Below are 49,269 nucleotides of genomic sequence, written 5' to 3' on the forward strand. Positions count from 1 at the left end.
CGTGCTGCTTCGGCCACGCCAACACGCTCGGCCAGTTTCAGGGCTTCGGCTTTAAATTCTGCGGTATAGGTCTTGCGATTCTTTTTAGTTGTCATCGTCACCTCGTTATGTGATTTTACTCACTTAGCGCGGTGTACAGAACTACTGGATCAGATCACTTCAGGGCAGAAAAAACTATTGGACGCTTTGATGGTTATTTCAAAAACCAAGCAGGTATTCGTTACCACACACTCTCCATTTATGCTTTCATCTCCAAACCTAAGAGATGCTGGTCTTTTTATTTTCAAAAAGGTAAATAATAAAAATAGAATCATACCAGCCACGACATCCCCAATGTTTCCATGGAGCCCGTCTTGGGGCGAAATTAGCTATAAAGCATATGATCTACCTACTGTTGATTTGCACAATGAACTTTATGGATACTTACAAGAACGAAATAACTTAACTAACCTTGCCGCAGTTGACCAATGGCTAAATGCTCAGGGTATTGCGTCAAATAAACAGTGGATTCAGGAAAAGAATGGTGTCCCACTACCGCCAAGACCAGCAACATTGCAGTCGTTCATTCGGAACCATATACATCATCCTGAAAACATAACAATGCAAGCCAACAAATATACCGAATCGGAGTTAAAACAATCTATTGATGAAATGATTAGGTTATTATAATGATTTGTGAGTAGCTTTCTCTTGGTAAAATTTATAAATTCGTGCTTTATTAAAATAATGATTTTCGATTTAACAAGCGATATTGAGCAATGTCAAATTACGATTTCAAGCCATTAAATGATAAAGAATTTGAGAATCTTTGCTCGGATCTTTTGAGTTCACATTTCGACGTCAGGTTCGAAAGATTTAAGCAAGGAAAAGACTCTGGTATTGATGGAAGGTTCTTCAACTCGGATGGTGAAGAGATAATTCTTCAATGTAAACATTGGATTTCCACTCCGTTTTCTCAGTTAGTTAGAGCTCTAAAAGTCACTGAGAAGCCTAAAATAGACAAGATAAGCCCTAAAAGGTACATAATTGCGATCTCAAGTCCTCTGTCTAGAGCTGAAAAAAAATTAATATCTTCAGCTCTATCTCCATATATTAGGTCAGACAGCGACATCTTTGGGCAGGAAGATCTAAATGACATTCTATCCAAACACAAAGATATTGAACAGCGCCATTACAAACTCTGGCTTCACAGCGCCACTATAATTTCACATATTTCAAATTATGCAATACATGGAAGAAGCGAGTTCTCCTTGACAGAATTAGCGCGTTCTTCAGCCAAATATGTAGTAACGTCGAATCATACTGCAGCTAGAGAAATACTTGATAGACTTGGTGTAGTTATTATTACTGGCGAACCTGGAGTTGGAAAAACAACATTAGCTGAACATTTATGTTTGGAATATGTTGCCAACGGATATAGCTATCTTAAAATCTCTGATGACATTCGCGAAGCTGAACAGGTATTCCACCCTGACACAAAGCAATTAATATACTTTGATGATTTCTTAGGTAGAAATTATCTAGAAGCGCTTAAAGGCCACGAAGGAAATACAATAACTCAGTTTATCAGACGAGTCCTCCACAACAAAAACAAACGCTTAATACTAACATCAAGAAGCACAATACTTAATCAAGGAAGGTTATTAATAGATTGTTTTGAACATAACAATATTAAAAACAATGAACACGAACTAAAAATTACATCTCTTACTGAATTAGATAAAGCACATATTCTATATAACCATATATGGCACTCTGGTCTAGAAAGTGAGTATATAGATCAACTATATTTCAAAAAACGTTATAGAATCGTAATCAAACATCGAAATTTCAATCCACGACTGATCAGCTATATTACGGATGCGTCAAGGTTGACTACTTTCAGTGCTGAGCAATATTGGCAATTCGTTGAAAATGCGCTTGAAAATCCATCTCAAATTTGGGAAAACGCGTTTATCGCACAGCAAGATGACTTCGGAAGATCACTAATATTACTAACCGTAATAAATGGGAAGGCAATATTAGAAAAAGACTTATCTAATGCATACCATAGATACATTTCCTTACCAATCAATCATAACCTAATTGGAAGGAGAGATTTTTATTCAAACATTAGAACTCTTACGGGATCATTTTTTAATCGTTCAATTTCATTACCAAATACAGCTGTTATTAATTTATTCAATCCATCTATAGGTGATTATGTTTTGCGTCGCTATGAATCAGATCATCAATCTATCTTTTGGGCAATACTAAGTTTGCGAACTGAACAATCACTGATTACGTTGCGAAGCCTCATAAATAATAATTACTTTACTGAAAAAGATTCACTGATAATATGTGAACAATTAATAAGTCACTTATCTACATGTAATTTTGAAAAATGCGACATAATTTATATATCTTCATTGTGTTCAATCTATAAAAACCTCCCGTACAATGTGGCTCGTATCGGAGATGCCTTACTTAAGGCAATCAGTTTCATCCAAAATGAAGGGACTGACAATGTAACAGACTACGCTCTGGAGGTTATCGAGTGGGCTGCCAACATTAAATTAATAAGCCAACAAGAAGCTCTGAAATTCGCAAAAAATAATATAAATGGAATATATTCTGACGAAGAGATTCGAGCAATGATCTCTTTACTTACTTCAATTCCTGAGAGTATGGAAGATTTATGTCAAGTATTAGACGAAGTGGAGAATAAAGTTATCTCAATGTTAGCAGAAAGCCCCTCCGATTTCTTCGACTTAAATGATGCATTTTCATCTATGTCTTATGCAGACTATGACGAAGCAAATACTAAAGTTAGAGAACTTATTGAGTCAAAGCTTGAATATTTAGGAATTATGTCTAAATACAATAACGTAACTGAAATATTACACAATTGTGATATCGAAGGTGAGCTTAATACCTATTTTGGAGGTCATTATTATGATGATGGCGAGTATCGGAATCATCGTCCACAATTGACTACCACAAGTACTGATGAGGTAGATGATTTGTTTGATAGAAGTTAGTACTTGATTTGATTCGTTTATATGCTTCTTTTACAGTAGAAAAAAGCGAACCCTCACAGGTTCGCTTTTTAGTTTCAGAGTTCCAAACGACTTAAAGTAGTTTAGGAGGCCAGTTGTCATGAAACAACTGCCCCTTTCACTTACCTATAATCTTCCGGGCTTGGGCAAGCACACATCAGGTTGCGGTCGCCGTATACGTCGTCGATACGGGTGACTGTTGGCCAGAATTTGTTTTCTGCCACGTACTGTGCAGGGAATGCAGCGTACTGACGCTCGTATGGGCGGTCCCAGCTTGGGTCGAAAATATCTTCCATAGTGTGAGGGGCGAAGTGCAGTGGGTTGTTGTCTGCAGTCCACTCCCCTGCTTCTACCCTGGCAATTTCATTGCGGATAGACGTCATGGCGGTGATAAATTTATCCAGTTCCACTTTGCTTTCAGACTCAGTAGGCTCGATCATCAGCGTGCCGGCTACCGGGAATGACATAGTTGGGGCGTGGAAGCCGTAGTCCATTAAGCGTTTGGCGATGTCCATTTCGGTCACGCCGGTTTTTTCTTTGAGTGGACGCATGTCGATAATACATTCGTGCGCTACGCGGCCATTGGTGCCTACGTACAACACAGGGAACAGGTCGCCCAGTTTTTTCGCCATGTAGTTAGCGCTTAAAATCGCCATTTCAGTGGCTTGACGTAAACCGTCGCCGCCCATCATTTTGATGTACATCCAGCTGATTGGCAGAATACCTGCGCTACCAAATGGTGCTGCAGATACTGCGCCGTTGTCCGCGCCTGTGCCTTCAATTTTGACGACAGCGTGGTTTGGCATAAACGGAGCCAATTGTTTCTTCACACCGATTGGACCCATACCTGGGCCGCCACCGCCGTGAGGAATACAGAAGGTTTTGTGCAGGTTTAAATGCGATACGTCAGCACCGATAAAGCCAGGAGAGGTAATACCTACCTGAGCGTTCATATTGGCGCCGTCCATATACACCTGGCCACCGTGCGCGTGAACTATGTCACACAGCTCGCGGATAGACTCTTCAAACACACCGTGTGTGGATGGGTAAGTCACCATAATGGCGGCTAACTTGTCTGATACGGCTTCGGCTTTGGCTTTTAAATCAGCCATGTCGATGTTACCGCTCTTATCGCAATCTACCAGAACCACTTCAAAGCACGCCATAGCTGCTGTTGCAGGGTTAGTACCGTGCGCAGACACAGGAATTAAACACACGTTACGGTGTGAATCGCCGCGGCTTTCGTGGTATTTACGAATGGCGATCATGCCAGCGTATTCGCCTTGTGCGCCCGAGTTTGGTTGCATAGACACAGCGTCGTAGCCTGTGATGTCTACTAACCAGTTGGCCAGCTCGCCAATCATGTCGTAGTAACCTTCAGCCTGGTCGCGTGGCACGAATGGGTGCAGCGAACCAAATTCTGGCCAGGTCACAGGGATCATTTCGGCTGTAGCGTTTAACTTCATGGTGCACGAACCTAAAGAAATCATGGAGTGGTTCAGTGCTAAGTCTTTGTTTTCCAGCTTTTTGATATAACGCAGCATTTCAGTTTCACTGTGGTACTGGTTAAATACCGGGTGCGTTAAGTAGGTAGAAGTACGAACCAAGTCAGCAGGAATAGAGTTGGAGCCTTTAGCTACGATCTCAGCGTCTAACTTAGTCACATCTAAGCCATGATCTGCGCCTAATACGATATCAAACAACTGAGCGATATCAGCAGCAGACGTCAGTTCGTTAAAGCTTACGCTTAAGCTCTCGCTGATATCAGTACGTAAGTTCACTTCGGAAGCCACAGCGCGCGCTACAACAGCGGCACGGTCAGCCACTTTAAAAGTAACAGTGTCGAACCAGGTGTTGTGTACTAATGAAACGCCTTTGGCTTGCAGGCCAGCTGCAAATACGTCAGCAGAACGGTGAATACGTTCTGCAATGTTTTTCAGGCCTTCCGGGCCGTGGTATACAGCGAAGAAAGACGCCATGTTCGCCAGTAACACCTGTGCAGTACAGATGTTGGAGTTAGCTTTTTCACGACGGATATGCTGTTCACGGGTTTGCATTGCCATACGCAAAGCCTGATTACCACGGCGGTCTTTCGACACACCTATGATACGGCCTGGCATAGAACGTTTGTAATCGTCACGGGTTGCGAAAAACGCTGAGTGTGGGCCACCAAAAGCCATAGGCACACCAAAACGTTGGGCAGAACCTAATACTACGTCTGCGCCTAATTCGCCTGGCGATTTTAATAACAATAAGCTCATCATGTCAGAAGCTACTGCTACTACGGCTTTTTTCGCTTGTAAGGCAGCGATTAAAGCGCTGTCGTCACGCACTTCACCAGTCGTTGATGGGTACTGTAATAAAGCACCAAAGACGTCGTGGTTGATTGCGTCAGTGGCTTTGCCAATGATCACGTCAAAACCAAACATCTCAGCACGGGTACGAACTACGTCAATAGTTTGTGGGTGTACGTCGTCAGCGATAAAGTAGGTATTGGCTTTGCTCTTGGCTACACGTTTCGCCAGCGCCATAGCTTCAGCAGCTGCAGTGGCTTCGTCCAGTAATGAAGCGGATGCCAGCTCCATGCCTGTTAAATCTAAAGAAATTTGTTGGAAGTTCAGCAGAGCTTCTAAACGGCCCTGAGCAATTTCCGGCTGGTATGGGGTGTACGCAGTGTACCAGCCCGGGTTTTCTAACACGTTACGTAAAATAACGTTTGGTGTCAGTGTTGGGTGGTAGCCCATACCAATGTAGCTTTTGAATAGTTTGTTTTTGTTCGCAGCAGCTTTTAAGTACGCCAGAGCGTCCGCTTCAGTTGTGGATTCACCAGTTGCCAATGGCTTTGGCAGGCGAATGGAAGCAGGCACAGTTTGTGCGATCAGCTCTTCCATGCTGCTTACGCCTAATTCAGCCAGCATAGCTGCTGTTTCGTTAGCGTCCGGGCCTATATGGCGTTGAATAAATTCCTGATGGTTCGCAAGTTGCGACAGGGTTTTCACAGCTGAAGTGGTCATGCCTTGAAGTTCCTAAATGGTCTTAACAATATGCTGGATGTTTACGTGCTGGTTAGGCTTTTGGCCCAGTGGCACCTAAGATCCCTGTTGGGTCTGTCGCGGGCGGGGTAAACCCCGCCCCTACAAAACCCGTGTATATCACTGCTCTATCAGATATCCGTAGGGGCGAGGCTTGTCCTCGCCCGTCTATCCGATAAGTAAAAGCCCTGTGCGAACAGGGCTTTACAATTGTTTTGAATCTACTTATTCAGAGTCAACAACGTTCTGGTAACCAGCGGCGTCTAATAAGCCTGCCAGTTCAGATTCGTCAGAAATCTTGATTTTGAACATCCAGCCATCACCGTATGGTGCGCTGTTAACCAGCTCTGGAGAGTCGTTTAATGCATCGTTTACTGCAACGATTTCGCCAGATACCGGAGCATAGATGTCTGATGCTGCTTTTACAGATTCAGCTACAGCTACGTCGTCGCCCTGAGCAACTACATCACCCACGTCTGGTAATTCAACAAATACCATGTCACCTAACAGGTCCTGAGCGTGCTCAGAAATACCTACGGTGAAAACGCCATTGCCTTCGTCACGAACCCATTCGTGTGACGGTGCGTACTTTAATTCGTTAGGGATGTTGCTCATTTTAAATTCCTTAAATCAGACCTTGGTGGCTTTTAGTTATCTGTTTAAACATCTGCTGGTTAGACCGCAGCCAGTCTACTGACTGACTCTGGCAAACAACATAGCGAAGCTACGCTTTTGCCGCAAGCTTAAGGCGGCTCACCTTGTCTGTTTATTTTTCAGACAAAGCAAGCCACTGTATTGATTAAATTACTTTTTTACCCATACGAACAAAGTTAGGCTTCACTACTTTCACCTGAACCAGTTTGCCACGGATATCTACTTCAGCTGTGTCGCCAGTCGAAGCTGGTACACGGGCCATAGCAATACTGAAACCTAAAGTAGGTGAGAAAGTACCAGAAGTGATTTCGCCTTCGCCGTCTGCAGTCACAACTTTTTGGCCGTGACGTAATACGCCTTTTTGTTCCATCACTAAACCTACCAGCTTCATAGTGCCGGCAGCTTTTTGTTGTTCTAAAGCAGCACGGCCAATAAAGTTACGGTCGCTTGGTTCCCACGCAATAGTCCAGCCCATGTTGGCTGCCAGCGGAGACACAGTTTCGTCCATATCCTGGCCATACAGGTTCATACCTGCTTCTAAACGTAAGGTGTCACGAGCGCCTAAACCAGCTGGTTTTACACCAGCGTCCAGCAGTTTTTGCCAGAAGTCAGCGGCTTCTTCGTTAGGTAAAGAGATTTCGTAACCGTCTTCGCCTGTGTAGCCAGTAGTTGCAATAAACAAAGAACCGGCCTGAACACCAAAAAATGGCTTCATACCAGCAACAGCTGCTTTTTGCTCTTCAGTTAATAAGGTGGCTACTTTGGCTTTGGCTTGTGGGCCTTGCACTGCAATCATGGCGAACTCTGGGCGTTCGGTCACAGTGACATTAAATTCGGCAGCTTGTTTGTTGATCCAGGCCAGATCGTTTTCACGGGTGGCTGAGTTTACCACTAAGCGGAAAAAGTCTTCGGCAAGGAAATACACGATCAAATCGTCAATTACGCCACCGGCTTCGTTTAACATGCCGCTGTATAAGGCTTTGCCTGACACAGTCAGTTTGTTTACGTCGTTGGCAAGTAAATAACGCAGGAAATTACGGGTGTTTGGCCCTTGCAGGTCAACGATAGTCATGTGAGAGACGTCGAACATACCAGCGTCCTGACGGACATGGTGGTGTTCTTCAATTTGTGAACCATAGTTCAGCGGCATATCCCAGCCGTGAAAGTCCACCATCTTTGCGCCACATTCTACATGCTTGGCGAATAACACTGTTTTTTGGGCCATCTGTATTTTTTCCCAGTTTTTCGCTGCCGAAGCAGACAATAAATTCTGGCCTGCGCTGCTGGAGCTTTTCAGGCCGCGTTATGCAACTTCAAACACTCAGACTTGCTGTCATCAGTCAGTTACAGAAATCTGCTTATAACCATATGACATTTTTAAGATGAACCGGATTATAACCGATGGGGCAAGAGGCCAACAGCCCCTTTTGGATTAGATTTAATAATGCGAATAGCAAGGCTATAGCAAATAACCTTGCCATTCAGAGGCTTTTAACAGCCTGTTACTTCACGCCAGGCCTTGCTATTGCTGGCAAGTCGCCAGAATCACCTAAAGCTGCAGCCATTATTTTTTGTTTTACGAAAGGCAGTTTATCGGTCAGCGACATTCCGACACCACGCACTAATTTCAGTAGTGGGTTTTGCCGGCCAAAACCTTGTTTAAAGGCCTCCATAGCGGCGATCAGAGTTTGTGCTTCAGCTTTACGCCAGCGCTCGTAACTTCGCAGCATACGTTCTTCATTAATTGGCTTTTGGTGGCTTATTTGCTGACTTATTAGTTCTGCTAATGCGGCAACGTCCATTAAACCCAGGTTCATACCCTGCCCCGCCAGTGGGTGAATAGTGTGGGCAGCGTCGGCCACCAGCACGGTTTTATTCAGCACCCATTCGCTGGCATAACGCATTTTCAGCGGGTAGCTGTTGAGTATTGATTCAAGCTGCAACAGGCCTAATACCGAATTGCTGGCCGCTGTTAAGGCTTTATTAAATTGCTCAGCTGGCATAGCTTGCAGCTCAGCCGCCTGCTCCGGGCTGGTACTCCAGACAATAGAAACTAAATGCGGGTCGGCCAATGGCAATAACGCCAGCGGGCCAGTAGGTAAAAACACCTGACGGGCACAACGTTGATGAGCTTCAGTAGTGCGGATTTGTGCCACTAAAGCCTGATGCTGATAATCCCAAAACGCGATAGGCATTTGCAGTTGTTGGCGCACAAAAGAGTTTGCACCATCAGCAGCCACCAGCAATTTACACAGAATTGGGCTTTGCTCTTGCAACGTCAGCAGGTTTTGTTGTTCGCTATTGCTGATATTTAAAATGCTGCTTTGAAACAGGCAACTGACATTGGTTTTGCTTTTCAGTTTGCTGTAAAGCACGGAACGCAGCTGTTCGTTATCCACTATCCAGCCGAGTTCATCACAACCTTGTTCCAAAGCAGAAAACTCGATACGGCCAAAGCTATCGGCTTCCCATACCTTCATATCGGTATAAGGTGCAGCTGATGTTAAGTCCTGCCAAACGCCGAGCTGACTCAATAGTCGTTTTGACGCCTGATTGAGCGCGCTGACTCGTTTTAAGCTGGGTGCTACAAGCTCTGGTGCCGGGTCTTTATCCAGCACGGCAATTTTAAGCGGTGAGTCGGCCAACAGCAGCGCCAGGGTTAAACCTGCACTGCCTGCGCCGACGATACAAATATCCAGATCCAACATAAGTAATAAGATCCCATTAAGCGCTGGTTAAAAGCGCCTTTAACTGGCGAATAGAATTCAGACCCATGGCCTGGTTAGCCACGGCTTGTTTTAAATCAGGACAAAGGTTTAACGCGAATAAGCCTGTATTACGGCCAAGCCCCATCAGGCGGGAAGAATTGGAAAATAGCCGCACTAGCGAGTCGGTATACAAAATCACTTGCTGCATATCAGGCAAACGTGCCTGTTGATAGGCTCTCGTTAACGCATAGTTGCCTGCATCTGCCTGATGCTGTTGCAGCAACAAACTTAAACTAAAAATATCGCGGATGGCCAGGTTAAAACCCTGGCCTGCTATAGGGTGCAGGTTATGCAAACTATTGCCGAGTAATACAGCGCGATGATGCGCCGCTTCAGTGGCCCGCTTTAAACTTAAGGGGTAGACCACACGCTGACCTACCGATTTAAATACCCCAGCCCTATGGCCTGCGGCTTGTTGCAATGCAGCTAGAAACTCATGGTCGGGTTGGTTTAAATGATGCGCCGCTTGTTCGGGCGTTAAAGTCCAGACCAGCGAATAACGCTGACGGGTTAAAGGCAATAAAGCCAAAGGCCCGGTTGGCGTAAAACGCTCAAAGGCCTTGTGTTGATGCGAGTCGCTTAAACCAATATTGGCAATCAACGCATGCTGCTGATAGTCATCAGATTTCAGCTCAAAACCCGCTAAGCTTCGGCTGGGTGATAAACCGCCTTCGGCTATCACCAGTAACTTGCTTTGCAGTTGTGCGCCACTTTTAAGGCTGATGTGCTGCAGCTCTGCTCTTGGCTTTAATGCGGCAATAGCATCGTTATAAAACCAGCTTAAACGGCCTTGGGTCGTAAAGACTTTCAATTTTTGCCACAAGACTTCGCCTATAGCTTCGACTTCAATCACCTGACCTAATGCAGAGAGCTGATGATCGGCGGCATTTAAGTAGGTTTTACCAAAATGGCCACGGTCGGAAATATGGATATGTTTAATAGCACAGCCGCTTTGTTGCAGATCCTGCCATAGACCCCATTGCTGCAGCAGCTCCACACTGCCATGAGCCAGCGCTATACTGCGGCTATCAAAGCTGGCTTTGGAAGGCTCTGATTCAGAACTTTGTTCAACAATCGCCAGCTTTAATCCAGGGTTTTGACTCAGCAGCACATAAGCCAGCATAGAGCCGGCCATACCACCGCCTGCGATCACCAGATCCAGTGGTTGTTCTGTACTGTGAGTCTGCAACATAAAGTTTCCTGTAGTTAGGCTGAAACTTGCGCCATTAATGCTTCTATTTCTGCGATTTCTTTGGGCACTAAGTCTGTTAAATTGTCGTGACCTTCGGTTGTCACCAGCAAATTATCTTCAATTCGTACCGCCAGACCCCACCACTTCGGATCGCAAGGTGAATCGGTTGGAATATATAAGCCCGGCTCTATGGTTAAAATCATGCCTGGGGCAAAAGGCCGCTCTTCACCAGCAACTTTGTAAGCACCAACATCATGCACATCAAGCCCAAGCCAGTGGCCTAAACCATGGATAAAATACGCTTTGCAGGCGTTGTCTTTTAACAGCTGTTCCAGCTCGCCCTGTAAAATGCCTAACTCCAGTAAACCTTTGGTCAGTACTAAGCAAGCCGCATCCAACGCATCTTTAAACTTATTGCCAGGTTTCACCTGTGCACAAGCAGCGTATTGAGCATTTAACACAACTTGATACACAGCGGCCTGCTCTGGGCTGAATGTGCCACTGGCCGGGAAAGTACGGGTAATATCCGCCGTATAACCCTGATACTCAGCGCCAGCGTCAATCAGCACTAAATCACCGTCCTGCAGCTGACTGCTGTTGTCGGTGTAATGCAAAATACAGCCGTTTTCACCCGCTCCTACTATGCAGTTGTAGCCAGGAAAACGTGCGCCGTGCATGGCAAATTCATGCAAAATATGAGCTTCCAACTGATATTCCCACACACCGGCTTTCGCTGCTTGCATTGCTCTTTTATGCGCTTTGGCACTGATATAACCGGCCTGACGCATCTGATGAATTTCGTCTTCGTCTTTAAACAAACGCATTTCAGCGGTCAAAGGCCGTAAATCCTGTTGCACTGTTGGTGCCGCATAACCACGTTTCGGGTAAAGCCTTAGGGTGGCTAAAGTAGCAGCTACTTTGGCGTCGAACTCTTCATAAGTACCCTGCGCATAAAACAGCGTGTTTTTTTGGTTCAGCGCTTTTAAAAGCTCAGTATCCAGCTCTGCAACAGGCAAAGCATCTAAACCCAATACGGCTTTGGCTTGCTCCGGCCCTAAACGACGGCCTTGCCAGATTTCAGCCAGTTGGTCTTTCGGGCGGCACAGCAACAGACTAGCAGTGTTGCCAGAATTATCTTTGCTTAAGATCAAAAGCGCGTTTGGTTCATTAAAACCAGTCAGATAAAAGAAGTCGCTGTCCTGACGAAAAGGGTATTCAGTGTCGCGGCTGCGGGTTAATTCCACAGCTGCTGGCACTAAAACTACGCTGTTGTTTGGCACTGATGTAAGCAAGCGCTCACGTCTGTTCTGATGGATACTCAAATTCATTGCTAAAGACTCTTAATGCAAAGTTTTATTCTGAACTTCGTTTTTGCTGAATTTCAGCCCTACTTCGTTAAAGCAGGTCAGTACCAGCATACGAATATGCTCCAGCACTAAAAAGTACGACTCTTCGTTACTTTCTGCGCTGTTGTCATCTATAGCAAATACGTCAATTTTGGTGATTTCGGTCAGCTCTTCTATCGCATCTTTGACATCGGCCGAACAAATGGATAAGTCGGTTTGCTGAATGGCAAAACCCACTAAAAAAGACTGGGTCCATTCCACCATGGCTTCAAGCCGTTCCGGCAGCGAATCGTCGTCACCTGGCAGCAATAAAGCAAAGGAATAGTCGGTATGTGCCAAAGATTCAGAGGTTTGTATAATTAAATCCGAAATATCTGCTTTAACAGGGGCAGATAAGGCTTGTCCGTCATTTAAGAAGTCGTGCAGAACTGGTAAAATCTTCGCCGGTTCTGCGCTCACACCGGCACTAAGCAAACCTGCGATCAAGCCATGTACTTCGGCGGCCGACGCCATCAGGTAAGATTGATCCAGCAAACTGGTCCAGTGATCGTAAGATTTAAAACTTTCTGTCGTCATAATTTTTCGGCCCAAGCGACTTTTCAAGGCTGCTATCCTACCATTTGCTGGTTCTGCCCGCCAACAGATGGACGCTCCAATCGCAGGCCATAAGGGAACTATCATGCATTTACGTAAATTTCGTCCAGTTGACCCACCACCAGCCGAAGCTGTAGTGAAAAAACCTGCTGCAAAACCTGCTGTCAGCACAAAACCTAAGCAATTAACTATTTCAGTTTTAGGCCGGGTATTAAAAGTTGCCTGCCCTCCAGGCGAGGAGCAACGGCTGCAAAATGCCATTGATGAATTAGAACAACGGGTTGCCAGTACAAAATTTAAACCCGGTGTGCATATGAATGAAGATGTTTTGCTGATGATTGCGCTAAATTTGTGCAATGAGCTCGTGGAAGTGAAAAAGAAGGCGGAATAATCAAAAAGCTGGTGTTATACTTACCATGTTCTCTGAGTTGTCAGTGATTAGGTAGATGTCCCTGAGCCGATAATTGTTTTACTTTAGGGGCTCCTTCTTGTTGCTTTTGTGCAGGCTCGGCTCGTACCGAGAAGCCTACGGTGACAAACTGACTCCCGCCTTGAACCTTAGGTTCAAGGGCTGATACTTGACACGGCAATTCGGAGAACCTTTTATCGGATAAATCCTTTGTTCTTTCCAGCATGTATTTGAATGCGGGCGGGGACAAGCCCAGCCCCTACAAATTCTTCGTTGTTAAAACCGCAGCTTTGCAGCTAACCCTTTCTGTTTTATAGTCCGGTTTATATTTGATCTTCAGGTTCAGTGTTTTGACTTCACGCCAACAGCTTCGTCAGCATATTCGTAATTTGCGCCGTTCGTTATCTGCAGAGCAGCAGCAACAGGCCAGCTTTGATTTGGTGCAGCAACTGCTGCCTCGCCCTGAAGTGCAGCACGCTCAGCATATAGCCTTATACCTGAGCAATGACGGTGAACTGGATACAACTCCTCTTATTAATTCCTTATGGCAGTTAGGCAAAACTCTTTACCTGCCCTTGTTGCATCCAGTGGTGCCTGGCTATCTGGTATTTCAGCTTTACTCCCCTGACTCTCAGTTAAAACCCAATCAGTTTGGTATAGGCGAGCCAGAGCTAAACTGCAGCTTATTGTGCCCTGTCGACCAATTGGATCTGATTTTTGCGCCTTTAGTGGCGTTTGACTCTGAAGGTCAGCGTTTGGGTATGGGCGGTGGTTTTTATGACAGAACCTTAAGCCAGTTGGATTCTGCTGCAACAAAGCCAAAGCTAATCGGCTTAGCCCATGATTGCCAACAAGTGGAATCAGTGCCAGTGGAAGCATGGGATATTCCCCTTCCAGCCATCTGTACTCCAACCAAATTCCGCTGTTTTAGTGAACAATAAGTAAATTCTAAAATTCTTTCCGTTCTTTTGCCTTTTGCCCCTTTTGCCGGATCCCCCTTTTCGGCTAATATCCGTCTGTATGGCTAAACGTGGCTAAAAAACTCCGGACCACCTATGACTCAAGATCAGATGAAAAAAAATGCCGCCTGGGCAGCATTGGATTATGTAGCGCCTCAGACTATTGTCGGCGTGGGCACAGGCTCTACCGTCAATCACTTTATTGATGCGCTGGCCACTATCAAAGATCAGATCAAAGGTGCGGTTTCCAGTTCAGTGCAATCGACAGAAAAAATGCGAGCTTTAGGCATTCCGGTACTGGACTTAAACGACGTGGAAAGTTTTGGCGTGTACGTAGATGGCGCAGACGAAATTAACCCGCAAAACCATATGATTAAAGGCGGCGGCGCTGCGCTTACCCGCGAAAAAATTGTGGCGGCTGTAGCCGAAAAATTTGTTTGTATTGTTGATCAAACCAAACAAGTGAATGTGCTTGGCAAATTCCCTTTACCTGTTGAAGTCATTCCTATGGCCCGCGCTTATGTCACACGTGAGCTGGAAAAATTAGGCGGTCGCCCTGTCTGGCGTGAAAATGTAGTCACCGACAACGGCAATATTATTTTAGACGTGCATGGCCTGAAAATTACAGAGCCAGAAGAATTAGAACAACAAATCAATAACCTGGTTGGCGTAGTCACTAATGGTATTTTTGCCCGTCGCGCGGCAGATATAGTTCTGGTGGGAACGGCGCAAGGTACCCTGGTCCTTAATTGAAACCCAGTGGACTGAATTTAAATTGCAACAAGTTAAAGAGAAGTAAAATGGAAAAATTTTCGCTGCCCAAAGACAAGATCAAGATCCTGTTACTGGAAGGTTTGCACCAAAGTGCGGTGCAAAGCTTTAAGAATCAGGGTTACAGCAACATTGAGTATTTGAAAACCTCTTTGGATGAAGCTGAACTGATTGAGAAAATCCGTGACGTGCATTTTATTGGTATTCGTTCACGCACCCAATTGACGGAAAAAGTGCTGGACGCCGCCACTAAACTGGCTGCTGTGGGCTGCTTCTGTATTGGTACCAATCAGGTCGATTTAGACGCAGCGCTGATGCGTGGTATTCCGGTATTTAATGCACCTTTTTCCAATACCCGCTCTGTGGCTGAACTGGTATTAGGCCAAATCATTATGTTGCTGCGTGGTATTCCGGAGCGTAATGCGGCGGCCCACCGTGGTGTCTGGCAAAAAACTGCTACTCAGTCTTTTGAAGCCCGTGGTAAAACCTTAGGAATTATCGGCTACGGCCATATTGGTACTCAGCTGAGCATCATGGCGGAAAACATCGGTATGCGTGTGCAGTTTTACGATATCGAAGACAAGCTGGTATTAGGCAATGCCACGCAAGTTGATTTTGGTACTTTGCTGAAAACTTCAGACGTAGTGACTTTGCATGTGCCTGAAACAGCTCAGACTAAAAATATGATTGGCGAAGCTGAACTCGACCTGATGAAACCAGGCAGCATTCTGATCAACGCTTCACGTGGCACTGTGGTCGATATCGACGCTTTAGCCAGAGTGATGCAGGCGAAAAAACTGGCCGGTGCTGCTATTGACGTATTCCCGGTTGAACCCACCAGCAATGATGAAGAATTCTTATCACCGCTGCGCGAATTCGACAATGTGATCCTGACGCCACATATTGGTGGTTCTACTCAGGAAGCGCAGGAGAATATCGGTTTTGAAGTAGCAGGCAAAATGGTGAAGTACAGCGACAACGGTTCTACCTTGTCAGCGGTAAATTTCCCTGAAGTGTCGTTACCAGAACACAGAGGCCGTTCACGTTTATTGCATATCCACAAAAACCAGCCTGGTATGCTGACCAAAATCAACGAAGCTTTTGCCAAACACGGCATCAATATTTCGGGTCAGTATCTGCAAACCAATGCAGAAATTGGTTATGTGGTGATCGACATCGATTCACTGGACCACGAACTGGCCCTGAATGAGTTAAAGTCGATTCCGGGGACCTTGAGAGCCAGGGTATTGCACTAATCACCCGTCGTTCTTGAAACCGCAGCTTTGTTGACTTCAGGTTCTCGCCCGACATCGGTTTGGTGTCGGGTCGGGCGCGGATAAACCGCGCCCCTACAATGACGTCGCGCTGCAACTCCAATTACTTAGGGTGATCGATGAAGCGGGATCGCATTAGATCCCTTTTTCTTTAGAACGAATACACCACTGAAGCTGCAGTTTCAGAGTCTGTGCTTTTCTTATTCACACCTACATCCGAGTCATACTTCACATTCAGGCTTAAGCGCAACGCCAGCTGGTTATTAATTTGCGCAGTCACTGCACTACGGCTGGTATAGCTGGTATTGTGACCATCTAACGAAATCGCATATTCCAGCGTTTGTTTAAACTTACTGTTTTCAGAGAAATGATACTCAAAGTTACCTGCGGCGTACCAAATCATACCCGAGTTACTTTCACCTTTGGATGATCTGTCATACGCCATACCAGGACCAGTTTCGAAATCTAAGTAGTTTGGCCCCTCTTCGTACAAGCGGTTGGCATAACCTACAGCTACTGATGATTGTTCGCGGAAGGCACCAAAACGGTCATTTAAATAAGCACCACGACCAAACAAACTGCTGTCCGAGCGGAAAAACTTATAGTTACTTTGTGCAGTCAAGCCAACACGTTGACCTGTGGTGTTATCTGTTTGCTCACCGGTAGCGCTATTAGTTTGGGTATTTCGTTGTAACAGAGTCTGGATATAGTATTTATTACGGAAATCATCCAGCTCATGTTTTAACTCAGCATTGGTCCGAACAGCTGTGGCTTCTGTGTTACCACGGCTTAATACCACCCCCACTTCGATATCCCCACCCCAAGGCGGAATAGCAGCTTCTTCTTCACCATGTTTTTTCTGAAATTCCTGTGCCTGAACAGAGACTGCTGAACACAACAGTACCGCTGACAATGCGACTACTAAACGCATGTTGTATAACCCTTCTAAATAAAATGAAGATGATTCTGACAGCTGCAGATGAATGCAGCCTTGCTGAAGAAAATTTTGACGCAAAACGGGCGGGGATAAACCCTTACCGCCATCGTATTTAACCAGAGACGGGCGACCCTAAAGGTCGCCCCTACAATTATTGCTCGCCAGCTCTGTTGCTAATGTATTCCAGTGCCATGCAGATGCGTTTTAACACACGATCTTTGCCAATCAGTGCCAGAGTTGCATCAAGGGCTGGCGAGTTACCACCACCTGTTACAGCCACACGTAAAGGCATACCTACTTTGCCCATACCTAAACCTAAACTTTCAGCGGCATCGTTAATGGCTTTATGTAAAGCTTCTACCGACCAATCCTGAAGCTCTTCAAGCTTAGTTTTAACAGCAACCAGAGGTTCTGCAGCCACAGGACGTAAGTGCTTTTTCGCGGCGTTTTCTTCAAATTCGCTGAAGTCTTCGTAGAAATAACGGCTGACTTCCACCAGCTCTTTTAAGGTTTTCACCCGTTCAGCCTGTACTTTCACCAGTTCAGTCAGCGCCGGACCAGTGCTGATATCCAGCTTCTGATCGGCTATATGCCAGGCTAAATGGCTGGCAACGTAGTCTGGTGACAGAGTTTTCATATAGTGCTGGTTTAACCAAATCAGCTTATCGGTGTTAAAAGCCGAAGGCGCACGGTTACAGTCGCTTAAGTCAAACAGCTGGATCAGTTCTTCTTTGCTGAAAATTTCCTGATCACCATGCGACCAGCCTAAACGCACTAAATAGTTGATCAAAGCTTCTGGCAGGAAACCGTTATCACGGTATTGCATCACACCTACTGCGCCATGGCGTTTGGATAAACGTTTACCGTCGTCACCTAAAATCATAGGAACGTGGGCGTATTTAGGCAGTTCAGCGCCCAAAGCAGCCAGAATATTCATCTGACGTGGTGTGTTGTTAACATGGTCATCACCTCGAATAACATGGGTAATACCCATTTTCCAGTCATCAACTACTACGGTCAGGTTATAAGTTGGAGTGCCGTCACTGCGGGCAATGATTAAATCATCCAGCTCAGCATTGGCAATTTCAATGCGGCCTTTGATTAAATCATCAATCACCACTACGCCATCCTGCGGGTTTTTAAAACGAATGGTATAAGGCTTGTCCGTTGGGTGATCAGTACGGTCGCGCCACATACCGTTGTATTTTGGTTTTTCGCCTGCAGCCATTTGCGCTTCGCGCATAGCGTCCACTTCTTCAACAGTGCAGAAGCATTTATAAGCTTTGCCTTCTGCCAACAGCTGAGCAACTACTTCTTTATATAAATCAAAACGTTTGGTCTGGTAATAAGGGCCGTCGTCATAATCCAGACCTAACCATTCCATACCTTCTAAAATGGCATCCACAGATTCCTGCGATGAACGCTCTAAATCGGTATCTTCAATACGAAGGATAAAAGTACCGCCGGTTTTCCGGGCATGCAGCCAGCTGTATAACGCAGTACGGGCGCCACCAACATGCAGATAACCTGTAGGGCTTGGCGCGAAACGAGTAACTATAGACATAATGAATCCACTGAAGGCCAAAAAATTGGGCGCTATTGTACCAATGCGAAGCTGTGATTGCACGGCCGAAGCTGCTGTGCAGGAAAAGATTTAACTGGCTACTTTTACAGCATACAGTTCACAAAGCTAAAAATATTATTGACACAAAAACCGAGCCCCCTATAATGACCGCCGACCACACGATGGATGCTTAGCTCAGCCGGGAGAGCATCGCCCTTACAAGGCGGGGGTCACTGGTTCGATCCCAGTAGCATCCACCATCAATTTAGATGAATCGTTGTAGTCAGATTATTATGCCCAGGATGCTTAGCTCAGCTGGGAGAGCATCGCCCTTACAAGGCGAGGGTCACTGGTTCGATCCCAGTAGCATCCACCATATTCTTAAAGAGTGCATCGCCACCCTTTACAAAGAAGAGGCTGCGGCTGGTTAATCCCAGTAGCATCCACCATCTCTTTCTTCACAAGTAAGTGATGTAAAACAAAACACCCAGGATGCTTAGCTCAGCTGGGAGAGCATCGCCCTTACAAGGCGAGGGTCACTGGTTCGATCCCAGTAGCATCCACCATCTTTTAAAGTGAAATATCTGAAAGATGAATCGTTGTAATCATATTGTTATGCCCAGGATGCTTAGCTCAGCTGGGAGAGCATCGCCCTTACAAGGCGAGGGTCACTGGTTCGATCCCAGTAGCATCCACCATCTTCCCTTTAAAGAAAAGCATCGCCACTCTTCACAAAGAACAGGCTCGATGGTTCGATCCCAGTAGCATCCACCATCCCCTTTAAAGAAAAACATCGCCACTCTTCACAAAGAATAGGCTCGATGGTTCGATCCCAGTAGCATCCACCATCTTCCCTTTAAAGAAAAGCATCGCCACTCTTCACAAAGAACAGGCTCGATGGTTCGATCCCAGTAGCATCCACCATCCCCTTTAAAGAAAAACATCGCCACTCTTCACAAAGAATAGGCTCGATGGTTCGATCCCAGTAGCATCCACCATCACCCACCCCCTCTATAGAAAAACATCGCTCTCTCTACAAAACCCAGGACTCGCTAATTCGATCCCAGTAGCATCCACCACTTCCTTCTTTAGAACACCAAAATCCCTAACCTATTGTTTCCAATCACCTTGCATATTATATTTTTACCATTTTTTCACTTATTTATAATTTTCCTAAATCAGAAAAATATTAGCCATTGAATTCATTTAAAAAATTTGCAGCTTTTTACCTGTTTAGTCGCTATATTTGATAGAAATGATAATAGGTGTCTGATGCATTTATGGCAGTAAAACTTAATAAAGACATCCAAATTCTGGTCGTAGATGAGCAGCCATTAACCCAGAATTATCTGCGTTATGCTTTAGAAACTCTGGGCTATTCCAGCTTCCACTACGCAGAAAACTCTGCTGTTGCTTTGACTTTGTGCCAGGACAAAGCTTTTGATTTAATCATTTGCTCCTTTAATTTAAATGGTAAAGACGGCTATCAGCTGTATCAGGAGCTCAAAGCCCGCAATTTATTCCGCCACAGCACTGGCTTTATTTTTATCAGTGCTGAGACAGATCCCAGTCTGGTGCATAGCGTTTTAGAGTTACAGCCTGATGAATTTATGGTGAAACCATACGCCATTAAAGATTTAAAATCCCGTATCGACCGCACTGTGCAACGCAAGAACTTGTTCCGCCCTTTATATAGCCTGATGGATCAGAAAAAAACCGAGCCAGCCCTGCAATTATTGGATCAATGGCTGGAGCAGGGTTATCAGAGCAAATACAACCTGATGTTGCTTAAAATCAAAGGCGAGATATTGCAGCAAGCTGGCCGCTGGACAGAAGCTGAGCAGTTTTATAGCAGCATGGTGCATAATGAAAATTCACAGTGGGCAAAACTGGGGCTGGCGCGCTGTTTAATTCAACGTGAGCGTTACTCTGAAGCCACTGCCCTGCTGCAACCTCTGTTGCATAAAGCGGATATGAAACTGGCGGCTTTGGATTTACTGGCAGACATTCATCTGCGCCAGCAAATGTATAAAAAGGCCCAGTCTGAACTGCTGCAAGCGGCTGATATGGCGCCGCGTAACTTAATGCGCCAGCAAAAGCTGATGCACCTGTCACGCTTAACGCATGACTATGAACATCAGTTTAAAGCCGCTAAAGACTTATTACGTTTTGCCCGTTTCTCTATTTATGAGCAGCCTGATTTGTATTTGAATCTGGCTCGCGCTTCGATTGATTACGCTTTAAGTGTGAATGAAGAAGAGCAAACCAGTCGGCTGTCTAAAATGGCGAATGACACCTTAACCAATATGCGGCAGTTATTTCCTGAGCTGCGTAAAGAAGAGCAGCAAGTGGTAGTACAGGCGCGAATTTATTATTTAAAAGATCAGATTGAAAAAGCCAAACAGCTGTTATTAGCTTTGGAAAAAAGCCCTGTGACTCAGGGGCCTGAAGATATTCTGGATAAAGCCAAAGCTTTGCATGAAGTAGGCTTAATCAGCAGTTCCCGTGAGCTGTTGCGCCAATTGACACAAGATGCTAACCAGTTGAAAAATGCCGACCCGGTGTTTATTACCTACCTGCAACAAGAGCAGCAGGAGCGTGAGAGCTTACCTATGGGTCCACGGGAATTTAACAACAACGCCGTAGAACTTTATGAAAAAGGCCTGTGGCAGCAGGCTCTGACGGCCTTTATTCAGGCTTTTCGTATTATGCCGGGTAATGTGGGTATAGCGCTTAACTTGCTGCAATCGCTGCGATCGACAGAAAACATTGACCCTTCGATTCAAACCGAACAATTGCGCCTGCAATGTGAGGTGATGCTGTCCAAAGCCAAATTAAATGAAGAACAGCAAAAACGCTGGCAACAGTTACAAAGCCAGCAGAAAATTGCTATTTAACGGCTTTGGATTCCGGCCATTCTTTGCTGATCAGCTTCAATTGTTTACTGCTGTACAACCACATAATGCTGGAAAGCAAGAACATGGGTACCGCCAGCATCTGCGGGGATTTCAGAATCATATAGTTTGGCCAGTTGCTAACGGTATGCACTAAATCAGCGCAAGCCACCACCAGCATGATCCAACGACCATACTGCCAAATTTTGAACCAGGCTTTGTGGCTTTTTTCTTTGCGCTGACTTAAAGCCATCACCACCAGTAACAAAGGACAAGCAATAAGACAGGCTGTGGCAAAATCATTGGTTTTTGGATAAATGGCCGCCAAAAATCTGTCCCCCCCTTCCGGCATAGTCAGCGCTATGATCCAGACAATAAAAGGTCGCATTAGCAGCAGCAAAACAGCGTAAAAACGCAGCGGAATGCGCAGCAAACCGTTTTTATCTAATAAAGGATAAAACTCTGACATATTAATTCAGCTCATGTTGTTGAAACAAATCTAACATTTGTTGTTCAGTCCAGACAGGCACTGACAGCTCAGTAGCCTTAGCAAGTTTGGAGCCAGCATTATCCCCGGCTATGACCGCATAGGTTTTAGCTGAGACAGAACCCGATACTTTAGCCCCTAAACGCTGTAGTTTCTCTTTGGCATCATCCCGCCCCATGCTGGTTAAGGTGCCGGTTAGCACCACAGTTAAACCCGCTAAAGGTTGTTCACCTTGCTGCTGTTTTTCAATCACAGGCCAATGAATACCGGCCTCAATCAATTGCTGGATCACAGCCACGTTGTGCTCTTCTGCCATAAAATGCTGAATATTATCTGCCACAACAGTACCCACATCCTGCACTTCCAACAGCTGTTCCAGGCTGGCTTGTTGCACAGCATCCAAAGCGGCAAAATGGCTGGCTAAATTAAGGGCTGTGGCTTCGCCAACTTCCCGGATGCCTAAAGAATAAATAAAACGTGGCAAGGTGGTTTTTTTAGAGTCTGCTATGGATTTCAACAACTTAAGTGCAAGTTTTTCGCCCATACGCTCAAGGCCTACTAAAGCGGGCATATCCAGGCGGAAAATATCAGCTGGTGTTTTCACCAGTTGCTGATCCACTAATTGTTCAATGATCTTGTCGCCTAAACCTTCAATATCCATGGCTTTACGCGAGACAAAATGCTTGAGCGCCTCTTTTCGCTGCGCGGCACAAAATAAACCGCCTGTACAGCGTGCTACGGCTTCGCCTTCCACTCGTTCTATGCTGGACTGGCAAACAGGGCAAACCGTCGGAAACTGGATGTCACGAGCGTCCAGCGGACGTTGTTCCAAGACTACAGAAACAATTTGTGGGATCACGTCCCCAGCCCGCCGCACTATGACGGTATCGCCCACTTTGACACCCAGACGATTAATTTCGTCCTGATTATGCAAAGTGGCATTACTGACAGTGACACCGCCCACTATGACTGGCTCTAATCGCGCAACTGGAGTAATAGAACCAGTGCGGCCGACCTGAAATTCCACATCCACTAAAGTGGTGGTTTTTTCCTGGGCCGGAAATTTAAAAGCTATAGCCCAACGTGGTGCCCGTGCAACAAAACCTAAAGCTTGCTGCTGCGCTAAATCATCCACCTTCAGCACGACACCATCTATTTCATAAGGTAAAGCTGAACGTTTAGTCAGAATACTCTGCTGATAATCTAAAGCAGCCTGTAAGCCTGTGACATGACGAATTTCAGGACAAACAGGCACACCCCAGCCTTTGAGTTGCTGTAAGCGTGCATAATGGCTTTTGCTGTTTAGCAGTTGAGTAGCATCGTCCACAGCCCCCACTGCATACGCATAAAACATCAGAGGACGGCTGGCAGTGATCTTCGGGTCCAGCTGTCGTAAGCTGCCAGCAGCCGCATTACGTGGGTTGGCAAAGACTTTATCGCCTGCGGCTCTGGCTTTGTCGTTCATTGCTTCAAAACCTGCCAAAGGCATAAACACTTCACCCCGAACTTCCAGTACGGCCGGCACTTCGCCCTGTAGTTTTAATGGCACAGCCCGGATGGTTTTCACGTTGCTGGTAATATCTTCACCGGTAAAACCATCACCACGGGTAGCAGCCTGTACCAACAGGCCTTGTTCATAACGGATACTGACAGCTAAGCCATCCAGTTTAGGTTCGGCACAGAATTCAAAATCACGGCTGGCATCTATTCTGTCTGCCATACGTTTGTAAAAGGCGGCAAAGTCATCAGCATCAAAAGCATTATCCAGCGACAACATAGCCACCTGATGGCTGATTTGACCAAATTTACTTAAAGGCGCAGCCCCAACCCGCTGAGTGGGAGAATCAGCAGTCACCAGTTCCGGATTTTGTTGTTCTATCTGCTGTAGTTCCTGAAACAACAAATCGTAATCGGCGTCCGGTATGCTTGGATTATCCAGCACGTAATACTGGTGGTTATGAAAAGCCAGTTGATCTTTGAGCTGCTGCAGGCGTTGTTGGATAGCTTGGTTCATTTGGTTTACTCAGGCACTTAAAGTCTAAAATCTTAAATTCTAAAATAGAGAAGCCCCGATGACGGGGCCTCTTTAATATGACTATTGCATTAACCGTGGATCAGGCGCTGACGCTGGAACTCACGGATTTTTTCTACATAATGCCGCACTGTTTGAACAGTCAACACTGAGCGCTGACCATCCAATACCTGACCACCAAATTCATCAGCCAGTTTTTTCGCAGCGCTGTGCATCAGGTTGAAGTTTTGTAAGGCTTCGCCAGGCCCTGGCAAGGTCATAAACAAACTTAAACCACGGGTGTTCATTTTTTCCATCTCTTCTAAATCGAAGGTGCCAGGATTAAACATATTGGCCAGTGAAAATAACACTTCACCTGAGCCTGCATTGTCCTGAAACCTGTGGAAAATATTCATTTCGCCGTATTTAAAGCCAAGCGTCAGCAATGAAGGCAATAATAAAGAGCCGTTAATTTCTTCGCCTTCCGGCAGCAATACATAAAGGATCAGCACTTCGTTGGCCGGAGCCTGAGCGGATTGATCTTTTTCGGCTTCGTAAGCCGCTTGTTGCTCTTCCGCTACAGCTTCAGCATAAGGCTCGTCTGTGGCAGAAAAACGGCCCATATCCAAAGGCGGCTCGTTTAACTCTGGTTCGCGGCGTACTTTGACCGGTTCACGTAATTTATTGGCTTTTGGTGCCACTGTTGGCGCAGGTTTAGGTTGTGGCTTTTCGCCAGGTTGCAATACCCGCTTACGGCCTATACCCAGCTCATCAAAGCCATCGCCTCTGGCACCTGAGCTTGCAGAAGGGTCTACATCGTATTTACCGTTGTCTTTATTATTTTTCCTGACAGTCCACCAGCCATGTAAAGCTAAAGCGCTGATACCTAACACACCCAAAACAATCAGGACTAAACGTAATTCCTCAGCCATCTCTTTTACCTTTTAGTTTTTAGGCTTGTGCCATTTTCACGGCATCTTCCACATCTACAGCCACAACTCTGGACACACCGGGTTCCTGCATAGTCACCCCCATTAATTGTGCCGCCATTTCCATGGCAATTTTATTGTGACTGATATAAATAAATTGCACAGTTTCAGACATTTCCCGTACCAGATTACAAAATCTGCCGACGTTTGCATCATCTAAAGGTGCATCAACCTCATCCAGCATGCAAAAAGGTGCTGGATTTAATCGAAAAATCGAAAACACCAATGATAAAGCGGTTAGCGCTTTTTCACCACCCGAGAGTAAGTGAATTGTGCTGTTTTTTTTCCCTGGCGGTCTCGCCATGATAGTTACACCTGTTTCTAACAGATCTTCTTCGGTTAAATCAAGATAGGCACTGCCTCCACCAAACACTTTTGGAAATAAAGTTTGCAAGCCGTCATTCACCTGCTCAAAGGTTTCTTTAAATTTTTGCCGGGTTTCCCGGTCAATTTTACGGATCGCAGTTTCCAGAGTTTCCAGTGCTGAAACTAAATCCTGGTGCTGCGCATCCAGATACTGCTTGCGCTCATCCTGCTGTTCAAACTCTTCAATAGCGGCCAGGTTAATAGGGCCTAACCGACTGACAGAATCCTGTGTTTTTTCCAGCTGTTGTTGCCATTCCTGCTCATTGGCTTCAGGTGGCAGGGTTTCACTCAATTCTTTAAAATTCACCTGCAACTCTGTCAGTTGCTCCAGCATATTGTTGGCGCGCACTCTGTAGCCTTCAGCCGACAGTTGTAAATCGGCTAATTCTTTTTGCTTTTGCGTTAATACATGCGCCACGCCCTGATGGCCTTGCTCCGCCTGACGCAGCTTTTCATCCAAAGAATGTAAAGCTTCGGCTTTTTGCTGCACCAAAAGTTCAACTTCAGCGCGCTGTTCCAGCAATAACTGTAGGCTTTCGTGTTGCTCGCCATCGGGTTCTGACACTTCGGCCAGCTGTTCCTGCACTAATTGATGGCGCTGTTGCAGTTGTTGCTGTTGCTGCTGGCTTCGCTGTAAATTCTGCTGACTGAAACTTAACTGCTTCTGTGCGCTTTGTTGTTCCAGTTGCAATTGCTGCAGTTGTTGACGTATTAAATCCTGCTGCTGCTTCAGGTGCTGATGCTGCTGCTGACTCTGGCTGAGTTGTTGCTGCAACTGCCACTCTTTGGCTTTTTGGCTCTGATACTGCTCGTCCAGTGCTTCGGATTGTTGTTCCAGCTCATCAAGCTGCAGGCTTAATAACTCAAAATCCTGCTGCTGCGTTGTCAGTTCTGAAGATGCCTGTAAACGTCTTTGCTGCTGCAGTTGCTGCTGTTGTTGCAGTAATAAAATGTCGGTGCTGATCTTTTGCTGCAGATCTTTAGCCTGTTGCAACTGTTGAATACTTTGCTGCCACTCTAGTTTGCTCTTTGCAAGTTCAGTATCAGATTGCTGTTCTTGTTGCTGCTGTGCCGATACCTGCTGTTCAAGGTGCTGGATTTGTTCTGCCAGCTCGAGTAATTGTTGCTGGCGGGTTAAAAAATTATCCGAAGCGGCCTGGCCCGGCACAAGCTGCCAATTGCTGCCAAACCAAATACCTTGTGGACAAATCACCGACTGCTGCGGTTCCAGTTGCTGCTGTATTGCTTTGGCTTGTTCAATACTGTCGGCAAGTAAAACAGCGTGAAAAGTATCAGGATAAAACCCCGCCCGGATCACTGCGGCTAAAGTATCGGCTTTGACATCGAGCTGGCTTGGCACTACATAACTTTTTAGTACAGCTTGATCTGCGGTCGCATGCTGTAATTCACCCAGCACTAAACTCACGGCTTTAGCCCACTGGGGTTCAATCTGCAGCTGCTTTAACAGTTGCTGTTGCTGCTGATTAACCTGCAACTGAATTTGGTTCAGTTTGTCCTGCTGCTGTTTCAGCTGTTTCAACTCACTTTGTTGCACCAACTGCTGTTGTTTGCGTTCTTGCTGGCTTTGTTGCAAAGCCTGATAGCGCTGTTCTGCAACTTCGCTTTGCTGTTGCAGTAATTCAAGTTGCTGCTGTGCTTCTTGCTGTTTGGCCAGCAAGGGCTCTGTCGCTTTCGAATCAGCCACAAGATCCAGTTGTGCCAGCTCTTGTTGTAGCTGACTGATGCGGTTGAGTAATTGCTGTTGCTGCTGCTGGCTGTGTTCGGTTTTAAGCTTGTTTTGTTGCTGTTGTTGCTGCAGCGCAAAAAACTGCTGCTGCCACTGCTGTAACGCATTCTGAGCGCTGGCCAACTGTTCCTGCGCCTGTTCGGCCTGTTCGGTCAGGCTTTCAAATTGTTCTTGCTTCAGTTCGCTATCCGGTGCTGCGTGATCAAGCTGGAATTCGAGTTCAGCCAGCTGCTCCCGCTGCTGCGCCATATAGGAATCAGCTTCCTGCAAAGTCAGCTGTAATGAACGTAATTCATCGGTCAGGCTTTGACGACGTTGACGTTCGTGCAGTTGTTGCTGTTCTAAGCGGGTGATCTGATTGCCGACCTGATAATACTGCTGCTGCACTTGTTGCTGTTCAGTGCGTAAATCCTGTTGCTGCTCTTTCAGTTGCAGCACCAGCAATTGATCACCGGACTGAGCGGCCTGAAACTGCTCTATTTCGGTCAGCTTGTGCTGAATATCCAGTTCTGTTTTTTGCAGCAGGCCGTGAAAGTGTAACCACTTTACACAGGCCAGTTCGGCCTTGAGCTTACGCTCCTGTGCTTTGAGTTCTTTAAAACGTGCCGCAGCAGCCGCCTGACGTTTGAGTTTATCCAGATTTTTGCCCAGCTCTTCCCGCACGTCAGATAAACGGTCCAGGTTTTCGCGGGTATGTTTAATGCGGTTTTCGGTTTCGCGCCGCCGTTCTTTGTATTTGGAAATACCGGCCGCTTCTTCGATAAAAATCCGTAAGTCAGCAGGCTTGGATTCAATCAGCCGCGAAATCATGCCTTGTTCGATAATGGCGTAACTGCGAGGACCTAAGCCTGTGCCAAGGAAGATATCTGTAATATCACGGCGGCGGCATTTAGTGCCATTGAGGAAATAATTCGACTGGCCATCCCGCGTCACTAAACGTTTGATGGATATTTCGCTGCGATCAGCAAGAGTGCCTTGCAAGCGGCCTTGAGTATTTTCGAACATCAGTTCAACAGAAGCCTGGGACACGGGTTTGCGCTGCGTGGAGCCGTTAAAAATAACGTCTGTCATCGCATCACCGCGCAGGTTTTTCGCCGAGCTTTCACCCAGTACCCAGCGTACAGCGTCAATCACATTGGATTTACCGCAGCCGTTTGGCCCCACTACAGCAGTCATCTGAGCAGGAAAAGCCACCTGGGTAGGATCAACGAAGGATTTAAAACCCGCTAATTTAATTTGCTTAAGACGCATCTGTCCCTGAACAATAAGGCCGAGGTTTTGTTAACAAAAGTGAATGTAACAGAACAGCGGTGCTGCTGTCACGGCCGCTTTGTGTCAAGTGACTGAAAAAGTTGCTTACGGATTTATTCTTGCGGCTCAATCAGATGGCTTATATGCTCAGCTCATTCGCGGTAAAGGAGCTGGATCTATGCATTATCTGATGAAGGGCCTTAGTTTAATCAGAGTCAAAGGCTTAAAACGTTATGTGGTAGTGCCACTTTGTATCAATTTAGTGCTGTTTGCTTTGGCTTTTGGTTATTTATTCAGTCAGCTCGGTGGCTGGGTTGAACAGGTGGTTGCAACCTTACCGGACTGGCTGAGTTTTATCGGTTTTTTAGTCTGGCCGCTGGCGTTGTTTTCTATTGTGATGGGCCTGGCTTTAACCTTTACCATGGTCGCTAACTTTATTGCTGCACCTTTTAATGCCTTACTGGCAGAAAAAACAGAACTGTATTTAACAGGCCAGCCCTTGCCGGATCAGGGCTTAGCCTCTTTCTTGAAAGATGTCCCCCGTATGCTGGGTCGTGAATGGCAAAAGTTTGTTTACTGCCTGCCCCGCGCTATTGGCTTTTTATTGCTGTTTTTTATCTTGCCGGGCATAGGTCAGTTGTTATGGTTTTTATTCTGCAGCTGGATGCTGGCTATTCAGTACTGTGACTATCCATTTGATAACCACAAAGTACCTTTTGATACCATGCGAAAAGCGTTAAAACTGCAGTGGAAACACAGTTATGCCTTTGGCATCACTGTTTATGTGTTGAGCTTAGTGCCGCTGATTAACTTATTGATTATGCCGGTGGCGGTTTGTGGCGCCACAGCCATGTGGGTAGATAAGTTCCGCGAAGCCTTGCGCCTGCCAGACTAAAGTACTCCAATTACTTTGGGGTTAAGCAAAACCAGATATGACAAAGGGCCGAAAAGGCCCTTTTTAAGATCCGCAATTTACCTATGTTCCGGGAATCTACGGCGCCATCTGTTCACTGTTTTATTTTTATCTGCTCTGAACTGGTGTTGCACTATGACAGGACGGGACACAATCAGATTATTGGGATAAACAATTTGTTCGTTATTTTTGGTCAGCAATACAGTGCTGAATAAATTAATTTCCACCACTTTGCCTTCAACATGGTTAGCCCCGTCAAGAATTTTCACTTCAGCGCCAGGCGCAAAGTTACGTTGACCTAACATGATAAAAAAGGCGGTGATGTTGCTCAACAGCGACCAGGCCGCAAACAAAGCCACACCTATGACGGCAATCATCGAGGATGCAAGAACCAGCAAGCCTTTGATGTCGATCCCCCAGATCACACTCAGGATAACGACTAACAATAAAAACAGCAGTATATGAAACACCACCAAAGCGCGGCGGTTCATTTCATCTTTTAATACACTGGCCGCTATGGTGCGGTATAAAAAGGGCGCTATTCTGCGGCTTAAAATAATGTAGATCAGGATGACAACAGCAGTGATCACCATCTGCACTATGGCCGGGCTAAAACTGGCCATTAACTCTTTAAAATGATGCAAAATCTGCATGGCTTCTTGCACAACCACCACCCTTAATCAAAAAAACGCTATTTTTCCTGGTCGAGCTGAACAGATACTGAAAATGGCTAATCCAGATCGTTAATAGCCCAGGTCACAATATAGTCTTCAAATTTTTCCATATCGACCAGATCTTCAGAAATGGTTTTATTGCGAACCGACATCTGTTTTTTATGCATCAGACTTTTTTTACCGTTGTTCAACAGCGGATGCCAGGACGGCAAACCACGGCCTTCATGTAAACGGCGATAGCTGCAGCTGTTTGGCATAAAAAAGATGTCTTTTAAATTATCCTGTGTCAGCTTCACACAGTCAGGCACCAGCACTGTACGTTTCTCATACACAGTACAGGCACATTTGTGACTGTCCAGATAACGACAGGCGATATTGGTAAAATGGATTTGTTCGTCCGGCTTGATGAAGTCGGTTGGGCCTTCAGCTTCTTCGTCTTCATCATCAATAAATTTATTCAGACAACATTTAGCACAGCCATCACAGACAGCTTCCCACTCTTCTATTGTCATTTGCTCCAGGCTTTTTGTTTCCCAGAATTTTGCTGTTAACACTTCAACCTCTCTGTCAGCGCACTGACGTCTTAATATGTAGCTTGTTAGCCAGAGCTAATTCTAACTGATCACCAGTGTTTAACGGCCCGACACCTGCAGGTGTGCCAGTCAGCACCAGATCACCTGGTAACAAGGTGAAAAACTGCGACATTTCACTGATGATTTGTGTGACGGAGCGGATCATCATACGGGTATCACCTTGCTGACGAAACTCGCCATTCACCTTCAGGCTAAACTGTAACTGCTGTACATCACCCAGTTGTTCAGCAGCAACAAAAGCAGAAACAGGACAAGCGCCATCAAAACCTTTGGCGATTTCCCATGGACGTCCCAGTTCTTTTAATTTCTTTTGCTGGTCTCTTAAGGTTAAATCCAGTGCCAGACCATAACCCCAAACCGCTTCCAGCACTTGCTCTGGAGTCACTTTAGTTAAAGGCGCCTTAATCAGCACAGCCAGCTCTGTTTCATTATGCACTGCCCCCAACTGTTGTGGGATCAGAAAAGGCTGATTGATATCAACTACAGCTGTGTTGGGTTTAATAAAAAACAACGCCTCTGGTGCTGTTTTGCTGTTCATCTCAGCAATATGGTCCTGATAGTTCTGACCTATACACAGCACTTTTCCTGAAGGCAAATCAATAAGATTGCCCTGTTGATCTTTATGCTGATAACTCATGCTTAATCCTTTGCCACTATTAAATCAGCCAGATAACCTACGCTGGTAACAAAATAATAAGAGCGGTTCCAGTGCATCAGTGTTTGATAATTACTGTACGCCAGATACACCCGGCCCTTTTCGTCATCCGGCATCACCAAGGCAGCTTTTAAATCACGCGCAGGTAATGCTTTGCCTTCGGTGGTGCGAACCCCCAAAGTTTGCCAAGCCGCCAAAGAACGTTCTGATTTAGCCCACCATTCTAGCCATTGAGTTCTGTCTTTACTGCCTTTTGGGATCACATAGGAGAAATCAAAGTTTTTTGGCACTTTCACTTCCCTGCCCCAGGTTTGACTATTGTCCCAACCCCGTGTTTTTAAGTAATTGGCAATAGAAGCAAAAGCGTCGGTGCGGCTTTGCCAGATATTAATATGACCATCTCCGTCGCCATCCTGAGCATAGGACATAAAAGCACTGGGCATAAACTGACTCTGACCCATAGCCCCTGCCCATGAGCCTTTCATATCGGCTAATTTGACATGGCCTTGTTGCAGAATATCTAAAGCCAGAAAAAACTCTGATTTAAAAAAAGTTTCACGACGGCCATCATAGGCCATAGTGGCTAAGGCTGAAGGCACTGAATAGTTGCCCATAAACTTGCCGAAGCTGCTTTCCAGCCCCCATAAAGCAACGATAAAACGGGGTTGCACACCATATTTCTGGCCTATAGCTTCCAGCTCTTTTTGGTGTTCTTTGTAATACTTACGCGCCAAATCTATACGTTGTTTACTGACACGTTTTGGCAAATAGGTGTCTAAAGTTTCGGTGAATTCAGGCTGTTTTTTATCAGCGACCACAGCCGACTGGTAATGCCTTAAACTGGCAAAGACTTCATCGACTAAAGCTTTGGAATAGCCTTTTTCTAAAGCTTCCTGTTTTAAAGCAGCCACATAGCTTTCAAAACTGCCTTTAGTCACAGTAGCTTGTGTTGGCAATGCTGTTGGTACTTCGGCTACAGCAGCCTGGATTTTAGCAGTCGGCGCAGTTTTTACCGCTTCAGTTTTGGTCTGGGCTTTGCCCGACACTGTGCTGGTACAAGACAACAATAAGCCACTGACCACAATGACTGCAATTTGAGTCAACTTCATAGGTTACTCCTTGTTTGGCTGGCTCTCTTTATGCGCTTTAAGTAAATCTTCAGGCGGCGGAGGCAACTGTAAATAAAAACCCTGCTCTGTCAGCTGTTGTCTGACTTTGTCGATATCGGCATGGGCTAATTTGCTTTTGGTCGCCAGATTAATCAGCGTGACCAGCATAGGTTTACCAAAGGTTTTAAGTAAGGCTTCAGGTACAGCGCTAAAGTCATCGCGGCGCAATACGTATAAATAGGTTTGGTCCAGCTTTGGACTTTTATAAACAACACATAACATAGGACAAAAACTACTCTTACTAACTTGCCTAACAGGGGCGCAAACTATAACATGAAGCACCAGCCAAGCGTACCAAGCTAATAAAGGCTGACACGAATTTTTGCCGTCATTAAACAAATAATAAAGTGCGCATTTTGAGCTATGTCTGATCATTCCTTTGAATTAAAAGGCAGTTTGTTTCCACTGTCTGTGTTGTATTGTCAGGACCTGTCTGCTGCTGCGGTAAAAACTCAGCTGCAACAAAAACTGGCCCAAGCTCCTGCCTTTTTCTACCGCGCACCTGTGGTGATTAATGTCGAGTCTGCCACTCAAGCTCCTGATTTTGAAGCTATCGCTGAAGTATTCAAAGAGCTTGAACTGGTATTAGTGGGTGTATGTGGTGCTTCAGCTGAACTTAAAAAAGCAGCTCAGGCCGCTGGCTTAGCTGCACTGCAGCTGAGTAAAAGCAAAACACCGGCTAAAGAAACTAAAGAACCAGAAACCAAAGCAGAAGCTGTTGTTGCAGCTACTGTGATGGAAACCAAAGTGGTGGAGCAAAATATTCGCTCTGGCCAGCAAATTTATGCCAAAGGTGCAGATTTAGTGATCCGTGGTACTGTAGGTGCCGGGGCTGAAGTCATTGCCGATGGAAATATACATATTTACGGTACGCTGCGTGGTAAAGCCATAGCGGGCGCAGCCGGAGATAATCAAAAACGCGTGTTTTGTCACAAGCTGGAAGCTGAACTGATCTCCATAGCCGGAAGTTACTGGCTCAGTGACAGTCTGCAAGGCGAATATTGGGGTAAGTCGGCTTGCATTGGGTTGCAGGACGATAAGTTGGTTTTAGCAGATTTGCTTTAAGGATATTTTGCGATGGCAAAAATCATTGTTGTTACATCAGGTAAAGGTGGCGTAGGCAAAACTACGTCAAGCGCGGCTATTGGTACAGGCATCGCGATGCGCGGTTTTAAAACCGTCATTATCGATTTCGATATTGGCTTACGAAACCTGGATTTAATCATGGGCTGCGAGCGTCGGGTTGTATACGACTTCGTTAATGTAATTAACGGTGAAGCGAATTTAAAACAGGCGATGATCAAAGATAAACGTATCGACACCCTGTTTATTCTGCCTGCCTCACAAACCCGTGATAAAGATGCACTGAGTAAAGAAGGCGTAGAACGCATTCTGAACGAGCTGGCACAGGAATTTGATTACATTATCTGTGACTCACCTGCCGGTATTGAATCAGGCGCTATGATGGCGTTGTATTTCGCCGACGAAGCTGTGGTTGTGACTAACCCTGAAGTCTCTTCAGTGCGTGACTCAGACCGCATTTTAGGCATGCTGAGCAGCAAGTCACGTCGCGCTGAACAAGGTTTACCCGGCATTAAAGAACACTTGTTGTTGACCCGCTACAACCCTGAGCGTGTTGTTAAAGGCGAAATGCTGAGTGTGGAAGACGTCGGCGAAATTCTGGCGATTAAACTGCTGGGCGTGATCCCTGAATCTCAGGCAGTATTAAATGCATCAAACTCAGGTCAGCCTGTTATTCTGGATCAGGACAGTGATGCTGGCCAGGCCTATTTAGATACGGTCGCCCGCTTGCTTGGCGAAGAAGTGCCTTTCCGTTTCCTGAACGTGGAGAAAAAAGGCTTGCTGAAACGTATATTTGGAGGCTAAGCGAATGTCGTTATTGGATTATTTCCGTTCAACGAAAAAAAATACAGCTTCAACTGCCAAAGAGCGGTTACAGATCATCGTTGCCCATGAACGCAACAGACGCAACAGTCCGGATTATTTGCCACAGCTGGAACGCGACATTTTGGCAGTGATCCGCAAGTATGTGGATATTGCTGACGATCAGGTTTCGGTATCACTGGAAAAGAGCTCGGATGAACTCTCTGTGCTGGAATTAAACGTCACTTTCCCTGACGATAAGAAGTAATAACGAAAGCAGGCAGAGTCATAAACTCTGCCTGTATTCTTTCATTACTGGTTATTCAAGTCATCCAACAGGATCAATCTCAGATCCGCTGTTAAACCTTCACCGTCCCGGGCTACCGCTGTATAAATCTTGTTGGCGTCCAATGTGACTGCTACCGGGCCTATGGCTGCTGTTTTGCTGCCTGTTGGGGTAACAGTGACAAAATAAGCTCCTGACGGCACCTGGATATAACCAGAATCGGCTTTGAATGCCACGTTGCTCAGTGCTGCAGTGGCTGCTGAAATGTCTGAATTTGTTGTCAGATAAACATCAACAGGACCTGCCAGACTTGAGCCATGGATAACGCGGATTTGTGCCGCTGTGGCAATACGACGTGGATTATCCATTACCACCAAAGGCTCAATGCTGTCCTGGGTTAAAGAACCTACCGCATGCACTGTGTAATACACGCCGGCTTCCAGTTCAAGATCGGCGTCAATCACCACCACTGAGTTATCAGCATCAGCCGCCACTTTTACATTGTAAGTGTCAGGTGTAAGTTCTGCGTAATCGGTAAAATCCGGGAAAGCTAAAGCATTAATAGCTTCGGCATCGTTCACTAAAATATCCACAGCAGGTGCATCGGATACATCGTGCACCACACGTACTGCAGAAACTGAGCCTGTGTCCAGCAGCTCAAGGCTGGTGTCTGTGCCCTGCACCAAAGCTAACAAAGAGACAGGTGAAGGTCCGGCAAAACGGTTGTCCAAAGCTGCAATAGTGAAATCAGACCCTGAAGCTAAAGCCACAGTGCCTGAATCAAAAACCACTGTGGTTAAGTTACCTGCCGGAGTAATACGTACTCTGTAATCCCCTGCCGGCACTGTGACATCCCCTGTTGTGTCGCTGAACTCAAGGGTTGCAGCTACTGTACCTGCAGATAACGCATCAGCCGGAGCTGTTAAATGCACATCGACTGTTGGAGCTGATGCTGCAGCATGCACAACACGCAAGCGCACGTTGCTACTGGTTACTGCTGTTTGTGGGAAATTAACCACCACAGGTTCAATGCTGCTGTCTGTAGCTTTTCCTGTGGCAAAAATGACATAGTCTGTAGCCTGTCCAAGTGAAAGGCTTGTTGCTGGGATCACTGTTACAACAGCACCGCCAGGCAGTTTTGCATCAACAGAAGTACTGAAATGACCAGGAGCTACTGAGAGAGGTCCGGCAGCCTCGCCAAAGGCAAGATTTGCTATCGCCACACTGCCATTTGCATTCACTGCAACGTCAGGAGCATCTGACACAGCATGAACAACTTTAATAGTGGCATTTACAGCAGGCGGTGGCAGGACTTCAGGTGCCGGGTCTGAATCATTACATCCGCCGACAGCCAGCAGCGTTATCACTAAAGCAGCTAGTTTATTACTCCATTTCATTGTTTTTACCCTTTTGATTGTTGATGTAGCAAAAGAGTTACGAAATGGTTTTTTGACAGGATCAGCGCAGATTTTTGCAAAAAGCAGCAGGGTTTAGCCGAAAAAATGCGCTAAACCATAAGGTAGAAAGGGCTGTAATACGTTTAATAACCAAATTAGATCAGCGACTGGACGTGAGCAGGAACAGGTAAGTGTTTAAGCAACACATTCCTGCGCCAGCCTCGCAAAAACTCCGGAACAGGCAGTTGAGCTCTGTCCTCGTCACTAACGCGCCAGCACCAGTTAAAATATTCTGTGCTTTGGCGTCGAACCGCAATAAATTCAGCAGCAATGCCAGAGTCTGCAGCGGCAGCTTTAATAGCATTGGTAATACGCTGTAGTTCTTCTTTAAAACCGGCAAATACATCAGCGTGATAAAACGGCTGTGGGCACTCTTCCAGTGGCAAGGCTTTGGCCTGCTCTATCAGTGCCAGTACCGTTTTACCATGGCGGCGGACTTCACGACCTGGTAACTCAGGAATATTAAACATCGACTCCAGACTGCCAGGCCGACGTTTGGCTATATCTAATAAATGATGATCTTTGAAGATAAAACCCAGCGCCATATCATGTTGCTGTGCATATTCTTGCCGCCAGATCACTAATTCACGCAAAATAGCCAGCTCGCGTGGCGTCAGCAAATTGCTGTTTTTGAGTTCCAAATGACGAAATGACAGAGGTAATGCAAAAGAACGGCGTGCTATTAAATGTTCGCCTTCAGCAAGCAGTAAATCGTATTGATTTTTTACAACCAGTTCAGCTTTGAGCGCCTGATAGACATCCAATAAATGCTCTACGTCTTTAGCGGCGTAGTCCAGTTGTAAAGCAGATAAAGGCCGTGCTATCCAGTCCGTACGGGATTCACTTTTATCCAGCTCTATAGCACAGACTCTTTGCACCAGCTTGGCATAGCCCTGACTGCCACCCCAACCTGCCAATTCCGCCGCCAGTTGAGTATCAATCAAAGGCAATATAGGTAACAAATGCTGAGTAGCCAAAGCTTCTAAATCTTCGTTGCAGGAATGCACTACCTTACAAACCGCCGGATTAGCAAAGAGTTGCTGCAAGGAGCTCCAGTCATCAATAGCTAAAGGATCAACCAACACCAGTTGTTTGCCATCAAACAGCTGAATTAAACCAAGTTTTGGGTACAAGGTGGTTTGGCGGACAAATTCAGTATCCACAGCTAACACCTCAGCACTGGCGGCTTGCGCACAAAAAGCAGCTAAAGCAGATGAAGTGGTAATAAGCTGATACGTCATGTGATGTCCTTGATTTTCTTTATTTTGGTCTCTGACTTTTAACAAAAAAAAACCGGCCTGCGCCGGTTTTTTCTGGATCAACCTTTGAGCTCTCGCCTTAAGATTTTACCCACATTGGTTTTTGGCAATTCAGTGCGGAATTCTACCAGCTTCGGCACTTTATAGCCCGTCAAACGTTCCTTACAGTGTTGAATTAATTCAGCATCTGTCAGGCTTTGGTCTTTTTTCACTACGAATATTTTCACGGCTTCACCAGTGGCTTCGTTTGGCACACCTACAGCGGCCACTTCCAGCACTTTGTCGTTCATCGCCACTACTTCTTCAATTTCATTCGGATAAACGTTAAAACCAGAGACTAAAATCATGTCTTTTTTACGGTCTACTATATAGAAGAAACCATCGTCATCCATACGGGCAATGTCGCCCGTTGCCAACCAGCCTTCTTCGTTCAGTACTTTTGCCGTCTCTTCAGCTCTGTTGAAATAGCCTTTCATTACTTGTGGGCCTTTAACCCACATTTCACCGGGTTCGCCAGCAGCAACTTCAACGCCATCATCATTGACCAGTTTGATGTCTGTAGAAGGCGCAGGGAAACCTATACTACCGTTGTAAGCAGGCAGGTTATAAGGACTGACAGTGACCAAAGGTGCACATTCAGTTAAACCATAACCTTCTACTAATCTGGTGTTTGTTACTTTCTGCCAGCGCTCTGCCACAGGACGCTGTACAGCCATACCACCACCTAACGCCAGCTTCACCTTGCTGAAATCCAGCTGAGCAAAACCAGGGGTATTCAATAAACCATTAAACAAGGTATTGACGCCTGTTAAAGCGGTGAAAGGATAGTTCGACAGCTCTTTAACAAAATTGGGCATGTCTCTTGGGTTGGTGATCAGAAGGTTAGTGCCACCATATTTCATAAACATCAGGAAATTAGCGGTTAAAGCGAAGATATGGTAAAGCGGCAAGGCTGTAACAATAAACTCCTGACCTTTAGTCAGTACAGGACCAATACAACCATCCGCCTGTTCGAGGTTAGCAATCATATTACGATGGGTTAGCATTGCGCCTTTAGAAACACCTGTAGTGCCGCCTGTGTATTGCAGAAAGGCTAAATCGTCTCCGGCAACAACTGGCTTTTTATAAGCAGAGGCATCACCTGAAGCTATCACTTGCTTATAAGTGACGTATTTTTTCAGAGTATGGGCAGGGATCAGCTTTTTGACATGCTTGACGACCAGATTGACGATAGTGCCCTTCACCAGACCTAACATATCACCCATATGCGTCAGGATCACATGGTCCAGTTGCACTTTGTCCTGTACATCAGACAAGGTATGGGCGAAATTCTCGACAATCACTATAGCTTTAGCTTTTGAGTCGAGCAGTTGATGTTGCAGTTCGCGTGGTGTGTACAGTGGATTGACGTTCACCACAACACAACCGGCACGTAAAATACCCAAAATGCAAACAGGGTATTGCAGCAAGTTTGGCATCATCACAGCGACGGCGTCGCCTTGTTTCATACCTAATTGTTGTTGCAAATAAGCGGCAAACTGTAAGCTCAGCTTGTCCAGCTCTGCATAAGTAATGCTTTTGCCCATATTGATAAAGGCGGTTCTGTCGGCGTAGTCTCTGATGCTTTCATCAAAGACTTCCAGTAATGATGCGTAATGGTCGGCATTGATATCAACCGGAACGCCTTCAGGGTAATTTTTTGACCAGACTCGATCCACTGTCCTCTCCTCGTGGTATTTATTATTTTTTAGTTATAGTAGTTATAGCAGTTATATTTTGTGCTTTGGCCCTTTGCACAGACATGTTTAATTCTGATACAAGCGACACTGAGTTTTTACTCTAATACAGCATCATCCCACAATTGTTCAGATTTAACAATTGTCTGCAGAACCACAGTTCTTGCCTTGACTATAACAGCATAAAAAATCGTCAGGAACGATTTTTAACAGCTGTAGCTGGCCCGTAAGGGTGCTCTGCAGGATTGCAGAGCATAAAAAACAATCAGGACAGTAAAAATTGACGAATTGCGTCCGCTGTTATTTTTGGTTGCATCATATGGCAATGGTGCCCTCCCTGCAGCTCAACCAGCTCCAGCTTCGGATAACAATGCTGATATTCTTGTCTTGCCTGCTGCATCATCTGCAAACCATCTTTAGCCAGAACAGCCAACACAGGGCATTGAATATCCTTTAGCAATTCTTTAGCCTGACTTTGCATTAAACGATAAGCAGAAGATTCACGTAAACGCATATCTGCAGACCAGGTCAGTCCGCCTGTGCAAGCTTCTGTACCCCGCTTAGCAAGAACTAATGCACAGTTGATATCAAAATCACTTTGATTTTGTCTGGCCACAGCCGCACTTTGCAGATCGGTGTAAACAGGTTTTTGTTTCTGTGGGCTTTGCCATCTGTGGTTTATAGCAGTTCGCACTTGTTGTGTCGTGTTGCTGGCTTCACCTGTCACCAGGCCTATACTGTCAATCAACACCAGCTTGCGAACCATCTGTGGCATCACAGCAGCGAGCACCGAACCTATCATGCCGCCCATCGAATGGCCTATGATATCAACCTGTTGCCAGCCCTGAGTTTTAATCAAAGTAGCCACATCGTAAATCCAATCCAGAAAATGATAATGAGCATCCAGGCTGCGGTGCTGTGACTTGCCATGCCCGGGTAAATCTATAGACACCAGATTCAGTTCTGACAGAAAAGCAGAGAGAGGTAAAAAACTGTCGGCATTATCCAGCCAGCCATGCAGGCATAAAGTCACTGGTGCTGATGCCGGACCTTGCTGCCAGCCAGCTACAAACATAGCTGGCAAGGAAAAAACCAGTGCTGACATTATTCGCTGCTGGCCTTCACAAACTTTAAGGTCATACGATCACTTTCACCAATGGCCAGGTACTTTTCGCGATCCACTGTACCCATAGCTAAAGTAGGAGGTAAAGCGTACACACCTTTAGGATAATCTTTAGTGTCTTTTGGGTTCGCATTCACTTCAGATTTCGCCTGCAGTTTAAAACCAGCGTGTTCCGCCACTGCGATCACATAAGATTCATCCAGATAGCCTTCAACAGCAGAGCTGGAGATTTCAGACACCCGACTGGCTCTGTGTTCGACTATACCAAATACTCCACCTGGTTTGAGTACGTCAAACACGGCACGAAAGACATCCAGCAAATACCCCTGCTCATTCCAGATATGAGCATTACGGAAACTCAGAACCATATCGTATTGCTGGGTTAAACCCAGAAACATATAACCTGGTGGGTCAAATTCAGTTTGTTCTACTGAACCAAAGTGCTCTTTGTGTTTCAGAATACGCTGGCTAAAACGTTCACTGATGCGACTCCAGAAGATTTTTCTGTCATCCTGCATGGTGCCGTCATCAACCCGAAAGTTAGCTACAGTCAGCTTTCCCTGATCTTTTAAATAGGGTGCCAGAATATCTGTATACCAACCTCGGGCTGGCCAGATTTCCAGCACAGACATGCTTGGTTTGATGCCAAAAAAGGTCAGTGTTTCTACCGGATGCCGGTACTGATTTCTGGCTTTATCTTCTTCACTACGAAATGAGTGTTCTGCTAAAGCAGTTAAGTCAGGAGCAGAAGGCGTTTCAGCTACAGCTGCGCTGCATAACGCAGCACCAAGCAGCACGAGATTAAGGTTGCACTTTATTCTGTTTATTATTGTCAACATGAACTGGGCCTTGTGTTGTCGATTGTTGTTTTGTAATAGTACGGACACGTATCCCCGGGCCATAACCCCAGTAGTAAGGGTAAGGACGCATCATAGGCCAGGTGTCAATCACTTCAACCCGGTCTTCCTGTTTAGGCCACAAATACACTGTTGCGTCTTTGATAACAGGATAACGGTATTCATATTCGTCCACTTTTCCGGTTTCAGAACGGCTCAACTCACCCAGCACTGTGACTGACTTTCCTGGCTGATACACCATAGGATCTAAGAAACCTTTGATATAGGCGACAAAACGGCCTTTTGTTTGATCGGAAACCGCAGGACGTCCGTTGGTTCCGGATGGGAAATACACTACTTCAAGGCGGGTTTTGTCGGCTTTGTTACTCACTTCAGCAATCACGCCACTCCATCGGGCCGTGCCAAAGTCGACATTTTGTTGGGCAGCATTTTCATAGCTGGTTAGTGCTACATTATCAGCTATACGTACTTGTTCGGGATAACTGGCGCACCCTGCCAGGATCATCAGACTCAAAGCAACAGCAACAAACTTCTTACTCATGACTTCTTAACCTCGTTAACTACACGGCTGTTAGATAAGGTGTAGCAGCTTTAGTTCCATTCTTACTCTAAGCCATGGGTGATCAGCTCTGCAACACTTATATCCGAAGTTTTGTTTTAGCACCTGTCAGTCCTGCTTTTAGGGCTGTTGGTCGCACTTTTTGCATTTACAGTTTTGTCATAAATTGGTCACTGACGTAAGATAACCTTACCTACTGACTTTGGTATTATCAGATTTTTGCCAGCTACAGAGCCTTCTTATGTTAAAAAAACTTAGTTTAATCAGTATCGCTTGCCTTGCTTGTGCTTCGACTACTGCAATTGCCGCACCAAAAAACATTATTTATATGATAGGTGACGGTATGGGACCTGCTTATTTAGCTGCTTATCGTTATTACATGGATAACCCGGACACCAAAGTAGTGGAATCCACCGTATTTGATGAGTTATGGGTGGGTAACGCCAGCACTTATCCTGACGACGATACCGTTGTGACAGACTCAGCAGCGGCGGCTACAGCTTTATCCAGCACACACAAAACTTACAACGGCGCTATAGCGGTAGACCACGACCATAAGTCGCTGACTACTATGATGGAAATAGCCAAAGCCAAGGGCATGCAAACTGGTGTGGTCGTTACAGCACAGATTAACCACGCCACCCCTGCCGGTTTTTTGGCGCATGATCCCAGCCGAAACAACTATAACCAGATTGCAGATGACTACATCGACAATAAAGTAGATGGACGCATTGTGGCTGATTTAATGCTTGGTGGTGGTACCAGCTATTTTATCCGTGAAGACCGCAACTTGGTGGAAGAGTTTAAACAAGCGGGTTACCAGTACACAGACAGCTGGACAGAGTTGAAAGCGCTGAACAAATTACCGGTTTTAGGTTTGTTTGCACCTAAAGGTTTTGTCAGTGCTTTGGATAATCCGGAACCTTTGCCATTAAAACAAATGACAGAAAAAGCACTGGAGCTATTGTCCCCTGCTGAAAAAGGTTTTGTGGTGATGATTGAAGGCAGTCAGATTGACTGGTGTGGTCATGCCAATGATATCGCTTGTGCCATGGCTGAAATGCACGACTTTGCCGAGGCCATTAAAGTAGCAAAAGCTTATGTCGACACTCACCCTGATACTTTATTAGTGATCACAGCTGACCATGAAACCGGTGGTTTATCTTTAGGTGCCAATGGCAACTACAGCTGGAAACGGGATGTGGTTCAAAAGGTAAAACATACAGGTGACTATATCGCGGGCCAGTTGCTGGCACTAAAAGATGACAAAGTATTTTATCAGGCCTGGTTAGGTTTAACGGGTCTGGAGCTGAATGCCGATGAACAACAACTGTTGAGCAAAGCTCGTACTGAAGGGCAGAAAGCCTTAGCTGTTGCCGTAAAACAGCGTATAGACCACTATTCTTCCACGGGCTGGACCAGCAGCGGTCATACGGCAGCGGATGTGCCTGTCCTGGCTTATGGTGCTGATAAGCAGCAGTTTGCCGGTTTTCAGGACAATACAGACATTGCAGCCAAGTTAATCAAGTTTATTCAGCAGAAGTAGTGTTTTTCAATGGCCCAGCTAAAGCCTGAGGCAAACTAAAGATCAAACAAAAACCCCACTGCGTGCAGTGGGTTTTTTGTTTGTCAGGGGAACAGAGCTGGTACTTTCACTCTGCTCCCTTCACCTTTCTTCAGATTACATGAACTTGTAGTCCAGACCTAAATAGAAAGTGCGACCATAAACGTCAGTATAACGAGGGTCGAAACCGACCTGGTGACCAGCACCACCTGAACGTAACGATAATGGAGGAGCACGATCCGCCAGGTTATTAATACCAAAAGTCACACCCAGAGCATCCATAGCCTGGTACTTCGTCTGGTAATTAATAGTGGCATACGAAGGCACACTCAATTGAATGTCCACACCAGCACCATTCACAGAATCTAAACGCACATAGCGGGTAGATGCTGATTGGGCCTGATCCTGATATCCACTACGGTAATTCAGCGTTGCGCTGTGAGCAAAATCACCATGAGTTAAGGTGTTGATAAACTTAGCCACAGTTCTGAATACAACTTTATTGTCATCACCAAAACGACCTAAGCTGCTGATCCAATCGTCTGTAGTACCAGGACGAGTGTATTCGCTGTCTAATACATAAGTACCAGCTAAGGTCGTGCTTAAACGACCAAAAGATAAGTCATTGCCTATGGTTAAATCCCAGTCGATACCGGAATTCTTAGACTGACCCACGTTCACGCTTGCGAACACAATAGCCAGTTCTTCCTGACCAGTGGCTTTGTTTGTTTTAGTAGTAAACAAATCACGGTAACGTACCGGGTTTTCAACGATCTGAGACTCAGTGACTGAAGTCACCAGGTTAGTCAGTTCAATGTTCCAGTAGTCCATGCTGAAGCTGAAGTTATTGTCAGGTGCGTAGACAAAACCTAAAGTGTACTGCTTAGACTCTTCTGGTTTTAATCCAGGGTTACCCTGACTGAACGCTTCAAACTGCTGTGGAGATACGCTACATATTTCTGCCAGTGGATCAGTAGTACCAGCAAATGGGCAGGCATAAGCGCCGCTTGTTACACCAAATTCAACTTTAGGCTGACCCAAATCTAACATAGACGGAGCTTTGAAACCTGTGCCTGTTGAAGCACGCAGTAACAAGTCTTCTGTGGCGTTGTAACGCAGCGCCAGCTTGTAGGTAGTGTCATTCATTGAATCGTTTACTTTGTAGCTGCCTGGACCGGCAATACCATTTTCGTCATAAACGAAATCAGAAGTGACTTCACCTATGTTGTCATAACGAACAGCACCTGTCAGTTCCAGCTGTTCAAGCACTGGAACTATCACTTCGACAAAACCACCGTAGTTATCACGGCTTAAGTCATACTCTGAACCGATATTTGCGCCTAGCAGCAGATCCTGTTTGTTCGCATCAGCCAGAGAACTCACGTAGTTTGTGTTACGGAATTCAACACCAGTACCAATATACACATCACCTGCTGGTAATTCATACACCGGTGTTGAGGCCTTGATATCAAAGCCTTTTACTTCAGTGGTATCGTTACTCCAGTTACCGAAGTACTGAGAATTCTGCAGTGCCTTCAGACCTTCTGCACTGATTTTATCCGGAGTTTCAAACACATTCACCAGACCAGAACTTACTGCGTCCATGAACTTGTCATACACAGGGTAACCACCAGCGATGTTCTCGTCGGTGTCATTTTTTGAATAGGTAAAGGCTGCTGAGTAGTCGATTGTATCAATCACGCCTTCAATACCGCTGACGATATGAGTTGATTTAGTATTCCACTCTGTCGCACGGCCACCCAATGGTAATGCACGCCATTGTGCCTGTACAGAAGTCACTGAACCAACATGAGCTGGGTCAACATAAGGCATCACATATTGTTGAGCTAAAGCTGAATCGGCACCCAGTGTGAAGAAACCTGTAGCATTAGGTGCGATACGGGTGGTCTGAGAGAAATCAGAATACATCACATCAGCAAAGAACTTTGTATCATTGTTAATTGCAATGTCGGTGCCCAGCATCAGTGAGTCACGTTTACTTTCCGGCAAAATTTCTACTGTGGTTGTGTAGTCATACTGACATAAACCTGAAGATTCAAAGTTGTCTGGTGCACAAGCACCGTTTTGTTTCTCATAAGGGTTAAAGGCAGCTGAATTTACTGACCGACCTTCAGCATTAGTGTACACATAACGGGCGTTTGCAGGGATAGCGTTTGGCGAACCTGCAACATAATAATAATTTTTGTTATTTAAACTGAACGGGATAATACCTGATTTGGAAAAATCACGGTCTGTAGCTTTCAGCTGTTCCTGAGAATCGCGGCTGTAGGATAACAATACATTGTAACCATCAGCGTCAAAGTCACCTAAACCACCAGTGATTGAGAAATTATCGCTGGTGCCGTTTTTCTCTTGTGGCTTGTTGTAACGGGCTGAAAGATTTACACCCTGAGCGTCATCTTTAGTGATGAAGTTCACAACACCTGCAATAGCGTCAGAGCCGTACAAAGCAGATGCGCCGTCTGTCAGTACTTCAACACGCTCAATAGCAGCTAAAGGAATAGAGTTCAGATCGATAGTAGAACCTGAACCACGAGGCGCCATTCTGCGACCATTGATCAGGACAAGAGTGTATTCAGCACCCAGACCACGTAACGAAGCGGTTTTCATACCACCACCACCACCACCTACAGAATCGCCATCTGTAGTAAAACCCTGCATAGACGGAATGGACTGAATTAAGTCACCAGCTGTCGCCAGACCTGAACGGTCAATAGCGGCACGGTCAATAGTCTGAACCGGTAATGCACCTTCAAAATCAGTACGTTTGATACTTGAACCTGTAACCTGAATACGTTCAACACTATCAGTTTCCTTAGCCTGTACCGAACCGGAAAAAGTGACGCCTGACACAGCGCCAAAAGCTACTGCTAAACTAACTGCTTTTGACAACTTACTACTTACAAACATTTTTTCTCCCTGGGCCACTGCGTAGTGACTCTGTTTTTTACGGCAATCAACATTGGTGTTGACTGAAGTTACAACACGCCTGATTTGGGGCTATCCCAAAACGGCGGCGGATAATAAAGGTTATATTTTGCTGGGGTCAACCGCTTTTACAGAACAAAAGCCCGCGTTAATTGGCATCTGCCGCAAAAAACACAAGTGTTAAATTTATGATAAAAATCAACAACATGAGAAGCTGCATACAAAACAGACAAGCGATCCGTATTGTGAAGGGCATTAAAAAAAGCAGGAAAACATCTATCAAATTGTTTAATAAAGACAATTTAAAAAAAAGCTTTCACAAGGCCCTTTACTGGCAGATTAATAAACAAACAAAAACAAGAACATAGCCTTCCGGACTAAAAACCAGAAGTAAATAAAATGAAAAACAACATAAACTAAATTAGCGGATAAGAGATACTGCCTGAACAGATTTTCAGGCCAGCGCATCCAGGCTATAACGAGCTGTGGCTGGCGTTTTTTTGAGGGTATTTGTCGGCACAAACTCCAGCTTGATGTTAAAGTTGCAGCAATTGCTTTCTTAATTTAGGTGCCGATGTTTTATCGGACAACCAGATATCTAAAAAGGCCGGACCAAAAGCAGGATCTGTGACAGCACCCAATAGCTTTTCGTTAAAGTAAAACTGCACTGTGCCATCTGGCAATAACACACAACTTAACTGATCACCTTTTTTCACATCAGTCCAGAGTGTATCTAACTGACCAGCCCACTCTTTGTGTTGTACCGAAAGTTTGCCTTGCAAATGCTTCCACTGATCCATAGTGGCCTCTATAAAGTCATCTTTGCTTATTTTACGTTGATAGGTCAGTTTTAATACCAAAGGTGAGCTTTGCTGATAACCATTCCAGCTGCCATCTGCAGTATAAAGTTGCGCCTGATACAAATTCCAGAATAAATAACTGAACTGGCCCTGCCCCAGTAATTTGACATCGCCGGGAATAGCCTGCGCACTTAAACTGCAAAAAAAGGCCGTCATCAATAAAATCTTACGCATAAAATCTCCTGCTCCATCCGGATAACACACCAAAACAGGCCCAACACAACACCAGCGCTATGTAAGCTTCTGTTGTATGACTGACCTGCATCTGACCACTTAATGCAGCCCCGCCCAGATAAGCCATTGGACCAGATACAGCAGCAATAAGTGCCGCTAACCAGTACTTTTGCAAATAAACAGAAAACACCTGCACCACAACCAGACTAAACACCAGCCAGAGTACCAACATCCAGAGTGGCAACCAGGCAGCGCCGTTAAAACTCAAAACACCGCTGTACTGCAATACAGAATCGAGAGTTATACCCAGAGTGGCAAGAGCCAACCAGATTAACCGCTCAGATTGGCTGCAACGCCACAAAGACCAGAACACAAACAGCAATACCGGGATCACCAATAGGTTCTGGAACAGTACCAATGCAAACCAACTTAATTTAAAGCCTATTAAAACCGGCCAGTTTATTGCTGTCATGGTTGGCGCATCCCGGCTGCTACTTTACAGCGCAACGAATAAGGCAGCAGATTCAGTAAATGCAGGCTAAATACCAGACGTTTCGGAAACCGTATGCGCTGCTGCTTTGACCTAATACCCTGCCGGATGCGCTTGGCTGCGTCTTCAACCTGCAACAGAAAAGGCATTTTAAAGTCATTTTTTTGTGTTAAAGGCGTATCAACAAAACCAGGTTCAATCAGACAGACCCGAATGCCGGAATCCGTTAAATCCACCCTTAAGCTGTCTGCAAAATAGCTTAAGGCTGCTTTACTGGCGCCGTAAGCCTGGGCTTTGGTAAAAGGAAACAGATGGGCAAGGCTGCTAACCACAGCCAAAGTGCCTTCAGATGATTTCTGCAATAAAGGCATCAGCAATTTGACCGCTGCCACCTGGGCCTGGAAATTCAATGCAAAAGTACGATCGAAAACATCCAGAGGCAGATTGGCCGCATCAACATAATCGCAGCTGCCTGCATTGAGGATCACTAAATCCAGAGCCGGAATTTGTTGTGCAAGCTGTTCTATAGCAGCAGGCAACAACTCTGTGTCAGTTAAATCCAAAGGAAAAGCATGGATACTCTTGTGTTGTTGATGCAACTCGTTCAACGCATTAACTGAACGGGCTACAGCTATCACTTGCCAGCCAGCACCAGCATATTGGATAGCCAGCTCGCGACCTAAGCCTGAACTGGCACCTGTAATTAAGCAATAACGAGCCATATACACAAACTCCTGAATTGGATGCTTGTGTATACGTTCAGAAGCTGTTTTTGGATCCTTTAGTGCGACACAGCAAGCTGCGACTGATCAACAGCTTGTGTCTGACGGCTCAGGCTACGGATCAGCAGATAAAAGCCAGCCGATAAACACAGAGTGAATACAGCAGCCCAAATTAGCTTGTCCACCGAAGGGTTATAACAGAGGAAATACAGCAACTGAGCAATATTCAGCACAGCTATCGCATATTGTAGGCGCTGGCCAAAATTGCCCGCCCTTCCGGTTTGCCCTGACCGGTTCGACCGGAAAAGGCTGCTCACCCTGCTGGTGGTTTTGCTCACTTTAGATAAAAAAAGGACACCGGGTTATGGGTGTCCTTATATTCACTATTTAGGGGCAAAGGGCAAAACCTGTCACCGTTTTTTTCCTAACGAGATAATAAGTTAAGGAAATATTTATCTATTACATTAAACAGCTCTGAAACATTGGCGTTTTTAACCTTCTTTTTTAACAAACCAAAACTGTCAGCTGACATTTTTATTTCAGAAAAAACAGCTTCATATATTTCCTGCTCTCCTCCAGTAACAATTCGATCATATGATTCGTTACTAAATTTCAGATCAAAAGTATAATACCCATTGTAAATCACTGCTCCAGATAATGGGTTAACAAATTTTTGCACTTCCTTATATGAAGGTCGCTTTGCAATAGAAAATTTTTCGAACCCTGGCGGAGGTCTTTTTAAAATGATTCTCACACCAACAAAATCAATGCCAATACCAACTTTGGACTCCTCAATAAAATTTTCAAGATTTTTAAGCAGCGCAGATACAATAGGGAATTTGTCCTCAACACCCACATCCGTTTCAAATACAAATCTAAAAATCACTTTTCATCTCCTAATTTTGTTTCCAGGTGGAAGATGCCCATACTCGGCTAAATACCTATAAATCTTAATTTTTTCACTAATTAACCTGAGATCGGTTTAACGAGCCATGACTGTAATCGCATTAAACTCCGCGTTTGTGATATTCAGTTGTGGCTTGGCATCCTTCAATTGATAGG

At 45.5% G+C, this 49,269-nt stretch carries 42 protein-coding genes, 4 tRNA genes and 1 other RNA gene; 17 read left to right on the top strand and 30 right to left on the bottom strand.

What is annotated here, in order from left to right; translation table 11 throughout:
- Window positions 1-189: 189 nt before the first annotated feature.
- On the top strand, window positions 190-669 hold the full coding sequence (locus tag J2W69_RS19090) for a hypothetical protein (protein ID WP_310281498.1): 480 nt from the start codon (window positions 190-192) through the stop codon (window positions 667-669).
- 89 nt (window positions 670-758) lie between these two features.
- Complete coding sequence (locus J2W69_RS19095; protein WP_310281500.1) at window positions 759-3,020, top strand: nSTAND3 domain-containing NTPase; 2,262 nt, start codon at window positions 759-761, stop codon at window positions 3,018-3,020.
- A gap of 140 nt (window positions 3,021-3,160) precedes the next feature.
- Here the strand turns inward: J2W69_RS19095 and gcvP are convergent, their stop codons facing one another.
- The 7 genes from gcvP to J2W69_RS19130 all read right to left on the bottom strand — a co-directional run bounded on the left by gcvP (window position 3,161) and on the right by J2W69_RS19130 (window position 12,633).
- Complete coding sequence (gene gcvP, locus J2W69_RS19100) at window positions 3,161-6,052, bottom strand: aminomethyl-transferring glycine dehydrogenase (protein WP_310281502.1); 2,892 nt, start codon at window positions 6,050-6,052, stop codon at window positions 3,161-3,163.
- A 243-nt stretch (window positions 6,053-6,295) separates the two neighbouring features.
- Window positions 6,296-6,685, bottom strand: coding sequence for a glycine cleavage system protein GcvH (gcvH, locus tag J2W69_RS19105; RefSeq protein WP_310281504.1), 390 nt, complete (start codon window positions 6,683-6,685; stop codon window positions 6,296-6,298).
- Between the two features lie 184 nt (window positions 6,686-6,869).
- Window positions 6,870-7,949: a glycine cleavage system aminomethyltransferase GcvT gene (gene gcvT, locus J2W69_RS19110; RefSeq protein WP_310281506.1), complete on the bottom strand. Its 1,080-nt coding sequence runs from the start codon at window positions 7,947-7,949 to the stop codon at window positions 6,870-6,872.
- 277 nt (window positions 7,950-8,226) lie between these two features.
- Window positions 8,227-9,432 carry an FAD-dependent monooxygenase gene (locus J2W69_RS19115; protein ID WP_310281508.1) on the bottom strand — a complete coding sequence of 402 codons (1,206 nt, stop codon included), beginning with the start codon at window positions 9,430-9,432 and terminating at the stop codon, window positions 8,227-8,229.
- Between the two features lie 16 nt (window positions 9,433-9,448).
- Window positions 9,449-10,684, bottom strand: coding sequence for a 2-octaprenyl-6-methoxyphenyl hydroxylase (gene ubiH / locus J2W69_RS19120; RefSeq protein WP_310281510.1), 1,236 nt, complete (start codon window positions 10,682-10,684; stop codon window positions 9,449-9,451).
- Between the two features lie 14 nt (window positions 10,685-10,698).
- Window positions 10,699-12,012, bottom strand: coding sequence for a Xaa-Pro aminopeptidase (gene pepP, locus J2W69_RS19125; protein WP_310281511.1), 1,314 nt, complete (start codon window positions 12,010-12,012; stop codon window positions 10,699-10,701).
- Window positions 12,013-12,024: 12 nt separating this feature from the next.
- On the bottom strand, window positions 12,025-12,633 hold the full coding sequence (locus J2W69_RS19130; RefSeq protein WP_310281514.1) for a UPF0149 family protein: 609 nt from the start codon (window positions 12,631-12,633) through the stop codon (window positions 12,025-12,027).
- Window positions 12,634-12,709: 76 nt separating this feature from the next.
- Between J2W69_RS19130 and J2W69_RS19135 the strand changes: the two genes are divergently transcribed.
- The 5 genes from J2W69_RS19135 to serA all read left to right on the top strand — a co-directional run bounded on the left by J2W69_RS19135 (window position 12,710) and on the right by serA (window position 16,019).
- Window positions 12,710-13,015, top strand: a complete 306-nt coding sequence (locus tag J2W69_RS19135) for a cell division protein ZapA (protein WP_008898682.1) — start codon at window positions 12,710-12,712, stop codon at window positions 13,013-13,015.
- 26 nt (window positions 13,016-13,041) lie between these two features.
- Window positions 13,042-13,226, top strand: a non-coding RNA gene (gene ssrS / locus J2W69_RS19140) — 6S RNA.
- Window positions 13,227-13,383: 157 nt separating this feature from the next.
- Window positions 13,384-13,974, top strand: a complete 591-nt coding sequence (locus J2W69_RS19145; protein ID WP_310281517.1) for a 5-formyltetrahydrofolate cyclo-ligase — start codon at window positions 13,384-13,386, stop codon at window positions 13,972-13,974.
- A 114-nt stretch (window positions 13,975-14,088) separates the two neighbouring features.
- Window positions 14,089-14,745 carry a ribose-5-phosphate isomerase RpiA gene (gene rpiA, locus J2W69_RS19150; RefSeq protein WP_310281519.1) on the top strand — a complete coding sequence of 219 codons (657 nt, stop codon included), beginning with the start codon at window positions 14,089-14,091 and terminating at the stop codon, window positions 14,743-14,745.
- A 47-nt stretch (window positions 14,746-14,792) separates the two neighbouring features.
- Window positions 14,793-16,019 (top strand): phosphoglycerate dehydrogenase, encoded by a 1,227-nt coding sequence (gene serA, locus J2W69_RS19155; protein WP_310281521.1) that lies wholly within the window; start codon window positions 14,793-14,795, stop codon window positions 16,017-16,019.
- Window positions 16,020-16,188: 169 nt separating this feature from the next.
- Here the strand turns inward: serA and J2W69_RS19160 are convergent, their stop codons facing one another.
- Both J2W69_RS19160 and gltX read right to left on the bottom strand, forming a co-directional pair.
- A complete protein-coding gene (locus J2W69_RS19160) occupies window positions 16,189-16,968 on the bottom strand; it encodes a DUF481 domain-containing protein (protein WP_310281523.1) in 780 nt (259 codons plus the stop codon).
- A gap of 157 nt (window positions 16,969-17,125) precedes the next feature.
- The gene (gene gltX, locus J2W69_RS19165; RefSeq protein WP_310281526.1) at window positions 17,126-18,538 is read right to left on the bottom strand and encodes a glutamate--tRNA ligase; all 1,413 of its coding nucleotides are present in this window, start codon (window positions 18,536-18,538) and stop codon (window positions 17,126-17,128) included.
- Window positions 18,539-18,722: 184 nt separating this feature from the next.
- Between gltX and J2W69_RS19170 the strand changes: the two genes are divergently transcribed.
- The 5 genes from J2W69_RS19170 to J2W69_RS19190 all read left to right on the top strand — a co-directional run bounded on the left by J2W69_RS19170 (window position 18,723) and on the right by J2W69_RS19190 (window position 21,435).
- Window positions 18,723-18,798, top strand: a tRNA-Val gene (locus J2W69_RS19170).
- A 40-nt stretch (window positions 18,799-18,838) separates the two neighbouring features.
- Window positions 18,839-18,914, top strand: a tRNA-Val gene (locus J2W69_RS19175).
- 114 nt (window positions 18,915-19,028) lie between these two features.
- Window positions 19,029-19,104, top strand: a tRNA-Val gene (locus J2W69_RS19180).
- Between the two features lie 56 nt (window positions 19,105-19,160).
- Window positions 19,161-19,236 (top strand) — tRNA-Val (locus J2W69_RS19185).
- 582 nt (window positions 19,237-19,818) lie between these two features.
- Window positions 19,819-21,435: a response regulator gene (locus tag J2W69_RS19190; protein ID WP_310281528.1), complete on the top strand. Its 1,617-nt coding sequence runs from the start codon at window positions 19,819-19,821 to the stop codon at window positions 21,433-21,435.
- Here the strand turns inward: J2W69_RS19190 and J2W69_RS19195 are convergent.
- The 4 genes from J2W69_RS19195 to J2W69_RS19210 form a co-directional block, all read right to left on the bottom strand.
- Window positions 21,428-21,901 (bottom strand): DUF2919 family protein, encoded by a 474-nt coding sequence (locus J2W69_RS19195; protein ID WP_310281530.1) that lies wholly within the window; start codon window positions 21,899-21,901, stop codon window positions 21,428-21,430. The two genes, J2W69_RS19190 and J2W69_RS19195, sit on opposite strands and share 8 nt — an antisense overlap.
- Before the next feature lies 1 nt (window position 21,902).
- On the bottom strand, window positions 21,903-23,933 hold the full coding sequence (gene ligA, locus J2W69_RS19200) for an NAD-dependent DNA ligase LigA (protein WP_310281533.1): 2,031 nt from the start codon (window positions 23,931-23,933) through the stop codon (window positions 21,903-21,905).
- Between the two features lie 89 nt (window positions 23,934-24,022).
- On the bottom strand, window positions 24,023-24,862 hold the full coding sequence (gene zipA / locus J2W69_RS19205) for a cell division protein ZipA (RefSeq protein WP_310281535.1): 840 nt from the start codon (window positions 24,860-24,862) through the stop codon (window positions 24,023-24,025).
- A gap of 19 nt (window positions 24,863-24,881) precedes the next feature.
- Window positions 24,882-28,283, bottom strand: a complete 3,402-nt coding sequence (locus tag J2W69_RS19210) for a chromosome segregation SMC family protein (RefSeq protein ID WP_310281537.1) — start codon at window positions 28,281-28,283, stop codon at window positions 24,882-24,884.
- 178 nt (window positions 28,284-28,461) lie between these two features.
- Between J2W69_RS19210 and cysZ the strand changes: the two genes are divergently transcribed.
- Window positions 28,462-29,178, top strand: coding sequence for a sulfate transporter CysZ (gene cysZ / locus J2W69_RS19215; RefSeq protein ID WP_310281539.1), 717 nt, complete (start codon window positions 28,462-28,464; stop codon window positions 29,176-29,178).
- A 77-nt stretch (window positions 29,179-29,255) separates the two neighbouring features.
- Here the strand turns inward: cysZ and J2W69_RS19220 are convergent, their stop codons facing one another.
- The 5 genes from J2W69_RS19220 to J2W69_RS19240 form a co-directional block, all read right to left on the bottom strand.
- A complete protein-coding gene (locus J2W69_RS19220; RefSeq protein WP_310281542.1) occupies window positions 29,256-29,861 on the bottom strand; it encodes a mechanosensitive ion channel domain-containing protein in 606 nt (201 codons plus the stop codon).
- Between the two features lie 65 nt (window positions 29,862-29,926).
- Window positions 29,927-30,424: a YcgN family cysteine cluster protein gene (locus J2W69_RS19225; RefSeq protein ID WP_008900576.1), complete on the bottom strand. Its 498-nt coding sequence runs from the start codon at window positions 30,422-30,424 to the stop codon at window positions 29,927-29,929.
- Between the two features lie 13 nt (window positions 30,425-30,437).
- Window positions 30,438-31,100, bottom strand: a complete 663-nt coding sequence (locus J2W69_RS19230; protein ID WP_310281547.1) for a fumarylacetoacetate hydrolase family protein — start codon at window positions 31,098-31,100, stop codon at window positions 30,438-30,440.
- A gap of 2 nt (window positions 31,101-31,102) precedes the next feature.
- On the bottom strand, window positions 31,103-32,227 hold the full coding sequence (locus tag J2W69_RS19235) for a lytic murein transglycosylase (protein WP_310281549.1): 1,125 nt from the start codon (window positions 32,225-32,227) through the stop codon (window positions 31,103-31,105).
- 3 nt (window positions 32,228-32,230) lie between these two features.
- On the bottom strand, window positions 32,231-32,509 hold the full coding sequence (locus tag J2W69_RS19240) for a YcgL domain-containing protein (RefSeq protein ID WP_300928322.1): 279 nt from the start codon (window positions 32,507-32,509) through the stop codon (window positions 32,231-32,233).
- 141 nt (window positions 32,510-32,650) lie between these two features.
- Between J2W69_RS19240 and minC the strand changes: the two genes are divergently transcribed.
- From minC to minE, 3 genes are read left to right on the top strand one after another with little or no spacing between them, the layout of a single operon-like run.
- On the top strand, window positions 32,651-33,352 hold the full coding sequence (gene minC, locus J2W69_RS19245; RefSeq protein ID WP_310281552.1) for a septum site-determining protein MinC: 702 nt from the start codon (window positions 32,651-32,653) through the stop codon (window positions 33,350-33,352).
- A gap of 12 nt (window positions 33,353-33,364) precedes the next feature.
- Complete coding sequence (gene minD / locus J2W69_RS19250; protein ID WP_008900581.1) at window positions 33,365-34,174, top strand: septum site-determining protein MinD; 810 nt, start codon at window positions 33,365-33,367, stop codon at window positions 34,172-34,174.
- Window positions 34,175-34,178: 4 nt separating this feature from the next.
- A complete protein-coding gene (gene minE / locus J2W69_RS19255) occupies window positions 34,179-34,439 on the top strand; it encodes a cell division topological specificity factor MinE (protein WP_008900582.1) in 261 nt (86 codons plus the stop codon).
- A 44-nt stretch (window positions 34,440-34,483) separates the two neighbouring features.
- Here the strand turns inward: minE and J2W69_RS19260 are convergent, their stop codons facing one another.
- The 6 genes from J2W69_RS19260 to J2W69_RS19285 form a co-directional block, all read right to left on the bottom strand.
- The gene (locus J2W69_RS19260) at window positions 34,484-35,854 is read right to left on the bottom strand and encodes a DUF4397 domain-containing protein (protein ID WP_310281555.1); all 1,371 of its coding nucleotides are present in this window, start codon (window positions 35,852-35,854) and stop codon (window positions 34,484-34,486) included.
- A 155-nt stretch (window positions 35,855-36,009) separates the two neighbouring features.
- Window positions 36,010-37,155 carry a ribonuclease D gene (gene rnd / locus J2W69_RS19265; protein ID WP_310281557.1) on the bottom strand — a complete coding sequence of 382 codons (1,146 nt, stop codon included), beginning with the start codon at window positions 37,153-37,155 and terminating at the stop codon, window positions 36,010-36,012.
- A 77-nt stretch (window positions 37,156-37,232) separates the two neighbouring features.
- On the bottom strand, window positions 37,233-38,891 hold the full coding sequence (gene fadD / locus J2W69_RS19270; RefSeq protein ID WP_310281559.1) for a long-chain-fatty-acid--CoA ligase FadD: 1,659 nt from the start codon (window positions 38,889-38,891) through the stop codon (window positions 37,233-37,235).
- Window positions 38,892-39,174: 283 nt separating this feature from the next.
- Entirely contained in the window at window positions 39,175-40,014 is an 840-nt protein-coding gene (locus tag J2W69_RS19275; RefSeq protein ID WP_310281561.1) for an alpha/beta fold hydrolase, read from the bottom strand.
- Window positions 40,014-40,871: a class I SAM-dependent methyltransferase gene (locus J2W69_RS19280; RefSeq protein ID WP_310281563.1), complete on the bottom strand. Its 858-nt coding sequence runs from the start codon at window positions 40,869-40,871 to the stop codon at window positions 40,014-40,016. Before J2W69_RS19280 ends, J2W69_RS19275 begins: the two co-directional genes overlap by 1 nt.
- Window positions 40,834-41,430, bottom strand: coding sequence for a Slp family lipoprotein (locus tag J2W69_RS19285; RefSeq protein ID WP_310281565.1), 597 nt, complete (start codon window positions 41,428-41,430; stop codon window positions 40,834-40,836). Before J2W69_RS19285 ends, J2W69_RS19280 begins: the two co-directional genes overlap by 38 nt.
- Window positions 41,431-41,689: 259 nt before the next feature.
- Here J2W69_RS19285 and J2W69_RS19290 point away from each other — a divergent pair, with 259 nt between their 5' ends.
- Window positions 41,690-42,994: an alkaline phosphatase gene (locus tag J2W69_RS19290; RefSeq protein ID WP_310281568.1), complete on the top strand. Its 1,305-nt coding sequence runs from the start codon at window positions 41,690-41,692 to the stop codon at window positions 42,992-42,994.
- 135 nt (window positions 42,995-43,129) lie between these two features.
- Here J2W69_RS19290 and J2W69_RS19295 read toward each other — a convergent pair whose 3' ends face one another.
- From J2W69_RS19295 to J2W69_RS19320, 6 genes are all read right to left on the bottom strand, one after another.
- A complete protein-coding gene (locus J2W69_RS19295) occupies window positions 43,130-45,943 on the bottom strand; it encodes a TonB-dependent receptor (protein ID WP_310281570.1) in 2,814 nt (937 codons plus the stop codon).
- A gap of 554 nt (window positions 45,944-46,497) precedes the next feature.
- Complete coding sequence (locus tag J2W69_RS19300; protein WP_310281572.1) at window positions 46,498-46,995, bottom strand: chalcone isomerase family protein; 498 nt, start codon at window positions 46,993-46,995, stop codon at window positions 46,498-46,500.
- The gene (locus tag J2W69_RS19305; RefSeq protein ID WP_310281574.1) at window positions 46,988-47,467 is read right to left on the bottom strand and encodes a DUF2878 domain-containing protein; all 480 of its coding nucleotides are present in this window, start codon (window positions 47,465-47,467) and stop codon (window positions 46,988-46,990) included. Before J2W69_RS19305 ends, J2W69_RS19300 begins: the two co-directional genes overlap by 8 nt.
- Complete coding sequence (locus J2W69_RS19310) at window positions 47,464-48,207, bottom strand: SDR family NAD(P)-dependent oxidoreductase (RefSeq protein WP_310281576.1); 744 nt, start codon at window positions 48,205-48,207, stop codon at window positions 47,464-47,466. The genes J2W69_RS19305 and J2W69_RS19310 overlap by 4 nt, the downstream gene beginning before the upstream one ends.
- Window positions 48,208-48,266: 59 nt before the next feature.
- Entirely contained in the window at window positions 48,267-48,440 is a 174-nt protein-coding gene (locus J2W69_RS19315; RefSeq protein ID WP_310281578.1) for a hypothetical protein, read from the bottom strand.
- A gap of 191 nt (window positions 48,441-48,631) precedes the next feature.
- Window positions 48,632-49,093, bottom strand: a complete 462-nt coding sequence (locus J2W69_RS19320; protein WP_310281580.1) for a hypothetical protein — start codon at window positions 49,091-49,093, stop codon at window positions 48,632-48,634.
- Between the last annotated feature and the right edge of the window lie 176 nt (window positions 49,094-49,269).

This window comes from Rheinheimera soli, assembly GCF_031457405.1.
Classification (GTDB): domain Bacteria; phylum Pseudomonadota; class Gammaproteobacteria; order Enterobacterales; family Alteromonadaceae; genus Pararheinheimera; species Pararheinheimera soli_A.

Excerpts from the sequence above, each read along its gene's own strand:
- gcvP (WP_310281502.1), bottom strand. The coding sequence starts at position 6,052 with ATGACCACTTCAGCTGTGAAAACCCTGTCGCAACTTGCGAACCATCAG.
- gltX (WP_310281526.1), bottom strand. The coding sequence starts at position 18,538 with ATGTCTATAGTTACTCGTTTCGCGCCAAGCCCTACAGGTTATCTGCAT.
- minE (WP_008900582.1), top strand. The coding sequence starts at position 34,179 with ATGTCGTTATTGGATTATTTCCGTTCAACGAAAAAAAATACAGCTTCA.
- zipA (WP_310281535.1), bottom strand. The coding sequence starts at position 24,862 with ATGGCTGAGGAATTACGTTTAGTCCTGATTGTTTTGGGTGTGTTAGGT.
- gcvT (WP_310281506.1), bottom strand. The coding sequence starts at position 7,949 with ATGGCCCAAAAAACAGTGTTATTCGCCAAGCATGTAGAATGTGGCGCA.
- rpiA (WP_310281519.1), top strand. The coding sequence starts at position 14,089 with ATGACTCAAGATCAGATGAAAAAAAATGCCGCCTGGGCAGCATTGGAT.
- ligA (WP_310281533.1), bottom strand. The coding sequence starts at position 23,933 with ATGAACCAAGCTATCCAACAACGCCTGCAGCAGCTCAAAGATCAACTG.
- minD (WP_008900581.1), top strand. The coding sequence starts at position 33,365 with ATGGCAAAAATCATTGTTGTTACATCAGGTAAAGGTGGCGTAGGCAAA.
- J2W69_RS19115 (WP_310281508.1), bottom strand. The coding sequence starts at position 9,432 with ATGTTGGATCTGGATATTTGTATCGTCGGCGCAGGCAGTGCAGGTTTA.
- cysZ (WP_310281539.1), top strand. The coding sequence starts at position 28,462 with ATGCATTATCTGATGAAGGGCCTTAGTTTAATCAGAGTCAAAGGCTTA.
- J2W69_RS19290 (WP_310281568.1), top strand. The coding sequence starts at position 41,690 with ATGTTAAAAAAACTTAGTTTAATCAGTATCGCTTGCCTTGCTTGTGCT.
- pepP (WP_310281511.1), bottom strand. The coding sequence starts at position 12,012 with ATGAATTTGAGTATCCATCAGAACAGACGTGAGCGCTTGCTTACATCA.
- J2W69_RS19305 (WP_310281574.1), bottom strand. The coding sequence starts at position 47,467 with ATGACAGCAATAAACTGGCCGGTTTTAATAGGCTTTAAATTAAGTTGG.
- ubiH (WP_310281510.1), bottom strand. The coding sequence starts at position 10,684 with ATGTTGCAGACTCACAGTACAGAACAACCACTGGATCTGGTGATCGCA.
- J2W69_RS19095 (WP_310281500.1), top strand. The coding sequence starts at position 759 with ATGTCAAATTACGATTTCAAGCCATTAAATGATAAAGAATTTGAGAAT.
- J2W69_RS19240 (WP_300928322.1), bottom strand. The coding sequence starts at position 32,509 with ATGTTATGTGTTGTTTATAAAAGTCCAAAGCTGGACCAAACCTATTTA.
- J2W69_RS19275 (WP_310281561.1), bottom strand. The coding sequence starts at position 40,014 with ATGTCAGCACTGGTTTTTTCCTTGCCAGCTATGTTTGTAGCTGGCTGG.
- J2W69_RS19300 (WP_310281572.1), bottom strand. The coding sequence starts at position 46,995 with ATGCGTAAGATTTTATTGATGACGGCCTTTTTTTGCAGTTTAAGTGCG.
- J2W69_RS19285 (WP_310281565.1), bottom strand. The coding sequence starts at position 41,430 with ATGAGTAAGAAGTTTGTTGCTGTTGCTTTGAGTCTGATGATCCTGGCA.
- minC (WP_310281552.1), top strand. The coding sequence starts at position 32,651 with ATGTCTGATCATTCCTTTGAATTAAAAGGCAGTTTGTTTCCACTGTCT.
- J2W69_RS19210 (WP_310281537.1), bottom strand. The coding sequence starts at position 28,283 with ATGCGTCTTAAGCAAATTAAATTAGCGGGTTTTAAATCCTTCGTTGAT.
- J2W69_RS19190 (WP_310281528.1), top strand. The coding sequence starts at position 19,819 with ATGGCAGTAAAACTTAATAAAGACATCCAAATTCTGGTCGTAGATGAG.
- J2W69_RS19280 (WP_310281563.1), bottom strand. The coding sequence starts at position 40,871 with ATGTTGACAATAATAAACAGAATAAAGTGCAACCTTAATCTCGTGCTG.
- serA (WP_310281521.1), top strand. The coding sequence starts at position 14,793 with ATGGAAAAATTTTCGCTGCCCAAAGACAAGATCAAGATCCTGTTACTG.
- J2W69_RS19295 (WP_310281570.1), bottom strand. The coding sequence starts at position 45,943 with ATGTTTGTAAGTAGTAAGTTGTCAAAAGCAGTTAGTTTAGCAGTAGCT.
- rnd (WP_310281557.1), bottom strand. The coding sequence starts at position 37,155 with ATGACGTATCAGCTTATTACCACTTCATCTGCTTTAGCTGCTTTTTGT.
- J2W69_RS19260 (WP_310281555.1), bottom strand. The coding sequence starts at position 35,854 with ATGAAATGGAGTAATAAACTAGCTGCTTTAGTGATAACGCTGCTGGCT.
- J2W69_RS19230 (WP_310281547.1), bottom strand. The coding sequence starts at position 31,100 with ATGAGTTATCAGCATAAAGATCAACAGGGCAATCTTATTGATTTGCCT.
- gcvH (WP_310281504.1), bottom strand. The coding sequence starts at position 6,685 with ATGAGCAACATCCCTAACGAATTAAAGTACGCACCGTCACACGAATGG.
- J2W69_RS19195 (WP_310281530.1), bottom strand. The coding sequence starts at position 21,901 with ATGTCAGAGTTTTATCCTTTATTAGATAAAAACGGTTTGCTGCGCATT.
- J2W69_RS19090 (WP_310281498.1), top strand. The coding sequence starts at position 190 with ATGGTTATTTCAAAAACCAAGCAGGTATTCGTTACCACACACTCTCCA.
- J2W69_RS19135 (WP_008898682.1), top strand. The coding sequence starts at position 12,710 with ATGCATTTACGTAAATTTCGTCCAGTTGACCCACCACCAGCCGAAGCT.
- J2W69_RS19160 (WP_310281523.1), bottom strand. The coding sequence starts at position 16,968 with ATGCGTTTAGTAGTCGCATTGTCAGCGGTACTGTTGTGTTCAGCAGTC.
- J2W69_RS19235 (WP_310281549.1), bottom strand. The coding sequence starts at position 32,227 with ATGAAGTTGACTCAAATTGCAGTCATTGTGGTCAGTGGCTTATTGTTG.
- J2W69_RS19310 (WP_310281576.1), bottom strand. The coding sequence starts at position 48,207 with ATGGCTCGTTATTGCTTAATTACAGGTGCCAGTTCAGGCTTAGGTCGC.